General features: G+C 47.8%; 50 protein-coding genes (2 of these 50 cut by a window edge). 18 read left to right on the top strand and 32 right to left on the bottom strand.

Annotation, left to right across the window (positions count from 1 at the left end):
• Both ACYVFD_RS08355 and ACYVFD_RS08350 read left to right on the top strand, forming a co-directional pair.
• Positions 1 to 382, top strand: partial view of a hypothetical protein gene (locus ACYVFD_RS08355; RefSeq protein WP_461089429.1) — the 3' portion only. The gene continues 317 nt to the left of window position 1, outside the view; 382 of the gene's 699 nt are visible here — the last part of the coding sequence; its start codon lies off the left edge, out of view; its stop codon occupies positions 380 to 382.
• Positions 379 to 1,269, top strand: a complete 891-nt coding sequence (locus ACYVFD_RS08350; protein ID WP_461089428.1) for a flavin reductase family protein — start codon at positions 379 to 381, stop codon at positions 1,267 to 1,269. The genes ACYVFD_RS08355 and ACYVFD_RS08350 overlap by 4 nt, the downstream gene beginning before the upstream one ends.
• A 94-nt stretch (positions 1,270 to 1,363) precedes the next feature.
• Here the strand turns inward: ACYVFD_RS08350 and ACYVFD_RS08345 are convergent, their stop codons facing one another.
• The 10 genes from ACYVFD_RS08345 to ACYVFD_RS08300 form a co-directional block, all read right to left on the bottom strand.
• Positions 1,364 to 2,923: an ABC transporter permease/substrate-binding protein gene (locus ACYVFD_RS08345; RefSeq protein ID WP_461089427.1), complete on the bottom strand. Its 1,560-nt coding sequence runs from the start codon at positions 2,921 to 2,923 to the stop codon at positions 1,364 to 1,366.
• Entirely contained in the window at positions 2,916 to 3,650 is a 735-nt protein-coding gene (locus tag ACYVFD_RS08340; RefSeq protein WP_461089426.1) for an ABC transporter ATP-binding protein, read from the bottom strand. The genes ACYVFD_RS08345 and ACYVFD_RS08340 overlap by 8 nt, the downstream gene beginning before the upstream one ends.
• A 42-nt stretch (positions 3,651 to 3,692) precedes the next feature.
• Positions 3,693 to 4,643, bottom strand: coding sequence for an Rpn family recombination-promoting nuclease/putative transposase (locus ACYVFD_RS08335; RefSeq protein WP_461089424.1), 951 nt, complete (start codon positions 4,641 to 4,643; stop codon positions 3,693 to 3,695).
• A 78-nt stretch (positions 4,644 to 4,721) separates the two neighbouring features.
• Positions 4,722 to 6,641 carry a CocE/NonD family hydrolase gene (locus ACYVFD_RS08330; RefSeq protein WP_461089423.1) on the bottom strand — a complete coding sequence of 640 codons (1,920 nt, stop codon included), beginning with the start codon at positions 6,639 to 6,641 and terminating at the stop codon, positions 4,722 to 4,724.
• Between the two features lie 123 nt (positions 6,642 to 6,764).
• Positions 6,765 to 6,923 (bottom strand): hypothetical protein, encoded by a 159-nt coding sequence (locus ACYVFD_RS08325; protein ID WP_461089422.1) that lies wholly within the window; start codon positions 6,921 to 6,923, stop codon positions 6,765 to 6,767.
• Complete coding sequence (locus ACYVFD_RS08320) at positions 6,907 to 7,488, bottom strand: zeta toxin family protein (protein WP_461089421.1); 582 nt, start codon at positions 7,486 to 7,488, stop codon at positions 6,907 to 6,909. The genes ACYVFD_RS08325 and ACYVFD_RS08320 overlap by 17 nt, the downstream gene beginning before the upstream one ends.
• Before the next feature lie 4 nt (positions 7,489 to 7,492).
• A complete protein-coding gene (locus ACYVFD_RS08315; RefSeq protein ID WP_461089420.1) occupies positions 7,493 to 7,693 on the bottom strand; it encodes a helix-turn-helix transcriptional regulator in 201 nt (66 codons plus the stop codon).
• The gene (locus tag ACYVFD_RS08310; protein WP_461089419.1) at positions 7,671 to 8,156 is read right to left on the bottom strand and encodes a hypothetical protein; all 486 of its coding nucleotides are present in this window, start codon (positions 8,154 to 8,156) and stop codon (positions 7,671 to 7,673) included. The genes ACYVFD_RS08315 and ACYVFD_RS08310 overlap by 23 nt, the downstream gene beginning before the upstream one ends.
• A 265-nt stretch (positions 8,157 to 8,421) precedes the next feature.
• Positions 8,422 to 8,748 carry an L-rhamnose mutarotase gene (locus ACYVFD_RS08305; RefSeq protein WP_461089418.1) on the bottom strand — a complete coding sequence of 109 codons (327 nt, stop codon included), beginning with the start codon at positions 8,746 to 8,748 and terminating at the stop codon, positions 8,422 to 8,424.
• Between the two features lie 107 nt (positions 8,749 to 8,855).
• Complete coding sequence (locus ACYVFD_RS08300; protein WP_461089417.1) at positions 8,856 to 9,836, bottom strand: type I phosphomannose isomerase catalytic subunit; 981 nt, start codon at positions 9,834 to 9,836, stop codon at positions 8,856 to 8,858.
• Positions 9,837 to 10,072: 236 nt separating this feature from the next.
• On the opposite strand from ACYVFD_RS08300, the gene ACYVFD_RS08295 reads away from it, so the two are divergent.
• The 3 genes from ACYVFD_RS08295 (at position 10,073) to ACYVFD_RS08285 (ending at position 15,209) form a co-directional block, all read left to right on the top strand.
• Positions 10,073 to 12,829: a DUF1553 domain-containing protein gene (locus ACYVFD_RS08295; RefSeq protein ID WP_461089416.1), complete on the top strand. Its 2,757-nt coding sequence runs from the start codon at positions 10,073 to 10,075 to the stop codon at positions 12,827 to 12,829.
• On the top strand, positions 12,826 to 14,304 hold the full coding sequence (locus ACYVFD_RS08290; protein WP_461089415.1) for a DUF1501 domain-containing protein: 1,479 nt from the start codon (positions 12,826 to 12,828) through the stop codon (positions 14,302 to 14,304). The genes ACYVFD_RS08295 and ACYVFD_RS08290 overlap by 4 nt, the downstream gene beginning before the upstream one ends.
• A gap of 149 nt (positions 14,305 to 14,453) precedes the next feature.
• Positions 14,454 to 15,209 (top strand): SDR family NAD(P)-dependent oxidoreductase, encoded by a 756-nt coding sequence (locus ACYVFD_RS08285; RefSeq protein WP_461089414.1) that lies wholly within the window; start codon positions 14,454 to 14,456, stop codon positions 15,207 to 15,209.
• A 60-nt stretch (positions 15,210 to 15,269) separates the two neighbouring features.
• Here ACYVFD_RS08285 and ACYVFD_RS08280 read toward each other — a convergent pair whose 3' ends face one another.
• The 4 genes from ACYVFD_RS08280 to ACYVFD_RS08265 all read right to left on the bottom strand — a co-directional run bounded on the left by ACYVFD_RS08280 (position 15,270) and on the right by ACYVFD_RS08265 (position 20,466).
• Entirely contained in the window at positions 15,270 to 16,088 is an 819-nt protein-coding gene (locus tag ACYVFD_RS08280; RefSeq protein ID WP_461089413.1) for a helix-turn-helix domain-containing protein, read from the bottom strand.
• 53 nt (positions 16,089 to 16,141) lie between these two features.
• Complete coding sequence (locus ACYVFD_RS08275) at positions 16,142 to 17,161, bottom strand: SDR family NAD(P)-dependent oxidoreductase (RefSeq protein WP_461089412.1); 1,020 nt, start codon at positions 17,159 to 17,161, stop codon at positions 16,142 to 16,144.
• 125 nt (positions 17,162 to 17,286) lie between these two features.
• Complete coding sequence (locus ACYVFD_RS08270) at positions 17,287 to 19,056, bottom strand: glycoside hydrolase family 9 protein (protein ID WP_461089411.1); 1,770 nt, start codon at positions 19,054 to 19,056, stop codon at positions 17,287 to 17,289.
• A gap of 63 nt (positions 19,057 to 19,119) precedes the next feature.
• On the bottom strand, positions 19,120 to 20,466 hold the full coding sequence (locus ACYVFD_RS08265) for an alpha-L-fucosidase (protein WP_461089410.1): 1,347 nt from the start codon (positions 20,464 to 20,466) through the stop codon (positions 19,120 to 19,122).
• A 269-nt stretch (positions 20,467 to 20,735) separates the two neighbouring features.
• Between ACYVFD_RS08265 and ACYVFD_RS08260 the strand changes: the two genes are divergently transcribed.
• Together ACYVFD_RS08260 and ACYVFD_RS08255 are read left to right on the top strand one after the other, a co-directional pair.
• Complete coding sequence (locus tag ACYVFD_RS08260; protein ID WP_461089408.1) at positions 20,736 to 24,758, top strand: hybrid sensor histidine kinase/response regulator transcription factor; 4,023 nt, start codon at positions 20,736 to 20,738, stop codon at positions 24,756 to 24,758.
• A 318-nt stretch (positions 24,759 to 25,076) separates the two neighbouring features.
• On the top strand, positions 25,077 to 25,622 hold the full coding sequence (locus tag ACYVFD_RS08255) for an RNA polymerase sigma factor (protein WP_461089406.1): 546 nt from the start codon (positions 25,077 to 25,079) through the stop codon (positions 25,620 to 25,622).
• An 80-nt stretch (positions 25,623 to 25,702) separates the two neighbouring features.
• On the opposite strand, the gene ACYVFD_RS08250 is transcribed toward ACYVFD_RS08255, so the two are convergent.
• The 4 genes from ACYVFD_RS08250 to lysM form a co-directional block, all read right to left on the bottom strand.
• Positions 25,703 to 26,788: a M20 family metallo-hydrolase gene (locus ACYVFD_RS08250; protein WP_461089405.1), complete on the bottom strand. Its 1,086-nt coding sequence runs from the start codon at positions 26,786 to 26,788 to the stop codon at positions 25,703 to 25,705.
• Between the two features lie 138 nt (positions 26,789 to 26,926).
• Positions 26,927 to 27,811 carry a trypsin-like peptidase domain-containing protein gene (locus tag ACYVFD_RS08245; RefSeq protein WP_461089402.1) on the bottom strand — a complete coding sequence of 295 codons (885 nt, stop codon included), beginning with the start codon at positions 27,809 to 27,811 and terminating at the stop codon, positions 26,927 to 26,929.
• Between the two features lie 242 nt (positions 27,812 to 28,053).
• Positions 28,054 to 28,965, bottom strand: coding sequence for a DUF937 domain-containing protein (locus ACYVFD_RS08240; protein ID WP_461089400.1), 912 nt, complete (start codon positions 28,963 to 28,965; stop codon positions 28,054 to 28,056).
• A gap of 156 nt (positions 28,966 to 29,121) precedes the next feature.
• On the bottom strand, positions 29,122 to 29,589 hold the full coding sequence (gene lysM, locus ACYVFD_RS08235) for a peptidoglycan-binding protein LysM (RefSeq protein WP_461089398.1): 468 nt from the start codon (positions 29,587 to 29,589) through the stop codon (positions 29,122 to 29,124).
• Positions 29,590 to 29,804: 215 nt separating this feature from the next.
• Here lysM and ACYVFD_RS08230 point away from each other — a divergent pair, with 215 nt between their 5' ends.
• Complete coding sequence (locus ACYVFD_RS08230) at positions 29,805 to 31,136, top strand: DUF459 domain-containing protein (protein WP_461089396.1); 1,332 nt, start codon at positions 29,805 to 29,807, stop codon at positions 31,134 to 31,136.
• A 4-nt stretch (positions 31,137 to 31,140) separates the two neighbouring features.
• Positions 31,141 to 31,938 (top strand): outer membrane beta-barrel protein, encoded by a 798-nt coding sequence (locus ACYVFD_RS08225; protein ID WP_461089394.1) that lies wholly within the window; start codon positions 31,141 to 31,143, stop codon positions 31,936 to 31,938.
• Positions 31,939 to 31,996: 58 nt separating this feature from the next.
• Here ACYVFD_RS08225 and ACYVFD_RS08220 read toward each other — a convergent pair whose 3' ends face one another.
• The gene (locus ACYVFD_RS08220; RefSeq protein ID WP_461089392.1) at positions 31,997 to 32,611 is read right to left on the bottom strand and encodes a hypothetical protein; all 615 of its coding nucleotides are present in this window, start codon (positions 32,609 to 32,611) and stop codon (positions 31,997 to 31,999) included.
• Positions 32,612 to 32,676: 65 nt separating this feature from the next.
• On the bottom strand, positions 32,677 to 33,015 hold the full coding sequence (locus tag ACYVFD_RS08215) for a winged helix-turn-helix transcriptional regulator (protein ID WP_461089390.1): 339 nt from the start codon (positions 33,013 to 33,015) through the stop codon (positions 32,677 to 32,679).
• Between the two features lie 423 nt (positions 33,016 to 33,438).
• On the opposite strand from ACYVFD_RS08215, the gene miaA reads away from it, so the two are divergent.
• Entirely contained in the window at positions 33,439 to 34,335 is an 897-nt protein-coding gene (miaA, locus tag ACYVFD_RS08210; protein WP_461089388.1) for a tRNA (adenosine(37)-N6)-dimethylallyltransferase MiaA, read from the top strand.
• 35 nt (positions 34,336 to 34,370) lie between these two features.
• On the opposite strand, the gene ACYVFD_RS08205 is transcribed toward miaA, so the two are convergent.
• The 8 genes from ACYVFD_RS08205 to ACYVFD_RS08170 all read right to left on the bottom strand — a co-directional run bounded on the left by ACYVFD_RS08205 (position 34,371) and on the right by ACYVFD_RS08170 (position 41,648).
• Entirely contained in the window at positions 34,371 to 34,664 is a 294-nt protein-coding gene (locus tag ACYVFD_RS08205; RefSeq protein WP_461089386.1) for a rhodanese-like domain-containing protein, read from the bottom strand.
• A gap of 80 nt (positions 34,665 to 34,744) precedes the next feature.
• The gene (locus ACYVFD_RS08200; protein WP_461089384.1) at positions 34,745 to 36,715 is read right to left on the bottom strand and encodes a T9SS type A sorting domain-containing protein; all 1,971 of its coding nucleotides are present in this window, start codon (positions 36,713 to 36,715) and stop codon (positions 34,745 to 34,747) included.
• Positions 36,716 to 36,738: 23 nt separating this feature from the next.
• A complete protein-coding gene (locus ACYVFD_RS08195; protein ID WP_461089383.1) occupies positions 36,739 to 37,515 on the bottom strand; it encodes a PASTA domain-containing protein in 777 nt (258 codons plus the stop codon).
• A 132-nt stretch (positions 37,516 to 37,647) separates the two neighbouring features.
• Positions 37,648 to 38,265 carry a riboflavin synthase gene (locus ACYVFD_RS08190; protein WP_461089382.1) on the bottom strand — a complete coding sequence of 206 codons (618 nt, stop codon included), beginning with the start codon at positions 38,263 to 38,265 and terminating at the stop codon, positions 37,648 to 37,650.
• Positions 38,266 to 38,331: 66 nt separating this feature from the next.
• The gene (locus ACYVFD_RS08185; RefSeq protein ID WP_461089381.1) at positions 38,332 to 39,096 is read right to left on the bottom strand and encodes a class I SAM-dependent methyltransferase; all 765 of its coding nucleotides are present in this window, start codon (positions 39,094 to 39,096) and stop codon (positions 38,332 to 38,334) included.
• Between the two features lie 81 nt (positions 39,097 to 39,177).
• Positions 39,178 to 40,083, bottom strand: a complete 906-nt coding sequence (locus tag ACYVFD_RS08180) for a glycosyltransferase family 2 protein (RefSeq protein ID WP_461089380.1) — start codon at positions 40,081 to 40,083, stop codon at positions 39,178 to 39,180.
• A 69-nt stretch (positions 40,084 to 40,152) separates the two neighbouring features.
• Positions 40,153 to 41,256: a DegT/DnrJ/EryC1/StrS family aminotransferase gene (locus tag ACYVFD_RS08175; RefSeq protein ID WP_461089379.1), complete on the bottom strand. Its 1,104-nt coding sequence runs from the start codon at positions 41,254 to 41,256 to the stop codon at positions 40,153 to 40,155.
• The gene (locus tag ACYVFD_RS08170; RefSeq protein WP_461089378.1) at positions 41,253 to 41,648 is read right to left on the bottom strand and encodes a sugar 3,4-ketoisomerase; all 396 of its coding nucleotides are present in this window, start codon (positions 41,646 to 41,648) and stop codon (positions 41,253 to 41,255) included. Before ACYVFD_RS08170 ends, ACYVFD_RS08175 begins: the two co-directional genes overlap by 4 nt.
• Positions 41,649 to 41,979: 331 nt before the next feature.
• On the opposite strand from ACYVFD_RS08170, the gene ACYVFD_RS08165 reads away from it, so the two are divergent.
• The 8 genes from ACYVFD_RS08165 (at position 41,980) to ACYVFD_RS08130 (ending at position 51,868) form a co-directional block, all read left to right on the top strand.
• Entirely contained in the window at positions 41,980 to 42,615 is a 636-nt protein-coding gene (locus ACYVFD_RS08165; protein ID WP_461089377.1) for a DUF1684 domain-containing protein, read from the top strand.
• A gap of 133 nt (positions 42,616 to 42,748) precedes the next feature.
• Positions 42,749 to 45,178: a phenylalanine--tRNA ligase subunit beta gene (pheT, locus tag ACYVFD_RS08160; RefSeq protein WP_461089376.1), complete on the top strand. Its 2,430-nt coding sequence runs from the start codon at positions 42,749 to 42,751 to the stop codon at positions 45,176 to 45,178.
• 90 nt (positions 45,179 to 45,268) lie between these two features.
• Entirely contained in the window at positions 45,269 to 45,607 is a 339-nt protein-coding gene (locus tag ACYVFD_RS08155) for a hypothetical protein (RefSeq protein ID WP_461089375.1), read from the top strand.
• Positions 45,608 to 45,653: 46 nt separating this feature from the next.
• Complete coding sequence (locus tag ACYVFD_RS08150; protein ID WP_461089374.1) at positions 45,654 to 45,941, top strand: cell division protein ZapA; 288 nt, start codon at positions 45,654 to 45,656, stop codon at positions 45,939 to 45,941.
• A 105-nt stretch (positions 45,942 to 46,046) separates the two neighbouring features.
• Positions 46,047 to 47,654, top strand: coding sequence for a ribonuclease Y (gene rny / locus ACYVFD_RS08145; RefSeq protein ID WP_461089372.1), 1,608 nt, complete (start codon positions 46,047 to 46,049; stop codon positions 47,652 to 47,654).
• A gap of 596 nt (positions 47,655 to 48,250) precedes the next feature.
• On the top strand, positions 48,251 to 48,904 hold the full coding sequence (locus ACYVFD_RS08140; RefSeq protein WP_461089370.1) for a hypothetical protein: 654 nt from the start codon (positions 48,251 to 48,253) through the stop codon (positions 48,902 to 48,904).
• A 242-nt stretch (positions 48,905 to 49,146) separates the two neighbouring features.
• Complete coding sequence (locus ACYVFD_RS08135) at positions 49,147 to 49,800, top strand: DUF4230 domain-containing protein (protein ID WP_461089369.1); 654 nt, start codon at positions 49,147 to 49,149, stop codon at positions 49,798 to 49,800.
• Positions 49,801 to 49,879: 79 nt separating this feature from the next.
• The gene (locus tag ACYVFD_RS08130) at positions 49,880 to 51,868 is read left to right on the top strand and encodes a M1 family aminopeptidase (protein ID WP_461089368.1); all 1,989 of its coding nucleotides are present in this window, start codon (positions 49,880 to 49,882) and stop codon (positions 51,866 to 51,868) included.
• A 110-nt stretch (positions 51,869 to 51,978) separates the two neighbouring features.
• Here the strand turns inward: ACYVFD_RS08130 and ACYVFD_RS08125 are convergent, their stop codons facing one another.
• The 4 genes from ACYVFD_RS08125 to ACYVFD_RS08110 all read right to left on the bottom strand — a co-directional run.
• Positions 51,979 to 54,003, bottom strand: coding sequence for an alpha-1,4-glucan--maltose-1-phosphate maltosyltransferase (locus tag ACYVFD_RS08125; protein ID WP_461089367.1), 2,025 nt, complete (start codon positions 54,001 to 54,003; stop codon positions 51,979 to 51,981).
• Positions 54,004 to 54,163: 160 nt separating this feature from the next.
• Positions 54,164 to 55,672, bottom strand: coding sequence for a phosphatase PAP2 family protein (locus tag ACYVFD_RS08120; RefSeq protein ID WP_461089366.1), 1,509 nt, complete (start codon positions 55,670 to 55,672; stop codon positions 54,164 to 54,166).
• A gap of 73 nt (positions 55,673 to 55,745) precedes the next feature.
• Positions 55,746 to 56,660 (bottom strand): hypothetical protein, encoded by a 915-nt coding sequence (locus ACYVFD_RS08115; protein ID WP_461089365.1) that lies wholly within the window; start codon positions 56,658 to 56,660, stop codon positions 55,746 to 55,748.
• Between the two features lie 245 nt (positions 56,661 to 56,905).
• A protein-coding gene (locus ACYVFD_RS08110) for a DUF3179 domain-containing (seleno)protein (RefSeq protein WP_461089364.1) crosses the window boundary here: on the bottom strand, positions 56,906 to 57,671 show its 3' portion. Its footprint extends 446 nt past the window's final position; 766 of the gene's 1,212 nt are visible here — the last part of the coding sequence; its start codon lies off the right edge, out of view; it ends in the stop codon at positions 56,906 to 56,908.

The following is a 57,671-nucleotide window of genomic DNA, read 5'->3' as shown; positions in this document are numbered from 1 at the left end:
TTACCTGAAGCTGGGCCACGAACGACGAATGCATAGAATAGGCATCGGAGCTGCCGCCTTGCTGAGCGTTTGGAACGAAGAAGGAGTGTATCGCTTCGCAGGTTCTTATTTCGGCGATTATGTCGGACCCATTCCCCAACAAACTCGTATTGCTATTGGTAGTGAAGTTTTTATGGGTAGTTTTCTGCCATTAACCAATCAGTTAGCCTTACGAATCCAATTCCGGATAAACCTACTGGCTCCTTATACCAGCCATGATGAACGACCTGCTCCTATTTATTTACCCGGAGTTGGCCCGGTAGCAGGAACCAGTTGGGCATTTGGAGAGGGTATCTCCTTACAACTTTTTTACCGAGCCAGCTCAACAAAACACTCACTATGAAAACCGTCAACCTCGCCGATTTAGCGCCTAATGAGTTTTACCGGTACATGATCGGCACTGTGGGTCCACGCCCCATTGCGTTTGCCAGTACAATTGATGCAATGGGCAACGTCAACCTGAGTCCGTTCAGTTTTTTCAATATTGCCGGATACAACCCGCCGACGCTGATTTTTACGCCAACTATTAATCGACACGGGCATAAAAAACACACCTTGCTCAATCTCGAGGAAGTAGGCGAAGTGGTGATCAACATTGTTAATTATGCCATGGTTGAACAGATGTCGCTCACGAGTGCTGAGTTTGAAAGGGGTATCAATGAATTTGAAAAAGGCGGATTTACAGCTATCCCTTCGGATCGAGTTCGTCCACCACGGGTAGCAGAAGCGCCTGCGTCCTACGAATGCCTGGTCCGGCAGATTATTCCGATGAACCAGCAGGCCGACTTACCTGGCGCGGGCTATCTGGTGATCTGTGAGATTGTGATGGCTCATTTTCAGGAATCTATTTTCGACGAAACCGGTCTGGTCGATCCTCATCGTATTGATCTGATTGGTCGTATGGGCGCCGACTGGTACGCACGAGCGCAGGGCGATGCGCTTTTTGAAGTGACCCGTCCCAAAGTAGGTATTGGCATCGATCAACTACCGGCACCCATTCGCAACAGTGCGATTTTATCGGGCAATGATCTGGGGAAATTGGGCAGTTTTTCGTCCCTACCCACTCCAGATGAAATTAGTACCTATCGGGAATCGGGAATTCTAAACGACTTATTTGAGGAAGCGCGTTACGGTTGCCAGTACTTACCTGATTTGCTTCACCTTCGAGCGAAAAAATTATTGGCTGATAATAAGGTACAAGAAGCCTGGCTGACGCTGCTACAAGGATAGAACACAGATTATTATGATGCCGGGCCGACGTCTCGGTTAAGATCTGTGTAAATCATAACCGAGACGTCGGCCCGGCATCATAATAATCTGTGTTCTATCTTTTTGCCAGGAAGTGCGTCAAATCCTCAATCGTCTTAATACCCAACTCATCAACCTGTTCACGGCGCATCATCAGGCAATAGCTATTGTTAAACCCCAGTGGTTTCAACCAGTTTAGTTGATACTGTTGCTGAAACTGTTGCCGGTCGAACTGATAAATTGAATCAGACTGCATGGGTAGATGCGCTAGTGTATTGGCCGAAGGTTGTAGAATCACCAATAGCCCCGTACCTGTATATTCTGGATAAAAATCGATGGCACCTGTCCGTAGCGCATCAAAACAGATTTGGGTGCCTCCCAGTCCCGTTTTGGTAACGACCCGTAATCGCGTATGCCCTTCGATCAACTGTCGGTAAATCTCGGCCAGAATGTATTGCTCCGTAAATACTTTCGACCCCATCACAATGGTTTCATTGCGTTCAACTGACCCTGGCAGTTTGTACAAGCCAGCCTGTTTCAGAAAATTACGGGCCACTACTTCCAGTGACTGTTTCTGATAATCGACCTGATAATTCAGCGCCGTCATAACCGAATCTGGCAATTTCCCAGCCAGCAGATTCAATGTTTGACCTAGGTTGGGGAAACGCTCCAGCGCAGCCTGTCGAACAACTGGAGCAGCATCGTACGGCGGAAACGCGTGTCGATTATCAGTCAAAACCACCAAGTCGAATGCTTTAATTCGCCCATCGGTCGAGTAGCCACTAATAATGTCGACCTGCCCTCGGTGAATAGCTTCGTACATCAGGTTCTGATCGATCAGTCGTGGACGCAGGTTCAATCCATACGTTTTCTGCAAACCGGGGTAGCCATCGGCCCGTCCGTAAAATTCATGGGCAAATCCAGCTACGAGTTTGTCCCGCTGAATCGGTAGCCAGTAAGAAGCAGATAAGAATGGTACCAGTATGACAAAAGCCATGGCGCCAACGTGAAGTTTCCGCGTGGACAATTGCTGCAAATGGGCTAATGCAAAATCAAAACCTATGGCTAACAATGCAGCCGGTATTGCTCCCGCCAACATCATATTCACATTACTGAGCGCAATACCACTAAAAATAAATTCGCCCAGTCCACCAGCGGCTACATAGGCTGCCAGCGTCGCTACACCGACATTAATGACTGTGGCCGTCCGAACACCCGCGAAAATCATGGGCAACGCTAGCGGCAACACAACGTTCGTTAACACCTGACGATCGGTCATACCGATTCCACGGGCAGCTTCTTTCAACGAAGAATCTACCTCCACTATACCCACATATGTGTTTCGGATAATTGGCAGAAGCGCATAGAGGAACAGTGCCATCAATGCTGGCCCAACGCCAATGCCTAGTACTGGAATCAGGAAGCCAAGAAGTGCTACACTAGGTACAGTTTGCAAGACACCAGCAACGCCCAACACACTACTGGCCAGTCGGCGTCGACGCGAAATCAGAATTCCCAATGGCACGCCTAGTAGCAGAGCCAGGAGCAACGAAACGGCCGTAAGCCCAATATGCGTCAGGGTTTGCTCCAGCAATTTATCGATATGCTCCCGAACGAACGAAAAGAATTCAGCCATGCAATCGGTGAGGTTTATCGTCCAGAAAATCCCGAACGAAATCTGAAGCCGGTGATTTCAGCAACTCATCGGGTGTACCCACCTGCACAATCTGACCGGCATCCATGAGCGCAATACGATCGGCCAGTTCAAGGGCTTCACTCACATCATGGGTAACAAGCACCACCGTTGTTTGGCGTAGTTCATTCAGCCCAAACAACTCCCGACGTACCTGCCGACGTGTAAATGGATCAAGTGCGCCAAAAGGCTCATCCATCAAGACAACAGGTGGCCGAACCGCCAGCGCTCTCGCCAGCCCAACCCGTTGGCGCTGCCCGCCACTCAACTCGGCCGGATACCGCGACAAGGTAGTTGTGGAAAGCTGGAGTTTGTCCATAAGCTCTTTGATACGTTCCTGAATGGCTCCAGTTTCCCAACTCAATAACTTAGGTACAGTAGCAATCGCTTCCGCAACGGTATAATGCGGAAACAATCCTCCATCCTGAATAACATACCCAATCCGTCGTCGGAGTTCAAAAGCGGGCTGTTTCATTACATCAACTCCGCCCACGCTGATCGAACCGCTGGTAGGCTCAATCAGTCGATTGATCATTTTAAGCGTAGTTGTTTTGCCGCATCCGCTTGTTCCTAACAAAACCAGTGTTTCGCCCTGCGCAACGGTGAGCGAGAGATCAAGAACGGCCGTGTGTGAAGCAAATTGTTTAGTGAGATTCCGAATGTCGATCATTTAATTAAACCAGTCATTATGCCGGTTCATAATGTCCTCCATTTAGGAGGCTGCTAACTGCTGAAGTTCAAGTTCCGACAAACCGGTCAGTTTAGCAATATCGGCCACCGACATTCCGGCCGCCAACGCATTCCGGGCAATATTTATGGTCTGTTCATACATTCCCTCCTCCCTGCCTTTTTGGAGCCCTTCCTTAATACCTTCCTTGATACCCTCCTGTAAACCTACTTGTCGACCTGCTTCTATACCTTGTTCATATCCAGTCTGTCGACCTTCCTGTTCGGCATAATCTAATACGTTGTTCAGGTCTCGATAATGTTTTAAACTTTGCTCATAGCGAGCCCGTTCGGTTTTGCCGAATTTGGCTACTTCAGCGGCATCGAATAACTGCTGAAATATTTGCTCCTTAATTTCAGGAGGCCGTTTTCGCAGTCGCTCCAGGTTTTTGAAGATATATTGCCATTTGTCGGCTTGCGTCTCCAGTTGACTAATAGATTTAGTGAATTTTGGCATTTCCAGATAAATAAAGGTTAGCTTGTCATAAAACACACGCCCATGCTGGTCTTTCAACTGAACCACCGATACAACGTCAGACATATCCCGATTTTCAGCCAGTGTAAAATTTAGGATAGCCACCGTATAAACAGCCGCCAGTTGGAAATTCCAATCGTTTGTTTGTCCTTGCTCCTGAATAGGAAACGATGCATAAAAAACACTTCGATCTTTAAAATAGGCTTGCCGCGCTCGCTGCAATTCGGCAATAAACCGATCGCCGTTTCTACTGATACAATATACGTCAAAAACAGCTTTACGATCTTTTTCGTTTAAGCCAAAATGTTCGTTTTGAGCGTAGTGTAGATCGGCAATCTGGTGCTTTTCGGGTAATAATTGATTCAGAAAATCGATTAGCAACGCTTTATTCGCTTCTGTGCCAAATAATCGCTTGAATCCATAATCTGTAAAAGGATTAATAAATCTTGATTCACTTTCCATAAGCCGGTGGTTACATAGCGTAAAACTACACCTTCCCATGAACAAATAAAATCCTGATTGAGCTAAGCTGCCGATTGCTTACTTCAACACCTGTACCTCAATCACCGAGTCGTCATACACGTGATGGGTCGCTTTCTGAAAGTCGGACGCATCGGCTTTGTAGATATTATCCACATATTTCTGTGGGTTTCGGTCAATGAGTGGGAACCATGTACTCTGCACCTGAATCATGACGCGATGTCCTTTTTTGAACGTATGCAACACGTCCTGCAACCGAAAATTAACATCGGTTTTTTCACCTGCCTTAAACGGTTCGGGTTTTTCAAAGGAATTACGGAATCGGCCACGCATGGCTTCCGAACGGACCATCTGCTGGTAATTACCCAGCGTAATATTCTTATTCGGCATATAGTCATGATTCGGTTCGTCGGGCGGATACACGTCGATGAGTTTGACAACCCAATCGGCATCGGTCCCTGTTGTGCTCACCTTGAGTTTGGCCATAATCTCCCCTCCTAATGTCAGGTCTTCCGTCAGCACATCGGTCTGGAACGTCAGTACATCGGGCCGACGGCTAGCAAACCGCTGATCTTCGGACATATAGTTGAAGGGTGTAAATCCCTGCAATGTAGTAAGGTCTTCGGTATATGGAACGGGCTTCATCGGATCACTGACAAATTCAGAATAACCAGTACCAGCCTGTTGCGCCAACTGTCCATTGCTCGACAAATACAAGGGCGTTGTCTGCGCATTGACCGCTGGCCACTTATCGAACGTTTTCCATTCTTTCTTTCCTGTGTCGAACAGATACGCTTCGGGCAAGCCGGTTTTGCCATCGCCCGCGCCTTTCAGAAAATGCGTAAAGAATTTCGCTTCGATATTGCGCTGATAAAATGTAGCAATGCTATCACCAAAATAGATATTGCTGTGCAGGGTATGCCCCGTTTCGGCCGACCAGCGCCCATGCCCGAATGGCCCCATTACCAGCGTGTTATACGTACCGGCATTATTCTTTTCAACCGTTTTATAGATATTCAGCGGCCCGTACAAATCCTCCGCGTCGAACCAACCGCCGACGGTCATCAAGGCGTGATTGATATTTTTGAGGTGCGGAATAATGCTCCGCTTTTGCCAGAATTCATCGTAATTTGGGTGATTGACGGTTTCCTGCCAGAAGAAATTGTCTTTGTAGTACTTGTCAGCATTTTTCAGCGGACCCAAATCATACTGCCACTGAAACCCGTCTTTAGTGCCCGTGTTAATCATCTGGCTAGCAAACCAGGGTTGCGTCGTAGGCGCAGGATGCTGGATACCAAACACGGGGTAGGTAAAGATATAGGCTTGAATGAAAGCGCCATTATGGTGAAAATCATCAAAAAAGAAATCCGAAACGGGTGCTTGTGGTGACGACGCTTTTAATGCCGGATGAGCCCCAACAGCACCCGCAACTGTATAAAAACCTGGATAACTGATTCCCCACTGCCCTACCCGACCGTTGTTGTTCGGTACGTTTTTGAGCAGCCACTCAATGGTATCGTAGGTGTCCGAGCTTTCATCAACCAATGTGCTACTAATGGGTTTTGCCGTTTTCCTATTGCCCTTATTTTTTGCAGTAGGAACCGGTTGCTGGTCAGTTACAGTCGGTGTCATGTTCGTCCAAACACCCTCCGACTCCCAGCGACCCCGAACGTCCTGATACACAAAAATATACTTCTCCCGCATGAGCGTTTTAGAGGGTCCGACCTGTACCGGATAGGCATCGGTTCCGTAAGGAGCTACGCTGTAGCAGGTCCGCTGCATCAGAAACGGGTACCTGACTGTCGGTGATGCATCTTTGGGTACGTACACGGCCGTATGCAGTTTCGTACCGTCGCGCATGGGAATTTTGTATTCGAACTTCTGATAGGTTTCCTTAACGAAATTACCCGATGCAGTCGATTGTGCCTGGACCGAAACGGGGCCTATCAGCAGGAGCAGTAGGTAAAGCCAGTATTTCATGTTGTTGATAAGTTAAGAGGACTTGACTATCGTAAAGATAATGCGCTATCGGTTCGCAGACTGCACAAAAAACGCCCACTTTACAGCAGGCGACTTTTGTATAGTATTGGAAGTTAGGATCGACTACAAATCACGGGCTTTAACCCGAACGGGTTTTCCGTCGCGCTCAATCACCAGCGTATCATCGTCCCGTTTTGCCTTTTCTATTAGGCGTTTATGAGCCAATAGAACGCCCTGCATGATCTTCTCAGCAAAATCCTCCTTTTTAATTCCTGTTTCCATACTTGTTCTTCAAAGAATTCCACAAAGTCAAATCTGTAATTGTCTCATCGACTAATAAGCCACCTTTTGCCAATTCTATAGGGTATTCGCCACTATTATTAACAATCAGAAAAAGATCACAAATAGGGAGATATAGTGAAAATAAGTTTGCTAATGCCCGTTCGTATCTACGATAAACAACATCAGTTGGAATATTGTGCCCGCCCATTGATACACGTTTGGCGACTCGGCTGACAGCCATTTCCGGCGACGATAAATATATAAAAATAAGCGTAACCTGATACCCAGCCTTCCTTGCACGTTGAATCGTTTGCACATACGAACGAGTTGAAAGAGTCGTTTCAAAGGCAAAATCAACACCCTTTTCAAGCAGAGAATCGATTCGTTGCAGCATAATTCGTCCAGCTTCGAACGCTACTGAGTCGGGGCGAAAGGGCGACAATCCTCTTGCTATTTCATCAGCATTGACAAATTCCCAGACATTTAAGATTTCTGGTAACAGCGAATAGGCAGTTGTCGTTTTTCCGGCTCCGTTAGGCCCGGCCAGAATATACAAATTCGGCATGGTGCTAATCAGTTTCTTCGAGCGTAAAGATATGCTCAACCGGCTTGCCGAAAACCTGCGCCAGTTTTAGCGCTAATATGGTCGATGGTACGTAACGCCCTGCTTCAATCGAGTTGATCGTTTGTCGACTTACCCCAATGCGGTCGGCCAGGTCAGCCTGCGACAGGTTTTGTTCGGCTCGTTCAACTTTCAGTCGGTTTTTCATAACGTAAGGAGGTAGTGCCGAACATGAGCCAGCGAAAACGAATAATGAATACCAGCAACACAGTGAACATGTTGTAAATCATGACATTGAAGAAAGCGTTGTCATAAACCGTCAGAATAGCAATTGCCAGAATCAGGTAGTTTACGTATACGCTCCACTGCAACGCTTCGAGCCGAAGCTGACTAATCATTTCATCTTCTGTTTTTTCACGCGAGAACGCAATGAACATGAGTCCTACAATTACGCCTACACCGGCCAGTTCATCCGTCAAGTTTTGAATATCGACAAAATGCCCGGTCGAATTTTCTAAATTAATCATCACCGGCTTGTTTAAAGCTGTAGCCACTAACCAGCTAATGTTGAAGTCAGCATACATAGTAGCTAGCCCAAGAACTGCCGATGGAACAAAAATGAACCAGCCTATCAGGCGGTACGAATGCGGGAAAAGCCATTTGGTTTTCATTTGTATGTAAAGTTTGTTTTACACTACAAACGTAAAATATATTTGCCATATTGTAAAATAAACTTTACACACCAGTAAAAAAATCATGAAATACGCAGGATTTCTACATCAAGATGAAAATGGAAGATTTTGTCAATCCGACTGGGACGCACAGTCCGGAGGGAGGAATCTCAAGCTTGACCAATCAATAACATTGAGATTCCTCCCTTCGGTCGGAATGACAAACAAGTCAAGCAAACTGAACTAACAGAACATAACGAATAAATCACATCTTGAAAATCTGGTCCATCAGCATCCATTTTTCGCCGGGTTTAGCCATAGGCAGCGCTTGCTGGTAGGTCCACATGAGCGCTTCCCACTCCTGTACTTTCGGATTAGCTGCATCGGCAGCGGCTTTAGCCTCGAAGGAGAAGGTTTCGTCGGTCTCCATAATCATGAACAACCGATTACTAATCCGGTAAATCTCCATCTCGGTAATACCCGACTCGCGAATACTGGCTTCGATTTCGGGCCGGAGACGTTCATGGTAGCGTTCGTATTCAGCAATCAGGGTAGGGTCGTCTAGTAGATCAAGGGCAAGGCAGTAGCGCATCTGAACCGGGATTTTTATGATTTTTGTGACTGACTTTGATTATGCTTTCGTAGAAAGCTTGGATCTTAGAATCAAAGTCAGTCACAAAAATCATAAAAATCCCGGTTCTACGGCACATAGGTTTCTAGAACGGTCATGTCGCCGTCGGGTACGAGGGTTACGTTGTTGATGGATGCTGGAATCAAGGCGCACTGACCCATTTTAAGCGATACACTGTAACCACCCGTTGTTTCGATGGTTAAGCCACCGGCCACGCAAATAAGAATCACGAACGAGTCGATGTGGGTGTAATCATGGGCTACTTCCTGATTGAAATTCAAGACGTTTGTTACGAAATAATCGCTCTTTACCGCATTAACACTTTCGTTTAGCTTCTTATCATACTGGGTTTTGTATTGGCCGTAATAGTGATAATCAATGGCATCGACGGCCTGATCGGTATGCAGTTCGCGTTTCTTTCCGGTCGTTGCATCCACCCGGTCGAAGTCGTAAATGCGGTAGGTGGTGTCGGAGGTTTGCTGAATTTCGGCCAGCAGTAAGCCTTTACCGATGTAGTGCACCCGGCCCGCAGGCAGGAAGAATACATCACCGGGTTGGGCCGTTTCGATATTAAGCAGATCCTGAATCGTATTATCCGCAACGGCTTTTACGTATTCGTCTTTCGTGACCTCCCGATTGAAGCCCGAGTTGAGCTTTGCCCCTTCGTCGGCCTGCATGATATACCACATCTCAGTTTTTCCGAAGCCCGTTCCACGTTCTTTCGCCAACGCATCGTTCGGGTGCACCTGTATGGATAGATCATCATTAGCATCGATGAACTTGATCAACAGCGGAAAGCGGTTGCCGTATTGGGCATAGACATGCTCGCCAACGAGTTTTTCTTTGAATTCTTCGACCAGTTCGTGCAGCGATTTCCCTTGTAAACTGCCTTCTTTGACAATCGATTCGTTACCCTCTACATCCGATACCTCCCAGGTTTCACCACAATTTGGCAGTGGCGAAAAGTCTTTTTCAAGGATGGTTTTGATTTTTTGGCCACCCCATATTTTGTCTTTAAAAATCGTTTCGAAGGTCAGCGGATACAACATGAGTAGCGATTAATGAATAAAAATGATAAACCGACTTTTTAACCGGCAAGGTACAGCATTTGTTGTTCGAGGGCAATTGGGCTATCGGCGAGGCAAAAATTTATCTATTAACAGGTAGATAAACCCCGCCAATTCGTTTAAGAGGAACGGACACTAAGTATCTGAATCATCGGATTTTAACCCATTAACTGTCATTCGCTTCGGAATATGTCCCGAAGCATGCATTACAAAACGCCATGAAACGCTATTGGCTGGTTGGTATTCTGGGGGCTCTTGCAGTAACGGCCTTTACATTGCGCGGGCTTTTTACGTCCGAAACGATCAGCTATAACCAGCATATCCGCCCAATTTTCAATGCTAAATGCATAACGTGTCATGGAGGGATCAAGCAAAGTGGTGGCTTCAGTCTGTTGTTTCGGGAAGATGCGTTAGGAAAGGCCAAATCAGGCAAATACGCTATTGTGCCCGGTCATGCTGATGAATCGGAGCTGATTAGGCGATTGGTGATCAACGACCCGGAGCTGAGAATGCCGCTTGAGCATGAGCCTCTGACCAAGCAGGAAATCGACCTGATTCGAACCTGGATTGATCAGGGAGCCGAGTGGGAAGATCACTGGGCCTACATTCCACCCAGCCGCGCCATTACCCCGCCGAATGTTGGTGATTCCTTTGCGAAAAACGGGATTGACCGCTTCGTCTACGACCGATTGCAACAGGAAGGACTTAGCCCCTCGCCCGAAGCCGACAAAGCGACACTCCTCCGCCGGGTGAGCCTGGATTTGACCGGACTGCCGCCCACGGCACAGGAAGTGGCTGAATTTCTGGCGGATAAATCGCCGAATGCTTACGAAAAACTGGTCGATAAGCTAATTCAATCACCCCATTTTGGCGAGCGCTGGGCGTCGATGTGGCTCGACCTGGCCCGCTATGCCGACTCGAAAGGGTATGAAAAAGACCTTGAACGCAGCATCTGGCTCTACCGCGATTGGGTTATCAAAGCCTTCAACCAGGATATGCCGTTCGACCGGTTTACTGTTGAGCAACTGGCGGGTGATCTGTTGCCTGCCCCAGACGCCTTAACCGCCGATAACCACCTGATTGCTACAGCCTTTCACCGGAATACGATGTCGAACGACGAGGGCGGCACCAACGATGAAGAATTTCGAAATATGGCGCTGATCGACCGGGTAAGCACAACTTGGGAGGTTTGGCAGGGCACGACGATGGCCTGTGTTCAATGCCATAGCCATCCCTACGACCCCATCCGACATGAGGAATTTTACAAGTTTTTTGCTTATTTCAACAACAGTCAGGATGCCGATCTGTATAACGAGAAACCCAAGCTGTACACCTTTACGCCCGAAAACGAACAAAAGGTAAAACAGCTTATGGCCTGGATTAGTACGCGATCCAATACACAGACGGCAAACCCGCCACTCAACCGTCAGTCACAGAACCTGAACCTCCAGCGCCAGGAGCTACTAAGCCAACTTGGTTACCGCAAAATTGAGGCTGAGGACTTCGATAGTACCAGCCGCCACATCGAACTGTATGACAATCAGAAGACCATTATGCAGACAACCGAAGGGGCGTTCTGCATGTACAACGATGTGGATTTAACGAATGTGTCGAATGTAACTTACCACTATACGACCTCATTTCCGTCATTCATCGAGCTACATCTGGATCGTCCCGATGGCCCACTCATCAGTCGCGCGCATGTGCCAGCAACGCAGGAAGGCGATCCGGGAGCCTGGTATAAATGGAAAACCTTTGGCAGCTTTAGTGCACCGGTTCAAAAAACGACTGGTCGGCACGCCCTGTTTGTGGTGTTTCACAAGGATAAAGAGTTCCGAAGCGATTTACTCCACGTCGACTGGCTACAACTGGGCGTTGCCAATGCGCCAATCGACCACAACCCGGAACTAAATCATTTGGTAGATTCATTAGCGGCTATTCCAGCTATCTCGACGCCAGTCATTCTCGAAAGGCCTGTCAGCCGAAGTCGTAAAACAAATGTATTTATCCGTGGAAATTGGCTGACCAAGGGTAAGCGGGTCAACCCTGATGTTCCCCACTCGATTCGCAGGGAAGCTCGCCAATCCATGGCGAATCGGCTGGAAATGGCTCGCTGGCTGGTCAGCCGAGACAATCCATTGACCGCACGGGTAATGGTCAATCGGTTTTGGGAACAGCTTTTCGGGTATGGATTGGTGGAAACGCTGGAAGATTTCGGTACAATGGGCGCAAAACCGACGCACCCGGAATTGCTGAACTGGCTGGCCGTTCGGTTTCAGGACGATTACAAATGGAGTGTCAAAAAACTGCTCCGCGACATGGTGCTTTCGGCTACTTATCGGCAGTCAGCCGTGGTTTCGCCCGAACTTCAGAAAAAAGATCCCCGCAACCTGCTGCTGGCCCGTGGCCCTCGCGTTCGCCTGACGGCCGAGCAAATTCGTGATCAGTCATTGGCCGTAAGTGGTCTGCTTAATGGTACATTGTACGGCCCCAGCGTCCGACCCTTTAACCCCACGAACGGGTCCTGGAAAGACGAACAACCCGATAATCGCCATCGCCGGGCTTTGTACACCTTCTGGCAGCGCACCAATCCGTATCCATCTATGGTTACGTTCGATACACCCCAGCGAAACCTGTGCGTATCCCGACGGGTTCGGACGAACACCCCTTTGCAGGCACTAATTACCCTGAACGACACGGTATATACAGAAGCGGCTCATGGCCTGGCGACGTTTATGAGTAGACAAAAGGGCGATTTAACCCAGAAACTTGCGGCTGGTTATCAGCAGGTCATGTTTCGAAAACCCTCCGAAGAAAAGCTGGCGGTATTAGAGAAATTTTATTCGGATGCAGTCCATCTGAATACGCAAAAAAAGCAGCCCAAAACGGCCCCATCAACACAACAACCCGAGTTCGGCGCGCTATCGATGGTGGCCAATGTATTGTTGAACCTAGACGAAACGCTAACCAAATGAAGCGACTCACCCACTTCGATGAGGCCATGTTGAATCAGGCTACGTTCAACACCAGGCGGCATTTCCTGAAACAGTGTACGTCGGGTCTAGGCTCACTGGCGATGCTGTCGTTACTGGATAGCTGTGGTTTAGGAAGTTCACAAACAACTAATGAAAATCCGCTGAAGCCGCTTAGTCCACTCCAGTCTCCCAAAGCGAAACGGGTGCTGTTTATGCATATGGAAGGCGCTCCCTCGCAACTGGAACTGTTTGACTACAAACCCGAACTAGCTAAACTCGACGGACAGCTCTGCCCTCCATCACTACTGGAAGGAAAGCGGTTTGCGTTCATCAAAGGCGTTCCGAAAATGCTGGGGCCACAGTCCTGTTTTGAACAACATGGCCAGTCGGGTGCCTGGCTCTCCGATTACTTTCAGCACTGGCCGAAAATCGTTGATGAGCTTACGTTTCTGAAAGCCATGCATACCGACGAGTTCAATCATGCCCCCGCTCAGTTGTTTATGCACACGGGTAGTCCACGGCTGGGCCGGCCTAGTATGGGTGCCTGGGTTACGTATGGATTAGGCTCTGACAATCAGAACTTGCCGGGTTATGTAGTGCTGGTATCGGGGCAGGAACCCAGCGCGGGCAAGTCGGTTTGGGGTAGCGGCTTTCTGCCAACGGTGTATCAGGGCGTTCAGTGTCGATCCATGGGCGAACCGGTGCTGTACATCAAAAATCCGGCGGAGGTTAGTGATAGTCTTCGAAAAAAATCCATTGATGTAATCAACCAGATCAACGAACTGGAGCATCAGGAAATCGGTGACCCTGAAATCCTGAGCCGAATTTCGCAGTACGAACTGGCCTATCGGATGCAATCGGAAGTACCCGAAACGATGGACATTACTGATGAACCTCAGTGGGTACGGGATTGGTATGGTGCTAAGCCGGGCGAAGCTTCTTTTGCCAACAATTGTCTGCTGGCCCGGAAACTGCTGGAAAAGGGTGTTCGGTTTGTTCAGCTCTTCGACCGGCGCTGGGACTCGCACGGCACCGATGCAGGAAGTGGCGTTGGTGATGGGCTGCGCCGAAACATTCAGGTTATCGACAAACCCATAACCGCCTTGATTCAGGACCTGAAACAACGCGGTTTACTCGACGATACGCTGGTAGTCTGGGGTGGTGAATTTGGCCGGACGCCCATGATGGAAAATCGGGCCGGGGATAACGATTCACCCTTTAAAGGACGCGACCACCATATCGACGCCTTCACGATGTGGATGGCGGGTGGCGGTATCAAAGCCGGATATTCACACGGCGAAACTGATGAGATTGGCTATTACGGTGTCCGTAACAAAACACACATCCACGATCTACAGGCCACAATCCTGCACGTACTGGGCTTCGACCACGAAAAATTCACCTTCCCATTTCAGGGCCGCAACTTCCGGCTGACCGACGTACATGGTAAAATCATCCGGGATATTCTTGCCTAAACTGACCCAAAACATGTACTGATAATTATCAGGCTTCTACCTGTATCCGCTCATAATACCAGCCTGGGCAATGGCCTTCCTTTGCATTGTCAACGGATTTTAAGGTATTCATGGAAGGAGCATTACTCCTTCCCCCAACAAACAAGGTTATGGATCAGGACTTAGCAGGAAAAACAGCTTTAGTAACCGGAGCCGCTTCGGGTATTGGTAAAGCCACCGCCATCTTATACGCTCAACATGGTGCGAATTTGATGCTATCGGATGTCGATGAGGTACAGGGCCAACAGGTTGCCGAAGAAATACTGGCCAGCGGTGCCAAAGCCCGCTTTTTAAAAGCCGATGTAGGCGACCCAGCGCAGTGCCAGCAATTGGTACAGGAAACGGTCAAGACCTTCGGTGGGCTCGATATTGCTTTCAATAATGCAGGCATTGGCGGTGAAATGAATATGACCGGCGATTACTCAATTGAAGGCTGGCACCACATCATCAACGTTAACCTCAACAGTGTTTTCTATTGCCTGAAATACGAACTGGAAGCCATGCTCAGCCAGAATACAGGTGGTTCGATCATCAATATGGCGTCGATTTTGGGGCAGGTCGGTACGGCTTCGGCTCCCGGCTATGTGGCGGCTAAACATGGTATTCTGGGCCTTACCCAAACGGCCGCTATCGAGTACGCTCAGAAAGGCATTCGGATCAATTCGGTTGGCCCCGGCTACATTGATACCCCTTTGCTACGTATCCTACCCGACGAAGCCCGTCAGGCGGTTGCTGCCCTTCACCCCATTGGCCGATTGGGGCGGTCAGAAGAAGTGGCCGAACTGGTTGTCTGGCTTTCGTCCGATAAGGCTTCATTTGTCACGGGTTCTTACTACCCGGTTGATGGCGGCTATCTGGCACAGTAATCCTGTAATGTGGGGGTAACTCGAGATTTAGTTAAAAATTGCGGGTTACCACCCGCGTTACTAGCCTGTCCTATGCATCCCTAATAATTCGGTGGGTGCATAACCGAACTGTTTTTTGAACGCGAATGAGAAGTGTGAAAGGTTTTCGAACCCAACCTCATAACACACATCGAGCGGTTTCATCTTCTTTTCTACAAACTGGTAATGTGCCAGTTCCAGCCGTTTTTGGGTTAGCCATTTCTGGGGCGTCGCATTGAATGCTTTTTTAAAATCACGTTTGAAGGTCGTCAGGCTTCTACCCGTCAGATACCCAAATTTCTCGATTGGCATATTGAACATGAAGTTGCGCTGCATATACTCTGCCAGATCAATCTTACCCGGTTCTTCAAAATTGGCGAGCATCGTATCGATATCCTTATCAATCGACCGCAGAATCGTAACGGCTTCTGTAATTTTCAGGTCGCCGATGTTCGCTGGCAGTTCCTTCATGCCGAAATAAGGAATTAGGGAACTCATGCAGCTCTCCAGCAGTGGGTGGTTGTTGTAATGCCTTATTTTCGGGGCTTTTACCGTTTGGGGCCTGACGTCAAGTTTCCCATAATAGTTCTGCAACCAGTCTTTCGTCAGGTGCATGACCACGGTTTTGTGCGGAAGGCCATCCTTAGGATAGTTGATGATTGTAGCCAGTTGGTGCCTTGGTATCAGGAAAATATCGCCCTTGCTGAACAGATAAGTTCCCTCGGCCTGCACGATCTTCGTTTCGCCAGAGATAAACCAGATGAGCATGTGGTGATCGAAGGTGATGTCGGACTTAAAGAACTTGTCCTCGTAGCACGACAGTTTAATGTCCGGTGTCAAATAGGTCGACTGATGTTCCATGTTCGTTCAGTAGCTTGTCCGTTATTCCTCCCCTCCCGATAGCCATCCTGCTTTTAGCTTACACTAAATGTAATCCCTGTCATCGCTTCAGTCAATTCCCACAGGCGTTTGGCACTGACCTCGTCAAGAGAATACTGTTGTACGCCACACTGGTGCAGCTTGGCCTTGGTGGGTATGGAAGGGTCGGCAGGTAGCAGTTCAGCAATATCACCATCTTCACAATATACTCCACCCAGATTGTTAAGCAGCGGGTTGGTTGCGGCCCATACCGATGTGGCGGCACCCTGCGGAATAGTCTTCAAACCCGCTAGTATTTCGGGACGCATGTTCCCGTCTTCATCCAGAAACCCCATTTGTTTCCACAGTTCCATTGATGCGCTGCGTCCCAGCTCCGTACCGGCTATTGATCCGGGGTGTACCGAATAGGCCCGTACGTTGAATTCTTTGGCACGGTTGTCCAGTTCCAGTGCAAACAGGTTGCTGGCTGTTTTCGACTGACCGTATGCCTGTAGCGTTTCATAATCACGGTGCTCGAAGTTGGGATCCGCAAAGTCGAACGATGCCATATGGTGTCCCAGCGACGAAACGTTTACGACACGTGCCCCATTGGCCTGTTTCAGGGCGGGCCACAAGTTGGCGGTAAGGTGAAACTGTCCGATGTAGTTGGTAGCCAGTTGGGATTCAATACCGCGTTGGTCACGTTGTAAAGGCACCCACATAATACCAGCATTGTTGATGAGGATGTGCAGCGGCCTGCCTGACGCCAGAATTTTCTCAGCAAATGCATCTATGGAAGCAGGCTCCATCATATCCATAGCTTCGATCTCTACACGCTCGATCCCTGCCAGGTTTTTAGCCGCCTTTTCCACATCCCTTGCCGGAACGATCACTGTTGCGCCAGCCGCTACAAGCGTACGGGTTGTTTCGACCCCGATACCAGCATTGCCACCGGTTACAATAGCGACCTTGCCCGTAAGGTTGATTCCACGGATTACATCATTGGTTGTTGACTGAGCGTTGAAGCCTGTGCCGAGCGGGCGTTGCAGAGCGCCCTGATTGTTGTTCTGTATCATGTTCTTTCATTGATTTTGTTGATACAAAACTAGGGTGCGCTTTTCCCGGCGACTTTGTTCAGAAGGCCGAATTTGCTTTGTTTATAGGACCATAGCTCAGGGCTTGATTTCCCACACAACTCTTATTACTTAGTGGTCATCTCACGCTGGAGCGCTTCAATAGCGGCCGTTAGGTACACCATTGGAGCGTTCCAGTTGATGGCAATTTCGTTCGACGCATACGAGCAGGAATGATCCAGATAGACCTCGTCGGCGATAGTTGTCGTGTAGCCCGAGCACTTGTCCTGCCGGGCCGCATTGGCGTTCGTCCCACCCGACAGCAGGCCCGGAACCGGCGCTTCAATACCATCGGCTACCGAAGGGCGATGGTGCGGATTCAGCGTCGACTTATGCCCGAAGCCTGTTAAAAACGAATATCCCACGGCGTTCCGGCCTAATAGATAGTCGAGGTTGGTCAGGGCATAGGCCAGGTATTTTTTATCCAACGTGAGCCGATACGCCTGAATGAGTGCAATACCCTGATTAGCCGCCACCGAACTACTCCCCCAGATAAAATCCTTAGCCGATTTACCCATAACGGTTCCAAATGCCTGCTCGTCGGCTCCTGTAATTAATTCGTCTGCCAGTTTCAGGATATGTTTTCGGGCCGAAACGAGTTCGGTTCGGTTCTGAAATGATTTGTCTTTGGCAAAGCGAGCCAGGGTATAATACGCCAGTGTCCGCACCTGGGGCCAGGAAGGTAGTGGCGTGTTTTCGTCGGGAAACAGGTTTACGGCTGTGGCATAGGTGTCTTTTTTTGTCGTGACATACAGTTCGGTAGCGGCCCAAATCCATTCGTCACTGGCGCTTCGGTCTTCATAGCTTCCGGTGGTGACGTCAGGGTCGAACTGCTTGTTCATGTCATTCTGTCGATAATAAAGCTCCGGGTTCTTTTGCGCCCACTGCCAGGCTGTTTCGGCGGCTGTCAGGCAGGAGTCAGCTAGTCCGGGGAGTTCACGGCTAAAGGGTCTGTATGCACGGGCCGCCTGAGCCATTACAGCGGCAAAGTCGAGGGTGGCGGTTATACTCTTCTGTACAACATAGCGATCTTTAGTTGCTTTGTCGGGCATGACCATACCATCAAATCCGGCATTGGTTAGTTTATGATACACTCCGCCATCGGCCGGGTCCTGCATAGTCAGCATCCAGCGCAAATTCCACAGAGCTTCATCCAGCAAATCGGGGATCGCATTTGAGCTTTCGGGAATATTCGTTTTCAGGGATTTACAATAGGCCGGAAAATCTTCGTACAACGACAGAAGCGTGCCCATCGTAATGCCGGAATTGACGATGTACTTATTGTAGTCACCCGCATCGTACCAGCCACGGGGCGATGAAATAACTGTACCAACCGGCCGACTAGCCGAAGCCGCCGACGGATGAATCAACACCCGCGTATCGGGATGTCCCGCCGGTCGGCTCCATTTTCCGGCATACGTGGCGGGTAAATCTGTCGATACGCGCTGGTAATAAAACCCTTTTAACGACCCAATGGCCGCAGCTCGGTGTACATCCGATTCAATTCGAAAGGGTGTCGAATGGCCTAGTCCCGGAATATTGACCACAAACGTACCGGCTGTTTTCAAGGCGGAGAAATTAGCCGTATGCGTTTTTTTACCAGAGATAGCGTTCGTCCGGGGTAGGCTAAGCACACCTTTAAAGACGACCTTTTTGCCATCGGGGGTTGTTATCTCAAACGACCCTGACGCTTGTCCGACGACAACAGCTACTTTTGGTGCGTTTGGATAAAAGCCAAGCTGGTTCAGACGAATTGAGTCGGATATAGACTGCGCAGATACGCTTAACAGATTCCCCACAAGAAGAATCGTCAGCACAACGATAAATTGAGCTTTCACCAGTACAAAGGAAGGGGTTTATAATTTCCCCGAAAGGTTTGCCTTTGGGGGAAATTGGCATAGTTATTCTCTTGACGATGCTTTATAAACACCCACCTCGGCTAACTCTACTGATCCATTCGCGTTATTAATGAACAGACGAAGTTTCGTTGATTTCACAGCTGGAAAGCGCATTAGCCGTTTGTAACCGACCGTCGTAAACGTTTGCAGGGGTTGCCAGCCAGAACCATTCCAGTATTCGACCCGTCCGCTCGCTATCCGTTGTCCATTGGCAATATTTTCCTGAATCGAGATTCGGTCAAACTCCGATTCTTTTCCCAACTCAATAACCAGTGGCTGATTGGCTGACAGGGTCGTAAACGTAGCTAGTTTTTTATCGGTTAGCTTAGGCTGTTTGGCCACCATGTTTGTCTTAAAAGTCTCATCCAGAATACTCCGAAATTCTTTCAAACTAGCTAGATCAGGCTCTGAAAAAAGACCCTCCCGATTGGGCGGCACATTGAGCAGTAACAAACTATTTCGGCCAACCGACTGGTAATATAAGTTCACCAAATTCTTACCTGATCGTACTTTGCTATCCTCAGTCGCATGATAAAACCAGCCGGGTCGGATGGATACGTCGGTTTCGGCGGGTACCCATTGTTTACCGGCAGCATCGCCCCGATTGAGGTATTTTGAATCGGCTTTACCAGGAGCCAGGCCGTCGGTATTTATGGTCGACCAGCAGGTTTCGCCCGCATTACCGGCTTCGTTACCTACCCAGCGAACATCGGGTCCCGCATCGGAAAACATTACGGCATTGGGTTGCAATTCACGAACCAAGGCCCAATACCCGGCAAAATCGTAGGTCATATCTTTGGCGTTTTCGCCCTTGGCTCCATCGAACCAAACCTCCGAAATGGGGCCGTAACTGGTCAATAACTCCCGAAGCTGGCTTTTGTAATAATCGTTATAAGAAGCAGTACCATAGCGAGGTTCGTGACGATCCCAAGGCGACAGGTAGACCCCAAATTTCAACCCAAATTCCCGACAGGCATCGGCTACCTCTTTCACTACGTCGCCTTTGCCGTTTTTCCAGGGGCTGTTTTTAACCGAATGATCAGTCATTTTGGAGGGCCACAAACAAAACCCATCATGATGTTTGGCCGTTATGATTGCCATTTTGAAACCCGCATCTTTTAGAGCCTTAATCCACTGCCGGGCATCGAGTTTGGTAGGATTAAAAATAGCCGGGCTCTCCGTGCCATCGCCCCACTCCTTATCAGTGTAGGTATTGACCGTAAAGTGCAAAAAAGCCGTCGTTTCAAGCGGTTGCCAGGCAAGTTGGCGGGGCGTAGGCTTAGGTTGGGCATATGTAAAATTTACGGTTAACCATAAGGCTACCCCATATACAGTCAATCGAGCGTTCATGAGCAACTAAAAGGAATGTAAATTGAGTTTCATTTGCCTTAAAAGTAGTCAAAATCACTCTTTCCGTAACTAATGCCACAGCAATTTATAGCTAGATCACAACCTAACGCCTTCACCTACAGGCCATTTACACCTGTACCTTTTGTATCTAAACCACACGAAAGATATATTTATCCATTAAGATATGAGCTAAAACAAAGTTATCTTAGTGACAAATTAGTAACTCAAAAAAGTTAGCTATATATTAGTGGCCTCACTTAATCGGATACATGTTACCGGTTTTGCTATATTACCACCGTACACTGAAACTCATAATCAACCATTTACCCCTACTGCTAGTACTAGTTAGTAGCGGTTGTATTGTAGCGCAGTCTGTAAGTATACCTCAGCCCGAGAACATCACGAGCAGGCAGGGGTTACCCCAGGCTTTTGTGCCTTCCATTGTCCAGGATAAGCAGGGGTTTATCTGGATGGCTACCCGCGATGGACTCTGCCGATACGATGGCAATCATTTTAAAGTCTTCCAGCCTTCAACAGATGGGCGTCCAGGCATTGCATCATCCAGTCTTTTTGGGCTGAAGGTCGATCAAAAAGGCCGTATCTGGGTATTCAGCGACCGCAATGACGTCGATATAGTTGACCCTGTGAAAGAAACCTTCCGCAGTGTTTCGCAACAGCCATTTTTCAAAAAAGCGTTTGCCAACGAGGTTATTGATGCCCACTTTATTGACAATAAAGGGCGCCTTTGGCTAAGTTTCCTTTCGGATAAGATCGTCTGCTTTGATTCGACAGCTCAGCATTTCCAACAATACAAACGGCCCCCTATCCCAGGCTATTTTCCAACCTTTAGCTTGTTTGCCCAGGATCAACAGGGTACTATTTGGATGGTGAATAAAACAGGGCTTTACCGATTTGATCAACAGGCTGGTGGATTTTCTGCATACTCGCTCCCCGATAATGAAACCCGAGGCATATATACACTGACAAATGGTGATTTATTTATTCCCACCCGAAAGTCGGTTTTGCTACTAAATCCAGCCACTGGCCAGATTCAAACCTTTCCTCTTCCTGCCCAAACAGACAATGAAACAGACTGGCATCATACCCGTATTACGGTCGATAGTCAAGGAAACATTTATTTTGGCCAATACAACATTCTCTTTCGGTTCTCTCCCGCGAAAACGATCGATGTCTTTGCAAGATTAGGTCACCAGACCTCTTTTCGGGGGCTATTTGTCGACCAGTCCGATGTACTTTGGGTCGGAACGGATCGAATAGGTGTTCTGAAATACAACCTCAAAGCCAATCTGTTCAGGGCGTTACCGTATCAGTATAACTTTTATTACGACTTGTTCATCCGGCACCTGGGTGTTGCTCCCCAACAGCTACCCGATATACCTAAAGGTGTTTCTGTCTATAACGTCCGGTACAACTTTGATCAGGCAGGTAAACTCTGGTTCAACTTTGGCACAAGCCTGCTATACCAGTTCGATCTGTCGACCAAGCAGATTACGTCAATTCCCTTTCCATTAAAACTGCCTGTTCACTACACTTGGGCAGACCCAGTTATGCCCATGTCGACCGATCCGGCCGGAAGAGTATGGGCCGTTACGGATTCGCTGGCCATGTCGTATCAAAACAATCAATGGAAGCAGTTCCCTTATCCGATACGAACGCGTAAAACATCCGGCGGTGTAGAAGGGCAGATTCTCCAGGTAGTAGCAGACGCACAGGCATTATGGATGATCACCAGCTCGCAGGGGCTTTACCGTGTCGACCTTGGGAATGGCCAGATCAGATCGTTTAAACATCAACCCGACAACCCAGCCTCTATTACTAGCAATCAATTGTTTTGTCTTTTCGCGGATCCGCAGGAATCCAATATCCTCTGGATTGGTACGTTCGGCAGTGGACTCTGCCGATTTGACAAACGAACGGGCTTATGCCGCCGGTTTTCTGTACGGGATGGCTTACCAAATAACGTTATCTATTTTGCCATTCCCGATCAGCATGGCTTCCTGTGGATTGGAACGAATCAGGGGCTTTGTCGAATGGACCTTCGCACCTACCAGACCCGTACCTATACGCACGAAGATGGTTTGCTGGAAGACGAGTTCAACCGCTTTCATTTTATACATTTGCCCGACGGCCGAATTGTACTGGGTGGCTTAAATGGAACTACCTCATTTTTCCCATCTCAACTTGGCGATGATACGTATCATCCAGCCATACAAATCACAGATATTCAAATCAACAATCACTCCCTCTCTCCAGGGCCGCTTACAGATTCCTTACCCGCTCAGGCAATCAATCGACTAACATTATCTTACGACCAGAATTTTATTACCGTTGCTTTTGCCGCTTTGCAATACAACCGTCAGGCAAAGATTCGCTATCGGTACCAGTTGGAGGGCCTGGACGAAGATTGGGTTGAAACAAACCAGCCCCTGGTTCACTATACCGATCTTGGTTGGGGGACTTATAGACTAAAACTAAATGCGTCGAATACAGCGGGGATATGGAGCGACAACATCCGACTGCTAACCCTGACGATTCGGCCACCCTGGTGGGCTACCTGGTGGGCCATCTTGCTGTATATTGCTGGACTGCTGGCTATAATTTATGTGTTAATCCGCTCTTATCTACATCAACAGGAAGCTAAGCAGCTTAAAGAAATCGATGTGATAAAAGCACGTTTTTTCACAAACATTACCCACGAATTCAAAACCCCATTAATGCTCATTCTCGCTCCAATTGAAACATTGAGGCAACGATTACAAACAAACGAAGACCAACAACAGCTTGATCTGATCAATCAAAACGCTACCCAGCTAATTAGTTTGGTCAACCAATTGATGGAACTATCGAAAGCGGAAGCCCATATATTAAAACTCAATGAAAGCCAGGGCGATCTGGTGGCATTTGTCAACCAGTTAGTTCAATCGTTTGAGCCGAAGGCGGCTACTCAGGGAATCGAGTTAGTCTTCGAAAATGAGAATATGGATTCCGATTATTGGTTCGATCATGATAAGTTAGAACGGATTCTATCTAACCTGGTCTCCAATGCGCTGAAATTTACACCCGTGGGTGGAAAAATAAGCGTCCATTTAGCTTCTTTCTATAAATCTTACACCACCAGCGAGCCAACAGTTATAGCGAATAGACCAGCCTGGGTTCGGCTAACAGTGCGGGATAATGGTCTGGGGATTACCCCCGACAAACTTCCATTCATTTTCAACCGATTTTATCAGATCGATGCTCCGGACACCCCTGTAGCCACTGACTCTGATAATCAATATCTTAGCCAGAAAGGTATGGGTATAGGCCTGGCTTTGGTGAAAGAACTGATTGAATTTCAATCCGGTACTATTCAGGTCGAAAGTACAACAAAGGCAGGCACAGTCTTCACTGTCGAATTGCCTTATCGCTCTTCGCCTTCATCAACGTCTCCTTTCTTACCGTTATCAGAGCAACCAGCGACTAACGAAAGTGAACCTGATTCAAAAATCGAGGTTCAAACCGAAGAAATCACATCTGACAAAGCTCCTGTCATTGTCGTCGTCGAAGATCATACGGTCTTACGGGAATTCATCATTAGTTGTTTACCTTCTTCTTACCAGATTCATCAGGCAGCCAATGGGCAGGAAGGTTTAGAACTAGCTCTTTCACTAATGCCGGATATGGTTATCAGCGATGTTCTGATGCCTGTAATGGATGGTTATACTCTTTGCGATCAACTCAAAAAAGACCCACAAACCAGCCATATCCCTGTTATCTTACTGACAGCGAAATCCTCCGTCGATAGTCGGCTGGAAGGGCTGGCTCTGGGCGCCGATGATTACATAGCAAAACCATTTCACGTTCAGGAATTTCGACTACGCGTCCGAAATCTACTGGAACAACGGCGACAGTTAAAACGCTGGTTTTTGGCGAGCCTTACCAGCCCGGAACCACTTTCTAACGCACCGGCTCCCACCGATCCGCTGATCGAACGATTGTGTCAGATCATTGAGCAGCATCTGGACGATACAGCTTTCGGAGCCGAGGAGCTTACGGTTGCCAGTAATATGAGCCGGATGAATTTACATCGTAAACTCAAGGCGCTGACCGATACCTCAACCGGCGAATTTCTACGCAACTACCGACTCAAGCGAGCCGCTCAATTTCTCCGCCAGGGCTATACTGTTTCTGAAACGGCCTACCTGGTCGGCTTTGAAGACCCCTCTTATTTCGCCCGCTCCTTCCGAAAAGTGTACAATATGACGCCATCTACCTTTTCTAAAAGAGATTAAATTTTTTCATTGAAAGAGACTATTTTTATTATACTGAAAAAGTATTTACATGTACTTATAGTGAAAAAAGTGTATTAATGATGTGGTAGCTGGGATATAAGTACCCGTTTTTGAGATAAAATCACCAGCTTTTGTAGGTAGCAGAAGAGAACTTTGGCTATTAGTTATTTTCAAGTTAATGGGAATAAATGAGCGATATAGTGACAACATCCTGAATGATCACTTTTCAATCATTTTCACCAAACAGCTTGCAGAATAATGAGAACGTTAATTACAAGTTAGCATTCAAAGTATCTCTTACCTCCATTCATTAACACTATGGAAAATTTAATGTTATCCGTATCCAAAGCAAGTACTGCCATCAAGACAAATGACCTGGGCAACTTTGAGTCAATCTATAACCGTTATGTAGGCAAAGTGTACCAGAAGTGTCTGGCAATGACTAAAGACCCCGAAGCTTCAAAAGATTTTACGCAGGATATTTTTATAAAAGTATTCTTTAAGCTAAGTACGTTTCAAAATCGCTCGACTCTCTCAACCTGGCTATATTCTGTCGCCCATAATTATTGCCTGGATCAACTGCGCCTAAATCGACGTACTCATACCGAACTGCTGTCGGACTCTACAGCCGACCGGGTAACCGAGTCAGATACATCTACTGCAAGTCAATGGCAAGCGCTCGAATCAATGATGAATGAACTTCCACCACAGGAGGTAATGCTTTTAAAACTTAAGTATGAACAGGGTCTCTCTGTCAAAGCGATCAGTGAGCGATACAAGCTGTCAGAAAGTGCGGTTAAAATGCGTCTGCTCAGAACCCGCGACAAACTACAAACTATGTACGCAACACTTTACAACCACTGAGCCACCTCGGTTCAGAGATCAACTAGAGTCCGCAGAAGTCAGGGGGTAATTTCCAACCCCGGTTTTTGCGGGCTTTTCGTTTAAACTACCTGCTCCAGCATCTGAATGTACCCCTGCACGCCTTCTTCGATTTCGCGCAGGTAAATAAACTCGTCGGCTGAGTGCGAACGGCTCGAATGCCCAGGACCACATTTGAGCGACGGGCAACTTAAAAGTGCCTGATCAGACGTAGTCGGGGAGCCATACGTATAACGCCCCAGTGCCAAACCTGCTTTGACGATCGGGTGATCAGCAGGAATACTGGACGGTTTCAGTCGTATTGAACGCGGTTTTATTTCTGCCTGGATGTTCGCCTGAATGGTTTCAATTACTTCTTCGAGTGTGTACTGTTCAGTTACCCGAACGTCGATGGTAAAGGTGCAGGTATCGGGAACAACGTTGTGCTGAGTTCCGGCATTAATGATGGTTACCGATAGCTTGATAGGCCCCAACGTAGGCGATACCTTCTGAAACTGATAGTTCATCAACCAGTTGATATCCTGGATTGCTTTATAAATAGCATTATCCCCTTCGTCGCGAGCAGCATGCCCGCTTACACCATGCGCTGTGCAATCGAGCACCAGCAATCCTTTTTCGGCAATGGCCAATTGCATTTCGGTGGGTTCACCAACTATAGCAAAATCAATTGGCGGTAACGTCGGCAATAGCAGTTCCAGTCCATCACGTCCTGAAACTTCCTCTTCAGCCGTGGCGGCCATCACAATATTATACGCCAGATCGGACCGATTGTAGAAATAGACGAAGGTAGCCAGCAACGATACCAGGCAACCCCCGGCATCATTACTTCCCAGACCAAACAATTTCCCATCCTGCTCCAGCGGCACAAACGGGTCAAGTGTCCAGGATTTATTCGGCTTGACCGTATCGTGGTGCGAATTCAGCAGCAACGTTGGTTTACCAGGCTCAGCATACTGATTTTGAGCCCATACATTATTTTTCAGTCGTTGATAGGGAATTTGCTTTTCCTGAAAAAACGCTTCGATAAGCGCGGCCGTCTGGGCTTCTTCCCGACTGAAGGAGGGAGTCGAAATCAGTCGTTTGAGCAAGGCGAGCGCTTCTGCCGAAAGAGTAGCCTGCGTTGAGTTGTTCGCGATTAGCTGAGACATAAAATAGAGCGTTGGCCGCTCAAAGATACGACCAACGGCGGATAAGATGTCAAGGACTGCCAGAAGTAGTCAGGTGATTCTGATCAGTAACAAGATTCACCCTATAGGCTTCTACCACCCCAGAGCAGTGCTATCTGACTAACCCTCATAATATTTAACGCCCTTCTCCCGCAAAAAAGCCTTAATTACATCGACATGGACACAGCGTCCTACATTCAGAAATGGATAATTGGACACGCGCCTTTTCCGACCATTGACCATCACTTCGTGGTCCTCAATATCGAAACCCAGATGCAGGTGAGTGGTGGCCGACTGCATACCATATATGAGCCCATTCGTATCGAAAAGGGGACCACCGCTTTGGCCACGCAGGCCGGGCGTACTCATTTCAATACCCAACACATTCCGATTATCGCCCGTCAACCGTGTAACAATCCCATCAATGGGAAACGATGGCGACGATGCTCGACCAACAATATCCCATTCGATATCGTCAATGGATGGATTATACCGAAAGTTGGTAAACTCAGGAAATGGATAACCCAACCGACACAGGCTGCGGCCAGGTTTTATGCGTGATGTATCACGTAAAAACGTAGCATAGGAGCTATACAACAGCCGTTTGTACCCTTCAAATCGGAGAATCGCCAAATCCTGAGTTGGGTGGTGGTCAATACTCAATCGCTGAAACTGGTCGACACAGCCGATAAAGTTGTTGCGTATGCGAATGATGGTATCCAGGCTGAGCTTGTATTTTGTTTCGAGCTGGCTGATCAGGTAGTTCGCATTTTTTTCACGAAGTACATCGCGTCGCGCGCCCTGGAATTCGCGATAATTCTGAAAAATAGCGTCCGCCTGCGCCACTAGATCGGCCACGTGCTTGCAGGTTACAGCACAGGCTTCTTCATTGACAAAAAATAATGTAGCCGTTCCGGGTATGATCCCATCATGGCCATAAAGTCGGACAATCGAATGCAGCGGACGAGTAAATAAATCAACGCGTTCTATGGCGTCAACAAACATAATTGGTCAGTAAGTGGGTCTAGCGCACAAAAGCGTACAATAAGGCTGCAAGTTAACCAATACCAACGCACTCAGACACCCGCTGACTGACCAATTCTATTACTTTTTAGACTTTACTTTAACCTCGGCTGGTTCAACGCTCCTCCGGCATCGGCACTATTGGGTGGTGCCTGCTGTGGTGCGTTCAACGTATTGGTAATTATATACTCCTAGCCTTAGCTGAGCCACTTATTGCCTTTTCATTAGCGCTTTACCTCCGACGAATCGCGGATACCCAGTGGACCCGGTGCAGTTGAGTCGGTCGTTTGCCCATGAGCATCCTGAATACTTTCTTTTGTTGCTGCGGATGTGTCTTCAACGGCATTCGGCTCTACAGTTCGGGTTGAGTCGGTACTTATCCCATCAATACCATTCTGATTTTCATGGCATTTTTGGATGAGCAATGCCAATACCAGCACTGCAATCGCAATCATCGCCCAGCGCAACCAGCGCACATTTTCGTTACGACGATCCCCTTCAGGGCTTTTCGGTATGTTTGGATTAATAACATTATTACTTAAGTTATCCGTCCCCTGAACGTCGGTCTGTGGGCCAGTGGGCGTTACGAGTTCGTCAAATCCCAGTAAACTACCAACGCCATCCAACCCTTTAGGCAGCATCTGACGAAACTCAGTAGCCTGACCCAGTAAGAGTGTCTTCAGGCTTTCTATTGTCAGGCCTTTCTCCTGCTCCTGGCGTCCCAGAACGCCCATCAGGATCGTACCTAACTGAGCCATTACTGCCAGAACGGATTGGGGCTTGGCATCACTATACAGGCTGATGAGTTCAGTAGTTTTGGCGAGCTTATCCCCAAAAATCTGTTCCAGAAAATCTCGCCCGATTGCCGTTACTTCAGCATTACCCGGATGATCACCTATCGATTGACTTACGTCTAGTGGCGTATCTCTGTAATCTTTATTGTCTAAAAAATTTATGATGGATGTAGCCCCGCCTGTAGCCTGGACTCGACGAGTCAGCCCTCCTAGTAGAGTTGGTAAAGCTCCATTAATAATTTTCAGGATGGTAGCCGACGATTCACCTAGATCACTACTAAGCTGATCAATTACAGCAGGTGTATACTGTTCTTTCAGGTACGAAATTAAATGAACGGCCATGAGTTTTCGTTGAGTTAAGACAAATACAACTGCTCATAGGCCGAAATGTTATTCTTTTCAAGGTGGTTATAAACTCGTAGGGTTGCATAATTATCAAGTTGACACGTTGCGCGCAACTTAATAACTATACAACCCTACGACTTTGTACCTACCTGACTATAGTTGTGGAATCCGTAGGACCTGATCAGGATAGATTTTATCAGGATCGCTTAGCATTGGCTTGTTTGCTTCGAAGATAACGCCGTATTTCATTGGGTCTCCATACACTTCCTTCGCAATTTTCGACAGTGAGTCGCCCGATTTCACGGTATAGTATTTTCCTTCAGGAGCCGGTGTGTCTACCGTCAGTTGGTTATCAACCGCCGATACACCTTCAACGTTACCTACCGCCAGCGCGATTTTCTCGGCATCCTCCTGCGTTTTAACCGATCCCGTTATAGTAACCGTATCCCCTTTGGTTTTCACGGTTAAACTATTATACGCAAGTCCCAGTTGCTTCACATGGTCGAGTAACGCCTGTGCCCGAACGGGTTCTACTTTTTCTGCCTGAGCTGGCTCGGGGACAACTTCATCTTTGTGAAAAATTTTTTCACCTACTCCTTTGAAAAATGATAAAAGACCCATTGGTTTAGTATGGTTTAAAATGAAACATGCAGTGATGGTTGGCAATTACGCTAACGCACCTATGATAAACAACAGATGTAGTTTAGGGTTTGTTTACTACTTTCTGGTTCGTCATGGGGATTTGACGCACAACTAATCGCTTGGTAACAGAAAGCCGTTACTTTTACGTTCTTTTTTTACAATTTCTTATTATTCAAATAAATCTATACATCCGAATGCATGCCGCTATCAGATTTCGGTGGGCGCTTATACTAACCGTTCTGGTTGGTGTAAATGCCTGTACGAACAACGACATTGATCCGAATGGGTCGAGCACAGGTGTTGCCCCGACTAAAGGTTCGGCTGATTTTACCAAGTACGTAGCTGTTGGAAACTCCCTGACGTCGGGCTATGCCGACAACGGTCTTTACCGCGACGGCCAACTTAACTCCTATCCGAATATTCTGGCAGGTCAGTTTAAAACAGTGGGTGGTGGCGATTTCATTCAGCCTCTATTCACCGAAGCACAGGCAGCGGGTTCGGGCTATTTAAAGCTCATTAAAGTACCTAATCCTTCCGACCCGACTTCGCTGGCCAGTTCACTAGGCCAGGTAGCTCCAGCGGCCGTTCGGGGAACAAGCTCTGGAAGTGGCGGACCGCTGTATACCAAATTCACCGGAGCGAATCAGAACCTTGGTGTGCCCGGAATCCGGACGGCCGATATTTTGTCGCCAGGTTATGGGTCTACTTTGGGGAATCCTTACTTTGAACGTTTATTGCCCGACGCATCCAGTGCTACCACCTATTTCCAATATGCCAGCGACAATCTAAACGGGGCCACGTTTTTTACCTGCTGGCTCGGCAACAACGATGCTTTGAGTTACGCATTATCGGGTGGCTTAAGCGCAGATAATCTAACATCGACGACGCTTTTCACGACTAATTTCACCGCCATCATGAACAAACTGACCGAAGGCGGGCGAAAAGGCGCAGTGATCGGCATCCCTAACATCACCATGACACCTTATTTCACTACAGCTACTGATCAGATCGGGGCTCTATTGAAAGCGCAGGGGTTGTCAGGCCTGGCGATTAGCTCCAAATCGGCACCGGGTGGTGTACGGATGTCAGGTACGGGCGATTATTTTCTGCTTTCAATCGCTTCTGTTCTCAATAGTTTCATTGCCAAAGGTGTTGGCCTTAGCGCATCCAATCCCGTACCCGATCAGTATGTACTGGATGCCAGTGAGGTAACTCTTCTGAATACGCGCATCAACGAATTCAATACCATTATGAAAACGCAGGCGGATGCCAAAGGGGCTGTTTATGTCGATGTAAATCCTGTATTTCAGCAGTTAACACAAACTGGAGGCTATACACTGAATGGCATTACGTACTCAGCAACCTTTATTCAGGGGGGCGTTTTTAGTCTTGATGGTATTCACCTCACTCCTGCCGGATACGCCATGGTAGCGAACGAAATCATCAAAGGTATAAACACCAAATACAGTTCAACTATTCCCCAGGTTAATCCAGCTAACTACCGTCGGGTATTGCTGCAACAATAAATTTATGAGATTTCATCAGCTTTCTTTCGCGCTGTTACTCAGCCTGTCTACGTCGGCAGTAATGGCGCAAACTCCCAGCCGCAGCATCGAACTCGGCATTAAAGGTGGCGGAACGTTCACACATGGTTTTACTACTATTCCGGGGCAAACCGTAGGTAGCGTGAAAGTGCCTGACCTGGAAAATAAAAACAATGGAATTGGTTACGGGTATTCGGGTGGCTTATGGGCCCGGAAGAATTTCGAGAAGTTTTTTATTCAGGCCGAAGTCACTTATAATCGATTCGTTCTGAAACAGAAAGCAGCCATCACGGTCGATGTCAATGCCAATGCGGCTCTGGCCAATGCTTTACCGGTTAGCGTGCAACCCGGTTTACTGAATGCGTCACTGAACGTAGTGTCGGAATCAGTATTGGAAGCGGTCGACGTGCCTATTTTGATTGGGAAACGATGGATGGACGGAAAGCTTCGGGGCTATGCTGGCCCTACTTTCATTTTTGTGCAAAAAGCCGAAGCTACCCGAACCACGAGCGGAATTCTTAACGCCAATTCGAGTATTAATTTCCCACAAACGGATATTCCGGCCACCACCGGCACCACAAACCTGTTGAATAAATACGAAGCGCAGAACCTTGAAGTTAAAGATTTTACATATGCGCTGGAACTGGGCGTAGGGTATACCCCGCTACCTTTTCTGGATGTCGATGTCCGTTATGCGGCACCAGTGGGTGGTGTTTATAAAGACAGCAACATTAAGGGTTTTCTGGGCATTGCCACCGTTTCACTTGGCTTTAAGGTATTCTGATTGCTGAGTAGTCGATAGTCAGTAGCAGTCGCCAGAAGCTGACACCCCTGACTATCGACTACTCAGCAATCAGCGAGTAATTTAAACCGGCGGCCTGTAGGTAATAACGCATCATGCGAAACCCACCAGAAGGTTCGGCATTGGCATCACCATCCTGATAAATTGGGTATTTGCGGCAAAGAATCGTTCGGTCGGTCCATAGGCTATCGTGTCCCATATAGCCAGACCCTGTTGACAGTTGCCAGTTCGGCATTGCAATATCGGCTTTCCGTTCGGGCAGAAATTGCCAGGCATACACCCGACCAAATGAACCGCTTCCATCGCTGGTACTGTAAATGTAGAGTTCGGGGAATCGGTTACTATCCAGATCGGCCACTTCAACGCCTACTACAGATCCGTCTACACGGACCCGGAAGTTTGTAAGGAGCAATTCGCCCCGATAGGCTTTGATAATTGCCTCCCGGACACGCCCGGTATCAGCCGAAACAACAGAAAAGCTATATATATTGAAGCGTACCGTTTTGCTGAATTGCGGGGCTAATGCCGATTTGGCAACAGAAGTGCTTTCTTTCCCGATCAAAAACGGTTCGATTCCAGCATGATGTAGCCTGCCTTGGCCCAATTGGATAAGTCCCAATAGACTCAGAAATAGACAACCTACCTGTATACTCATTGAATCCGCTTACGTTGTATGTCAACAAATAACGACGCGAATTCAAAAATAGTTGATGTAGCGAACTAGGGATTCAGGAACATTTCGCCGATTGAGGACAGTTCGAACAGCTGTGGAAGTATTCTTTTCGCTGTATCAGTCAAACTGTATTCAACACGGGGAGGCACTTCATTGTAGGATTGTTTTTCAATTACGCCCAGCTCAACCAGTGCCTTTAATTCCTGTATCAACACTTTTTCACTCACTTCGGGGATCATGCGTCTAAGTTCGCCATATCGTCGGACTTCAGTACCAATTTGATAAATAATATATAATCGCCACTTTCCACAAATAATATCTAATGTTTTCTTCAGGGCTATAGGACTAAAATGATTGGGCTTTGGATCGTTAATTGGTTCGTTCATGAGGAATATTAGTACTAACCTTTTGGTAAGTTAACTTACTGATTAAAAGGCACTTGCAATGTTATGAGCAAATATAGATATTTTAATTTAATCTACGCTACAAACAATTTTTTGCCGAAATAATTGATTTGAGTAGTGAATAATAACTGATTGCTAATCAGTATCGATATAGGCGGCTTTAATGATATTCCACATTATCCCATCTAATCTATATATAATGTTATATACTTAAAGAAGTAACAAATTGGCTTTTTCTTTCGTTCTAACGCTTCTAAAATTTTGGTGAAGCCCCAACATCTTCATTGGTATTTATGACCGGGCAAAGCCAAAACGACTCCGCCTGCAGGTAAGCGCACGACTTTTGCACTATCTTTAGCGTTCTGGATCTCGTCAGAAAGGACTATCAATACCCGGAATTGCGTTGTGAAAACATTGCTTGTTATAGCAGGACCAACGGCTGTAGGAAAAACAGCTCTATGTGTTCGATTAGCTAAAATCTTAGGAACGGATGTTGTTTCAGCCGATTCGCGTCAGTTATACCGCGAACTAACTATTGGCACAGCAAAACCTACACCCGACGAAATGGAAGGTGTGCAACACTACTTTATCAACTCTCATTCCATCACCGATGCCGTAAATGCTGGGCGATATGAGCGGGAATGCTTGACTGTATTAGCCGACTTATTTCAAAAAAGAGATGTGGTAATTTTATCGGGTGGCACGGGCTTATATATCAACGCTGTTTGTTTCGGTCTTGACGATATGCCTGCTGTAGAGCCCTCTTTACGTGCGCATTTATTGAATCGCCTGCAACAGGAAGGGTTAGCCGCACTTCAGCAGGAATTACGACAGCTAGACCCGGTATATGCCCAAACAGCCGATTTGCAGAACCCAATCCGAGTAACCAGAGCCCTTGAAGTGTGTCTGTCGACGGGCCAGCGTTACTCTTCGTTTCGCCGTCAGCAGCCAGTCGAACGGCCTTTTCGATCCGTGATGATTGCACTTGAGCGCCCACGGGAAGAGCTTTATGCGCGCATCGACGCCCGTATGGACGCTATGCTCGCTGCCGGGCTGGTTGACGAAGCCCGGTCGCTAGTTACCTATCGGGACCTTCCAGCCTTACAAACCGTAGGCTATCAGGAAGTTTTTCCGTACCTCGATGGCACCTACGATTACGAGGAAATGGTGCGCCTGCTCAAACGCAACTCCCGACGCTACGCCAAACGACAATTGACCTGGTTTCGTAATCAGGGAAACTACTCCTGGATAAAGCCCGATGAGGAGGAAAAAGTGATTCGATGTATGATGCATGATGTATGATGTATGCAAATCGACATACATCATACATTTTTTATTTACTGTGCCCGATAGGCCAGCATTCCTCCGATTACGTTACGGACATTGTTGAATCCGTTTTGCTCCAGAATTTGCTGAGCCATACCGCTACGTTTACCCGACCGGCAAAGAACAATTACTTCTTCGTCCTGTAAATCTTCCAGCTCGTCAAGATTATAAGAAAGATCACCCAGCGGAATGAGTCGGGCACCAATATTATCGGCTTCATACTCATGCGGTTCGCGCACGTCGATCACATTCAATGTTTCGCCTTTGTCAAGCCGTTCCTTCAATTCTTGCACGGTAATATCCATAGTAGTCGATAGTCATTAGTCGCCAGTTACTATCAGTTGTCAGTGATCCATAACTGATAGTAGCGACTGACGCTTTTGAGTTAATGTTGAATGATTAATTTTTGTACCACGGCCCGTTGGTCAATAAAAAGTCGGAGTAGGTAAAGACCATCGGGCAGGTGACTCAGGTCTAACGTTTGTTGGCCCCGACTTGGTTCGAGCGTTACTAAGGTTTGACCACTGATAGTCAATACGTCGAGCCGGGTCAATTTTGTGTTATCCCAGCGAATCAGGCCGGTAGTCGGATTGGGGTACGTTTGAATCAGGGCTAACGGCTCAGGCTCAGTAGTCGGTGTTAGTATGCCCTTTTTGTCCATTACAGGCCGGAGCATAAAAGCTCCATTTATTTGAAACGCACCAATCGGTTTGCCTGTATTATCTTTCCGCAGATTTTGCTCCCAGTTGGCTCCGCCATTATAGAACAGGTTTTCGCCAAACGGGCTGTTTTTGTCGAACCCGATCCGTAACAAGCTGGTGTCGGCACTGGCAATCTGCTGATAACCTACATAAAATGTATCCTGTACGATAACATTTCTCGTAAACTTATAATCGACAAACCCATTCCGGGTCGACGGATACTGCATTGTGAATGATTGCTGATACAACGCGATGCCAGGCTTACCCTTATTATTTCCGTAAATGGTAATAACAAACGATTGCCCCGTCTGATCTGTCGTAAAAGGCACCAGACAAGCTCTTACGGCCCCAACTGTATCCGGTTTATTGAGAGGAAAACGAACGGCTATCTGCTCGCGCTGCCGAATTTGATAGGCATACTCCCACGAACCATCATCGTACGCATAATAATTATCGAGCACTGCTACCGAAGAAATGGTATCATTACTAAGTAAAGTCTTTGGGTTAGCACTGAAAATTGGGTTTTGTGCATCGGCCGTTTCCAAGTCAATTTCGTAGCGTAACGACGCTTTGGCCTGCGTCTGATCGACGTTGATCGCTGGTTTTACGGTTCGGCGCTGAAATCCATTGACAAACGTTGGGGATGATATACTGTTTTGCAATTGGTTGCCCGTTACTTCATCCCGCACAATAAAACGGTGTGGTGTTGGTGTCGGGTTGTTGATCAGGTTATTGATTACCGTACTCACTGTATCTGCAATTTCGGCGATGCCTTTCACCTTAAACTGTGCCATCGGCATGGCCGTAAACCGTTTCAACAGCGGAGTTAGTGATTGCTGCGTCGCAATGTCGATCATTTCTTTGTCATTGGCGTTGCGGCCCTTGTTCAAATAGACGTAATCGATATTCCAGGTATCGAACGGACCTGATCGTCGGCCATACGTCCGAAAACGAAACGCAAAAGCTCCATGAAGGTAGGTAGCCGGAACTTGTACAAATGCCTGACTAAATACGGTGTCGGCCTGACCACCGGCTTTGGCCCAGATCGTTTTCCAGACTCCGGATGTGTTCTTAAACTGGAGCGTCAGGGAATCGGCAGTCTGAATAACCAGCGAGTCGATATGAATCCACAACGACTTGCCACTCGCATTGACAAACGGTTTATCGTAAGGAGATTTCTTGGTTTCCGATGTATCTGGCCGTTGGATTTGGTATGCCCCCGGATCAGGCAATTCACCTAAACCCTTCGCTTGCCAGTAAAAGCTAAGAAAAACACCGCTACTTGTGGCAAGACCCGCCAGATTTATAGGTTTCGATTCCAGCGTATCGGTATACCCTTGCTCAAGTGCTGCGTTTCGAACATAGGGGCGGCCATTGGCCTGCAAGCCATCAAACGTAGCCACATTGATCGTCGGATGACCAATGGCCATGGTATTGTTTATGTATACCCCACTACCCGACACCCACCGGCTTGGGTCGGGCTGGGTTGATCCTGAGCGGGCTGCCGCAGAAGCAAAGTCATCGAAAAAAGGGAGTTGTAAGGAAGTCTGAGCCTGCGCGTTCAGCCCCCAAACGGTACAGACAACCCACAACAGGCTGCATAAAAATGGTCGGATCGACGATTTATTCGGCTGAGTAAGTAACGAAATTCTCATGTAGCATGCATGCCGGAAAACGTTTATTGATCCGGCTCAATTGGCCCAACGACCCACAAATCCATAGCTTCACCAACACGAATGCGCTCACCAGAACGCGCTTCGGGTCGCTGTCGGACCACGGTTCCGACTTCCTTCTCGGGGTCTTCAACAGAAATAATCGTGCCGACTTTCAGATTCGACCCCTGAATTGTCAATTTGGCTTCGTCGAGTGGTAACCCTACAACGTTTGGCACCTCAAACATCGTACTTCCCAACCCATCGCCAACTTCAAGATCTATTCGGGCACCTTTTGGTACAGGTGTGCCGGGAGCAATTTCTTTGCCGTTATAGAGTTGCCGAAGTACCGAATTCTTGGCCACATCAGGGACGTAGATGATCTCCCCTTTTTCAAGCCCAAGCGATTTCAGATTTAACTCCGCACTCTTAAGCGTCAAATCGTCTAATTTGGGCATAGAGACCATCGGGGCCATCCGCTTCACCAGCGTTATGTATATTTTTCGACCCTCTTTCACTTTTGCATTGGCCCGAGGATATTGCTGAAAAACCGTTAAAGGCTGCCATCCAGCCACAAAGGTGCAATCACTGACTTCGTAACGAAGATCTCGATCATCGAGCAGATTCTGCATCTCATCGAAACTGAGTTTAGTTACGTCAGGTACGGTGATTGTTTGGCCGTGATTCGTGGTAAAGGGTAGATAGAGGAAGAAAAATCCCAGGAATAGAACAACCAGAAGGGATGCGATAATGCCAATTTGAATCAGCAAGTCTGAAGCAGTTCGGGTGCTGATCTTAATCATTCAGGAGTAGTGGGGCGATTTAGTGACGTACGAGTACTGGTAAACATAGTGAAGTAATTGATGCGGGTGAAATCGGGGAGTAGTCGATTGGCTGATTTTACTACCAATAGTACCTTAGTCCTCTACCTCGAATCACTTTACTAATTCACCAGGTACAAAATAAGTATTTCCCAACATTTTTTTAATATACTTTCCTACAATATCGAATTCCAGATTGACGATATCCCCGGCTTTAAGGTCACGGAAGGTTGTATGTTCGTACGTGTATGGAATGATGGTCACCCGAAAACCATCGGGCTGCGAATTAAAAACGGTTAAACTGACCCCATTGATACAAATGGACCCTTTTTCGACGGTAATATTACCGGATTCATCGGGCTGGTACTGAAAATCGAATAACCAACTCCCATTCATATCCTGCACATGGGTACATACGCCCGTTTGGTCTACGTGCCCCTGCACAATGTGCCCATCGAAGCGACCGTTGGCAGGCATACAGCGTTCCAGATTTACCCGATCGCCTGTTTTTAGTTGGCCAAGGTTCGTTTTTTTCAGCGTCTCATCGACAGCCGTAACGGTATAACTCCCATCGCTCACACTGGTGACGGTCAGGCAAACGCCGTTATGACTGACACTCTGATCAATTTTTAATTCAGAAGCCAGACTTGATTCGATCCGAAAAACCAAGTTTGTTCCTTCTGATTCAATGGCCGAAACGAGGCCGGCTGTTTCAACAATACCTGTAAACATAAAAATCAATAGTCGATAATTGGCGGTCTCCAGCAACTAGTCATCGATATAAACAACGATTATTGACTATCGACTCACAACCAATATGAACAGCGAACTACCAAAGGGGGTTCGGCGAAATAGCTTTTGTTCAACTTTAGCAACTCGGTAAAGTGTCTCATTTATCCAGGGTGTAGGTAAATACACGTCCGATTGTGCTTCGTCGGCCGTCCGCCAGCCTAGCGTTAGTTGCAACCGCTGCCATTGTCGTATCAGCAAAATTGGGATAGAAAGGACTAAACTCCAATATGTCGACTGGATAATCCGAAGGTCTGCGCTGGGCATCCGTCCCTCAAAATCACGTAGCACAAACCGTCGAATTACACCTACAGCAATATCATGCTGCCCTTCGAAGGCCGTAAAAGCATTGTTGTTGCTTAGTAATATACCTCCAGGTTTCAGCCGTTGCTGCAAGGCTTTTAATAAAGGCATCAGGTCGGCATCGGTAAAATAACAGAACACATCATTACAGATAATAGCATCGTACTGTATGCCCGGCTCAAAATGGGCCAGCTCGTTCAGGTTAATTAACGTAACCGGAAGACCGCGTTGCTGACAAAAAGTGATAGCATCGGTCGACCCGTCAACCCCTTTCAAAGCCGTATAGCCCTTCCTGCGCAGAAAGTCCAGCATACCACCCGTACCGCAGCCCGCATCCAGAATCGTAATATCCCGACGATCCCCAAAGCGCTGTTGCAAGGCAGCGTCTACCCGTTCGTGCAAACTACGGTACCACCATAACTGGCCTTCCAACCGGGCCATTTTTTCATATTCTTCCGAATGACCGATCATACACGAAAGAGTGAAAGAGTGAAAGAGCGAAAGAGTGAATGAGTGAATGAGTGGTGTCAAAGGCCTCGCTCATTCACTCTTTCACTCTTTTTCTACGTAAGGAGGTAGTCCACTATACGCCATGAATAACTTACCAAGGTACTCGCCCAACACACCCAAAAAGAGCATTTGCAAACCCAATCCTGCTCCGATGGCCCATACAACGATGGCCCATCCGGGAACGGTAATTGATTTACTGATCCACCCAACAAGCATCAAGAAACCCGTTAGAAGGCTGACCAGCAACAGAGCAGCCCCCAATACGGTGAAAACTCGAATGGGCCAGAGCGAATATCCAATGAATACATTCAGAAAGAGTGCAACAAGTTTGCGAACTGTGTAACTGGAACGTCCTTCGGAACGAGCGTGGTGCGGGACTTCGACACTGGTTATGTTACGGGTTACCCGAAAAATAAGTCCATCGATGTAAGGATAAGGCCCCCGGTACCGAATAATCTCATCAATTACCTCCCGTCGAATCAATTTAAAGCTCGACAGATAAAGATCGCGGGGTTTTCCAATTGAGTAGGTCGTTAGGGTGTTGACCAGCCAGCTACCGAGGTTTCGAAACCAGTGGTGCTGTTTTTGTGCATATCGACTGTAGACTACATCATAATTTTCCTGTTCAGCAGCAGTGACAAGCGTCAAAATTGCTTCGGGTGGGTTCTGAAAATCATCATCAATGATCACTGCGTACTTCCCGCCAACATGGTTAAGCCCACACAGGACAGCATTAAACTCTCCAAAGTTTTTACGCAACGACACAAATGTCACATTAGGAAATCTCGTTTCGAGCTGCTGACATACTGCTTCTGACCCATCCTTACTACCGTCGTTCACCAGCACAACCTCAAACGCCCACCCGGCCAGGCAATTCTGCAGCCGTTCAACCAGCGGGCCAATGGTTCGTTCGCTGTTGTAGACCGGAATTATGACAGACAGATTCATACGGGCGAAAGAGCGAAAGAGTGAGAGAGCGAGAAAGCGATTTGTCGGCACAGCCAGTATTTCGCTCTTTCATTCTTTCGCTCTTTCGCCAAATTGGTTAATGGTATCAATAATATAGGCAACCTCCTCATCGGTTAAGGATGGGTTGAGGGGTAAACTGAGCACTTCCTGATGTAATTGCTCTGAAATCGGAAACGACAGATTTCCGTATGATTCATACGCCCGCTGCTTATGCGGTGGAATTGGATAGTGTACATCTGTACTGATACCCCGTTCACGTAAATAGGTTTGCAATTCGCCACGATGCGGATGCCGAATAACGAACAGATGCCAGACATCCTGCCCAATCTGGTCGGCTGGTGGCAGCAGTATATCGGGGTTTCGAATCCCCGTCAGATATTGACGAGCCAATGCCCGTCTGCGGTCATTATCTCCATCGAGCTGGGGAAGCTTTGCGGATAATATAGCCGCCTGCAACTCATCTAAGCGACTATTATGCCCTTGATAGTCATTGACATATTTTTGGGCGGAGCCATAATTGCGGAGTGCTCGCAGCCGCTCGGCCAATACCTGGTCGTTGGTGGTAATAGCCCCGGCATCACCAAGTGCACCCAAATTTTTGCTAGGGTAAAAACTCCATCCGGCTGCATCGCCCAGATTACCTGCCCGTTTCATTCCATAGGTGGCTCCATGTGCCTGAGCGGCATCTTCCAGAATTTTCAACCCATACCGTTCGGCTAGTTTTTGAATCGGCAGCATGTCGCAGCAACGACCATAGAGGTGTACGGGTAATATGGCTCGTGTCTTCGCGGTAATCGCTGCTTCTACACGATCGGGGTCCAGCAAATACGTATGTGGATTGGGTTCGACCAATACGGGTGTCAGGCCAGCCAGTGTAATGCTTAACACAGATGCGATATATGCATTGGAGGCCACAATCACTTCGCTCTCTTTGGGGAAATCCCAGGCTTTCAATACCAGCGTCAGCGCATCCAGACCATTTGCAACCCCAATACAATAGGTTGTTTGGCAATAAGCTGCAAACGTAGCTTCAAAAGCTGCAACTTCGCGGCCTAAAATATACCAGCCTGATTTCAGAACTCGGTCAGTAGCTGCCTGAATGGCTAACTCATAGGGTTTATTAACACGCTTGAGATCCAGAAAAGAAATCATTCGGAATCGGCCATCATCAGCCGACTATTTGGGTAAGGTTCGTAGATATAGTCGTCTTTGTCGTAAGGCTGATTCGACACAACCAATAAAATAGCGTCGCTCGAAAACTCATCCATGATGTGCCAATCTTCGGGCATTAACACTAGGCATTGGCGCGGAGAGCTCAGCTCAAACGTTGTTTCTTCGTGGCCATTATTGCAATACACCCGGCAGCTTCCATTCAGACAAATAAGCGCATTCCAGGCATTAATATGTCGATGCCCTGCCCTTGCTCCATGACCAGCTTCATAAATATAAAAAACACGCTGAATTACCCCCGGAATAATAGCTTCAAAAACGGTTAAATTTCCGTTCCCGGACGTAAATGTTTTTAGCTCGTAAAGTTTAGCCATATGCGAAGTAGAATTTGCACCTTACCGTAAGAATACCCTTTCGGTTTCTAAATATATTAAAAACCAATTAAAGCTAAGTAAATTTCTTAACACCTGCGAGCTAAAATACTCATAAAAATAGACATCTGGCTGATTTAATGGAATAGTGCAATCAGAAGTGCATTATCAACCCTATTTTTAGTTTAAAATTTTATCGATTGGTTACTAATTAATTTTCTCCACTATCAATCTAAAAATAAATTTTAGTGCGCTACTAACTACTATCGTTCAGGTCCTTCTCTAATTTTACAACCATATACAGGCTTTCACTCAAAAGCCATTATTTATACATATGATTAAAAATAAATTCTTCCTGACAGGACTTTTACTGGTTGCATTAGTAGTCATCTATTATACTTTTTTCGATAGCAGTAACACTACTTCTGCTGATGGTTTGAATGAGTCTATTAATCCGGAAACCTATCGTCAGCAAGTCGATAGTGACCGAAGAAAGAAAGACGAATTTTTCCGTACAGGCAGTGAGTCGCCTATAAAAGAGAAAACTACGTTCCGGGGACTTAGCTATTTCTCTCCCGACCCTTCTTACCGAGTCTCCGCGCGACTTGAGCTCTTTGCTGATAAGACACAAAAGTTGGTGGTTCGAATGAGTGATGGTTCTGAGGAAGTTTACGACAAGTTTGCCCACGCCGTTTTTAAGCTAAATGACGAAACTTGCCGATTGTTGGTTGTTAAACTTCAGGATACATACTCGATTCTATTCCGCGACGCTACATCAGGCAAGGAAACCTATGGCGGAGGGCGTTACCTGGAACTGGACCCTGCTAAATTAATCGACAACCGGGCTATATTGGACTTCAATACGGCTTATAACCCCTATTGTGCATATAATCCAACTTATTCCTGTCCTATCCCCCCCGCCGAAAATACCCTCACTGTGGCCGTAAAAGCTGGCGAAAAGTATCATTGAAAAGTAGAAAGGAAAAGGGAGAAGGCAGGAAGGAGGAAAGAAATTATCATTGCTCTTTCTCCCTTTCTCCCTTTTCCTTTCTCCCTTTTCCTTTCCTCCTTACCTTTGTAACAATTACCTGTTTTGCCTGTGTATGGAAATTTCCTATAAATGGTTACAAGATTTTATTGAATTACCCGAATTGCCTGAAGAAGTTGGTAAAATGCTGACTGCAACAGGACTCGAAGTAGAAGGAATTGAGAAAATTGAAGCGGTACCCGGCGGGTTGGAAGGCGTTGTCATTGGCGAAGTACTGACTTGCACCAAACATCCTGATGCTGATAAGCTAAGTTTGACCACTGTTGATGTAGGTACTGACCAGCCGCTTCCAATTGTTTGTGGAGCGCCTAATGTGGCAGCTGGTCAAAAAGTAGTGGTTGCCCTCGTCGGTGCTACCTTACATCCAGCCTCGGGCGATGTGTTTCAAATCAAAAAAGCCAAAATTCGCGGGGCAGCTTCCGAAGGTATGATTTGTGCCGAAGACGAGATAGGCCTGGGTACCTCGCACGCCGGAATTATGGTACTGGATACTGATCTGCCCAATGGTACACCTGCAGCCCGGTACTTCAACCTCGAAGCCGATTACCAGATCGCCATTGGCCTGACGCCAAACCGGATCGATGCCGCTTCACACTATGGTACAGCACGTGATTTAAAAGCCGCACTGAATCGTCCACTTCGCTTGCCTTCAGTAGACACGTTCACGGTCGACAACACAAACCTGACGCTGGATGTACGAGTTGAGGATACAGTCGCCTGCCCCCGCTATACAGGTCTGACCATCAGTGGACTGACTGTAACCGAATCTCCGGACTGGCTTAAGCAACGGTTAATTGCCATTGGCCAGAAACCGATCAACAACGTCGTTGACATTACAAACTTCGTATTGCACGACCTTGGACAGCCGCTTCACGCGTTCGACGCCGATAAGATTTCCGGGAAACAGGTCATTGTTAAAACGCTGCCTGAAGGGACTCCCTTCATCACGCTCGATGGGGTTGAGCGGAAGCTTAGCGCTACCGATCTGATGATCTGCGATGCTGAAAAACCCATGTGTATTGCCGGGGTATTTGGTGGGCAACATTCAGGCGTGTCGATGCAGACAACCAGCATCTTTCTGGAATCAGCGTACTTCTCGGCTACGTCTGTCCGAAAAACGGCGCAGTATCACGGGCTCAAAACCGATGCATCGTTCCGGTTTGAGCGGGGCACCGATCCCAACATGCCTGTTTTTGCCTTGAAGCGGGCGGCCCTGCTGATTCAGGAAATAGCTGGCGGAACGATCAGCTCAGAAATCACCGACATTTATCCAAATTCGGTAGAGCCATTCCGCGTATCTGTGCGCTATCGAAACATCGATCGGCTGATTGGGATTAAAATTGACCATACCGAAATTCACCGGATTCTGGAAGCACTGGACATTCAGGCTGAAGATCGAACGGAGGAAGGTTTTATCGCCATTGTACCACCTTACCGGGTCGATGTAACGCGGGAAGCTGATGTGATTGAGGAGATTCTACGGATCTATGGATTGGATAATATTCCGCTATCGGCAAATCTGGCGGCCGATTCACTCTCGGAATTTCCGAAAACAGACCCCGATGGCTGGCAGAATCGAGTTGGTCAACTGATGGCCGCTAATGGTTTCTTCGAAATCCTGACCTTATCGCTTACCCGTCCGGCTTATCACGACGCTATCCGGTCTTCATTACCTAATGAAGATGTAACATTGCTGAATCCGTTGAGCGATGAGCTGTCGGTTATGCGGCAAACGCTACTGTTTTCATCCCTCGAAACATTAGTCTATAATTTGAACCGACGGCAGAAGGATCTAAAGACCTTTGAATTTGGCAAGATCTATCATAAAGTAAAACTTGAAGATGGCGCCACTAAGTACGTAGAACGTATGCGATTAAGCCTGGCTATAACAGGCAATCAATCGTCGGAAAGTTGGCTTCAGAAGGGACAATCAGTGGCTTATCATGATTTGGCTACGGCTGTTCAGCGCGTTCTGAATCTATTCCGTATCAAATCGTTTGACACCCAGCCTGCCGACTCCGCCATTTTCCAGTATGGTCTGACGTACGTAGTCAATAAAAAACCGGTTGTGAGTTTAGGCTTGGTTCAACCCAAGCTCACAAAATTAGTGGACCTGAAACAGCCCGTATTTTACGCCGACTTCGACTGGGCCGCCCTGCTGAAACTGGCAACTGGCAAAGTTCGCTACGAAGAAGTGTCCCGTTTCCCAGAAGTCCGTCGTGATTTATCGCTGGTTATTGATCAGGGCGTTTCTTTTGAACAAATCAGTCGGCTGGCCCGTCAGACCGAGCGGAAGCTGTTACGGTCTATCAACGTTTTCGATGTGTATGAAGGTGATAACCTCGGTAGTGGGAAGAAAGCTTATTCTGTCAATTTTATGTTGCAGGATTCAACCCAAACCCTTACCGACGCGGCTATCGATAAAACCATGCAGCGACTCATGAATGCCTTCGAGCAGGAGCTGGGTGCTGTTATTCGTAAATAATGAATGATAGAATTTTGAATGATAGAATAGCCCTTAGGTTTCATTCTATCATTCAAAATTCTATCATTCAAAATTCTATCATTCAACACTGTGGTTAGCGAGCATCAAATTATTGCATTGGTGGAGCGATTTGAGCATAAACTCAAGTTGCTCACAAATTTGTATGCCGATGCGAAAAACCAGATTGAGCAGTTAGAACGGGAGAGAGATGCCTTGCAGGAAAGCCTCAAAGCTGAGCAGGACCAGGTAAAAGAATTACGAAAAAAATCAACTAAGGCAGAAAATAATACAGCTATTTCAAAAGATAGTGGTATAATTGTAAAAGACAACCTGTTACATACAGGTACGAATGCTGAATTAAAACAACAACTCGACGAGTATATCCAGGAATTGGAACGGTGTATAGCTCACTTGAGTAGTTTGTCATAAACCCAAATTGGCTCCGAGGGAAAGCCCAACTGAGCCGACTGCAGCGATGGAAGAACTATCAATTCGCGTTAAAATTGCGGATCGGACCTACAAATTGTACGTAGAGCCCGAAGCGGAAGCCGTAGTGCGCGAAGCCGCCAAGCTGATTCAGGACGAACTGAAACAATACCGGGAAAAGGGCTTTGCGGAAACCCAGGAAGCTCTGGCCATGATAGCCTTCGACTGCTTAGTAACTAAGCTCAGAGGAGAACGAAAAATGCAGCGATTACAACAAATGGTGTTTGACAAAATCACTCAATTAGACCAGGTCGTTACGCCGGTCGTTTCGACATAAACAACTGGGGCTTACCCGCCCAATATAATTTTTCGAGTTCGCGTTCAGAGCACTCGTATCGAAGCAGGTTGATGGTTTTTTGTTCAACCCTAACGATATAGTCCAATGGACACTTGGTTAACAATTCTGGCAGCCCTCCTGGTTGGGGGCGGCATTGGTATAGTAATTGGCCGTCAAATGATGGCGAGCGTTCGTGCAAAACACGAAAAAGAAGCGGAAGAGCAGGCAGCAACGATTTTAAAAAACGCAGAGTTACAGGCCGAAACGATTAAGAAAGATCGGATGCTGGAGGCTAAGGAGAAATACCTCAAACTGAAATCAGAGTTCGAAGAAAACACCAATCAAAAACGGAATATCCTTCTTCAAAACGAGAACAAACTCAAGCAGCGCGAACAGCAATTAGCACAACAGGCCGATCAGCAGCGTTCGCGCGAATCCGAATTAAATCAGCAGCGGAACGAGATCAATCAACAAAAGAATAGTCTCTCTCAGCAAATAGAAGCGCTCAACAAACGGCGGGAAGACGTGGATCGGCGCCAGCAGGAAGCCGACCGGATGCTGGCCGATCAGGTTGCGCAACTCGAAAAAATCGCAGGCCTTTCGGCCGATCAGGCTCGCGACCAACTGATCGAAACCCTGAAAGCTGAAGCTGAATCCCGAGCCTCGTCCTACATCAAAAGCATCATCGAAGAAGCCAAACTGACGGCTACCAAAGAGGCTAAAAAGGTAGTTATCGAAACTATTCAACGGACCGCTACCGAACACGCCATTGAAAACTGTGTATCCGTTTTCAACATCGAATCCGACGATGTGAAAGGCAAAGTGATTGGGCGTGAAGGGCGCAACATACGCGCCCTGGAAGCCGCTACCGGCGTTGAAATCATTGTCGACGACACTCCCGAAGCCATCATCATTTCCGGGTTTGATCCTGTCCGTCGCGAAATTGCCCGGCTGTCCCTGCACCGGCTCGTTCAGGATGGTCGAATTCACCCGGCACGTATTGAAGAAATCGTGGCTAAAACCCGCAAGAACATTGAAGACGAGATCGTCGAAATTGGCGAGCGAACGGTCATTGACCTTGGCATTCATGGGTTGCATCCCGAACTGATCAAAATGGTAGGTCGGATGCGTTTCCGGTCGAGTTATGGACAGAATCTGCTTCAACACTCGCGGGAAGTTGCCAAGCTTTGTGCGACTATGGCTGCCGAATTAGGGCTGAATGCCAAACTGGCTAAACGGGCTGGTCTGCTTCACGACATTGGCAAGGTGTGGCCCGAAGAAGCCGAACTCCCCCACGCGATTCTGGGCATGGAGCTGGCGAAAAAATACAAGGAAAACCCCGAAGTCATCAACGCTATTGGTGCGCACCACGATGAGATTGAGATGACCAGTATGATTTCACCGATCGTTCAGGTCTGCGATGCGGTATCAGGCTCACGGCCCGGTGCCCGACGTGAAATGATGGAGTCGTACATCAAACGGCTTAAAGAGCTGGAAGAATTGGCTGGAAACTTCCCCGGCGTTACGAAATGTTACGCGATCCAAGCCGGTCGTGAACTTCGAATCATGGTCGATGCTGATCATGTTTCCGACGAGCGAGCTGGCGTATTGTCGTACGAAATCTCACAGAAGATCGAGAAAGAAATGCAATACCCCGGTCAGATCAAGGTGACGGTCATCCGGGAAATGCGCGCAGTTGCTTACGCGAAGTAATTCTAAAGTCTTTTTTCAAACGAATGCCGGATAAGAGAAACAAACTCTAATCCGGCATTCGTTTTTTATACTTATTCCCTCTCCTCTCTTACGGAGACTGTTCGCCGAACTGTGGCACGGCTGATTCCATAGTTGATAAGCAGACGTTAGTATCAGCCGTGCCACAGTTTAAAACGCACTCTCCTCTCTTTCGTTATGCAATCGCGGATGAACACCTGAATGCTCCAAAATCTGGTGCAGCGCGTCAGCCATTCACTAAATTTTTGGGTAGTAACCGTTAGCAAAGAGAATTCGGCAAAAACGTGATTCTATAAAACGGTTCACTTTTCACTTGAACGATTTGCCATTTTTTAATAGGAATATCCGTAACCAAACAGCATAATCTATAACTTTTCTACATAGATATATTCAATTTTTTAACTTAATAATTCAATTATTTTCAAACTTAGCCCTCTTTTTCCGGTTAAATTCTGTCGTTAAATCCTTTTAACAGACAAGGCTTATCCGATGCATCCAGACCAGGGAAAAGGTCCATTCATCAGGCCAGAATTTTACTCAATAGATAAATTGCAATAATGAAAAAGGGGCTACTAGTCATGTTATTCATAGGTTTAATCAGCCATGCCTGGGCTGCGTATGCCATAAACTGGAATCCGGGTAAACTCACCTTACGTAGTGGTGTTGAGCTTCAGGGAGAGCTTAATTTCAACTGGAAAGCCGATATTGTCCAGTACCGCCAGGAGGATAAGGTTAAAGCGTTTTCTATCGACCAGGTCAGCAACTTCACTTACTTCGATAACCAGCTCAATAACCTCCGCAAGTTTGTGGCAATCAACGATTGTTATCTACTCCAGCACGGGCGACCTCAGTTTCTGGAAGAAATAGCATCGGGCACGCTTATGGTGTATCGAAGCTTACGGATTACCCATAGCCCCGGCAACGCGGCCAACTTTGACATGGATGGTAAGCTGATGAAAAGTACCAATGCCTTTGTGTATGTTATCCACACGGGTAACGAATGGCTTGGCCTAAACGAGTTCTACAACCAACGTTGGACACAACTGATGTCTCCTTACAAGGACGAATTGAAGAATTATATAAAAAGCCCCAGAAACGAAATAGCTAGGCTGATCAATCGAATGGTCTTAATCTGTAAGTACAATGCGCTGATCGCGAAAAAGATCACGCAGGAGCCTTCATCGTCAAGTTATTTCATTACCGATCAGACAGATGGTGGCAATCTGCGTTAAGACAACAAAAAGATAGCCAGCGCTGATCCCTAATCTCAACTGCCTTGTTCAGTAGACGTGTCTCTGAACAAGGCAGTTCTTTTTAGAAACGACGTCCAGCCGTTCAGGCGATGAGAAATCCGTTACTTTTGCCACTTTGTAGGTCTATACGTTAGGCTATCGAAAACTCGCAACTATAGTCAATGATCAATTCTTACAGATTGGCTGACATCTTATCATAAAGTCTGTACATTTAACCTACTATGGATTTCTTTACTGCCGTTTTATTTGTATTGCTGGGTGCGGGCGGAGGTGTGGCATTAGCGAACACCCTTCGAAAACGTACTGGCCTGACCAATGTTCAGCGCGATTCGGTTCTGCTGCTCGAACGCATTGAGAAAGTCTTCAAGGTTGTCATGGCTGAAGGGTACTTTTCGGAGATTTACAATTATCAGGATCAGAAAAAGATTCTATATCTGCTTAATGACCCCAAAAAGGCGATGGTCATCGCCAAATCGAAGGTATTGGTCGGGTTCGACTTTGCCAAAGTCCGGTTTCGGGCTCCGGCCGACGGCGAGAAAAAGCTGGTGATTGAATCGTTTCCGGAACCCGAAGTACTCTCGATCGATACTGATTATAAGTTTTATGACATACAGGCAGGCATACTGAACCACTTCAGCGGGGCCGATTACACCCAGATTCTGGAAGAAGCCAAAAAGGCCATGAACGAACGGGCCATGCAAAGCGACCTGCCTAAAATTGCCAACAACCAGATTCAGTACATGATGTATCAGTTGGCCAGTTCGATGGGCTGGCATCTACAACTGCCGGAGGCCGAACAACGGGAACTTGATGCCCTGAAAGCAAAGACTGAAATTAACACACAAGCCCCCAAACTCCTGAATGGCCATCAGTAAGGCAGAAAAAAACGGCCGGAACTAAGCAGATCTCAACATATTATCCGTTTTGATATTAATTCATGACGACCTTTGTTCTATGAAAAATCTGTACTTTCTGCTTCTCTTCCCACTCCTTACCTACGCCCAGATTGATGATGGTGGGCAGTTCTGCCGGATCAATAAAGTCCGTTACTTCGGGCAGTTAGCCAGTAATCCAAAAGCGCGAATGGCCTATCCGGGCGATGCCTCTATCGACATCACCTATTATGGCCTTGACCTTCGGTTTACTACCTCGCCTGCCAGCATGACGGCTGCTACGATAGTAACGCTTAAAAGTACGGTCCCTGGCCTACCCAGCTTTTTTCTGGATCTGAATTCAACCACTACGTCCACTACGGGACTAAAAGTCGATTCAGTTAAAGCTGGTTCGCAAAAGTTAACCTTTCTGCACGCTCAGAACAAGCTGACCATTACACCTACTCAACCATTAGCGAATGGCCAGGCTCTAACGCTAGCTATTTATTATCATGGCGTACCGGACAGCGGGGTCAACGGCAGCTTTGCCTTCGGTAAACATGAATCGACTAACGACCCGGTTATCTGGAGTCTGAGCGAACCTTATGGCGCATCGGACTGGTTTCCCTGCCGCGATACTCCGGCAGATAAGGCTGATTCATCGTCAGTACGGATTACCGCTCCTGCACAAATGGTATCGGTTTCGAATGGCAAGCTGATCAGTACAACGACGAATAATGACGGCACAAAAACCTATCTGTGGAAAAATAGCTATCCAATTGCTCAATATCTGATCTCGATTGCGGTATCGAATTATGCACAGTACGACACGCCGTATTCGAATCGTAATCAGACCATGACCGTTACGCATTATATCTACCCTGAGAATCTGGCTCAGGTTCAATCAAATCTCGCACTCACTCCCGGAATGATTCAACTCTTTACCAACCGTTTTGGTGAATATCCATTCCTTCGGGAAAAATACGGCCATGCTCAATTTGCCTACGGCAACGGCGGCATGGAACACCAGACGATTACATCGATGGAGCTACGGGCGCTTACCCCAACTACGATTGCGCATGAGCTGGCTCACCAATGGTTTGGCGATAAAATTACCTGTCGCGACTGGCAGAATATCTGGCTCAACGAAGGTTTTGCTTCGTATGGAGAAGCAGTTTATACAGAATCGGCGAGTGGGCAATCGGGCTATCAGTCTTATATAAACAATTTCATGACCAGCGCCCGTCTTGCGCAAGGCAGTATTTATGTGCAGGACATTAGCAATTTCAACAATATATTTAACAGCAACCGAACCTATGCGAAAGGGGCTACGGTGCTGCATATGCTTCGGGGTGTAGTTGGCGACAGCACTTTTTATCGCATTTTACGCACCTATGTAGCCAGTCCGCTGGTAGCTTATAAAAATGCAGTAACCGAGGATTTTCAGGCGATTGCGCAACAGGTTTCAGAGAAAAACCTAAACTATTTTTTCAGTCAGTGGATATACGGTGCAGGCTACCCGGCTTATAAAGCGACAATCACTACGGGTGGAACAACGGCAACTGTTCAGCTTACTCAAACGAATGCGTTAGCAACCAGTCCTGGTTCATTTACGATGCCCATTCAGATGAAAGTACAGTCGGCAGCAGGAGATACGACCGTAACCGTTTATAATGACCAGGCCGATCAGACCTTTACGCTTCCTGCGCGTGGGAAAGTCACTAATGTAGTGATCGACCCCAACAACTGGATTCTGAAAACGCTCACCTCTACCATAGTCACAGCGACGGTTGTCACGGGCATCACAGAACCCAACGGCATCGGTTTGCGAATTTACCCGAACCCAACTGCTGAAAACCTTACCGTCGATTTCACCCAGCCAGCTTCTGGCCCGGCTACCCTTTCCCTCACTAACCTGCTAGGGCAACGGGTACGAGCCATGCAGGAGGCAAACCTCTCTCCAGGTAATTACAGTCGAAACTTCAGCCTACGTGGTCTGGCCAGTGGACGTTATACCGTTACCGTTGAAACCCCAAGCGGGCTTCAGAGCCGGGTAGTGCTGGTGCGATAAAGTAACCTCACCCCCTGCCCCCTCTCCTACAACAGGAGAGGGGATGCAAAGACCACTTTCTTTCCCCTCTCCTGTTGTAGGAGAGGGGGCAGGGGGTGAGGTGAGGTTATTCACACCTCAATACGGAACAGATGCATTGGAAGGCTATAGGGGTCCAGTTCAACATAGTTATACTCGCCATGCCAGGTATAGTAAGCTCCTGTAAGTAAATCATGGACCTGATAATCCTGATCAGAATCGATTCCTAACTGCCAGATTGGGACCTGTACAATACCCGCCCGACGATTGTAAGCATCGGTATTGACCACGATCAACAGTCGGTTGTCTCCTTTGACTTTCAGGTAAGCCATAATTGCATCGTCGTTGACCGAACAGAACTGAATGTTATTGGTCATCTGCAAGGCTACATTCTCACGACGAATGCGGTTAACGATCGTAATCAGATACGTCAGCTTATTGGTCTTCTCCCAGTCCCACAGTCGGATTTCGTATTTTTCGGAGTTAAGGTATTCTTCCTTTTTGGGGAAGGGAATATGCTCCATCAGTTCGAACGATGGGCCGTAGACTCCGTAATTACTAACCAGTGTGGCCGCCAGAAAATACCGGATCAGGAATTGTGGCTCATGCCCTTCATGCAAGATAGCGGGATTAATATCGTGCGTCGTTGGCCAGAAATTCGGACGGTAGTAATATTTCATGTCGGTCTGGGTCAGTTCTGTCATATACTGCTCCAGTTCGTACTTCGTATTGCGCCAGGTATAGTAGGTGTATGACTGCGCAAAGCCCCGTTTGCCCAATTCCTGCATCACCTTTGGGCGCGTAAACGCTTCGGCCAGGAACAGCATATCCGGGAATTCCTTCTTGACCTCAGCAATGATCCACTCCCAGAAACCAAACGGTTTGGTATGTGGATTATCGACCCGAATGATACGCACTCCCCACGATGCCCATACCAGCAGGACTCGCTTCAGTTCTTCCCATAAATTCTGCCAGTCGTCGGTTTCGAAGTAGATCGGATAAATATCCTGATACTTTTTGGGTGGATTTTCGGCGTACTGTATGGTACCATCAGGCCGTTTTTTAAACCATTCGGGATGATCTTTGGCCCAGGGGTGATCGGGCGAACACTGAATGGCCAGGTCCATAGCCACCTCCATCCCATAATTGGCAGCAATACTGATCAGGTGTTTAAAATCCTCTACAGTACCAAGTTCGGAGTGAATGGCATCGTGCCCTCCCTCCAACGAGCCAATCCCATAGGGTACTCCTGGGTCGCCGGGTTGGCAGGTGACCGAATTGTTTTTCCCTTTCCGATGGGCAGTACCGATTGGGTGAATTGGTGGCAGATAGAGTACATCGAAGCCCATACCCGAAATACGTGGTAACAAGGCCTCTACATCTTTGAAAGTACCATGCTTACCCTCTTCCCGCGCAGCCGAACGAGGAAACAAACAGTACCAGGTACTGAACTCGGCACGAGGTCGATCTACTTCAATACTCAGTTCATGTATATATCGGGCCACATGCTGTCGTTCAGGGTAGCGGTTCGCATAGAACGTGAACTGGTCGCTTTCGGCAATGGATACAGCTTCATCGTAGCGGCTTTCATCCCGAAACAGGGCGGCCAGTTCACGAATTGCCTTCGCATCGACGCTTTCGTCTACCGATTCCGTTTTAGCTTTTGCTCCTTTACCCTTTCCGCCCTTTTTCCTTTCCTCCTTTCCGCCCGCTCGAACGAACATGCCATCCAAATACTGTGCTCCAGCCAACAATTCACTGGTGATAAGCTGCCCATCAGCCACCTTCAGATGTACTTCATGTTGCCATGACCCAGGATGGTCGACCCAGGCTTCAATCGTGTAAACATACCGTCCCTGCTTTTCGACTACGAACGATGCCCCCCAACGATCATTGACAATCAAGGTCATCGCCATTTCAGTCCAGTTAGTATCCTCAACGTGTTTGTAGAGAAGAACAGCCGTCAGGTAATCATGTCCGTCGGCGAAGATGTCGGCTTCAATGGCAATCACATCGCCGGTTACAGCTTTGGCTGGATACAGCCCGCCATCCAGTTCGGGAGATACATGCTCAATAACGACGCGCGACTGACCAGTGAGGTTTTCCGAAAAATTCATGCAATCATACGTTTGATGGGGAACTCGCAATTCATACGGCAATGGTACAAAGAAGCCGGATTATCAAACCCGGCTCTCCATTGCAAACGAAAGTTATCAATTTTTTCTAGTACTCAAGTACCGCAGCCTTCCATGAAGGGGGCTTTTTCAGGAATAAGCCTTATTTAGCCCCGTCAGCTTTAGCCGCAGCAACGGCCAACTGCCCAATAGTAGTCCCCAGTTTAGCTCCCTCGTCGGTATCGAATCGATAGTGTGTACCGGCATACAAACCCGACAGTGAAGCTTCGGTAGCCAGTGCCGTTAGTTTGGTGGCATCGCTCGGAAACAAAAAGCTTAACAGTGTAGCGGATGCACTAGCCACTGCTGCCCGATCCGATACATAGCTCGGCGTATTCGGAATGACCGTAGCGGTTTTAATGGTCGGGTCGATCTGCGAGGGCCGGGGTACAAAATAGGTGTATTGTGTCCGCCAACTGGCCGTTATAGCATCGTGCATGGCCCGATTCAGCAACGAATACGTCCGGGCTGCCCGCAGTTCGTTCTGGCCATTTTCCCGGATAAAATCTTCCGTCAATAGATTCCATAAGCCCGACAGTGAATAGGTGTTCGGCCCATTATCCCAGTAACTGGCAATGCGGGACTGCTCACGCGTGCGGGTTGATGCCATGTCTCGTACTTCACTCAACGCTTTCTGAAACTCGGTTGACGTAGTAGCGGGTGGGGTTGCTACTACCGCTTTGGCAATTGCGGTCGAATCATACCAGGTCTTCACTTTACCGGCCAGTGGCAAAATTGGCGACCGAGCCGGAATTTCAAGGCTCGTCCATTTCTGATCATACGGCGCTTTGGCTAAGGCAGTTTGCCAGGTATTACCCGGATCGGTGGCAGCCGTAAAACGATCTGCTTTGGCCCGATCGATGACTTTAGCCGCTAAAGCCGCAGCCAGATCTTCACCCGCTTTCACATCACTCGGTACGCTGGCTCCCGCCCAGATACGACTTTGCTTATGTTCTGTAGCTTTTGCCTTCAGCCACGCTATTTCGGAAGGAAATAGATAGGCCAATAGCTGACAGGACACCTCGGCCACGGCAGCATCTTCGGATGGATACGAAGGCACATCGAGCACCGGTGCCCGAGACACCACGCCCTGCTGCTCCAGCGATGGCCGATTATACTGAAACTTAGCCCGCCAGGCTACGACCAGGGCATCATATTGCGCCACACTCAGCAAGGCATACACGCGAGCGGCATACGGAAGCCCTGCATACGCATTAGCCGATTCAGCTGGTGTTGTCTGCCCGGTAGCGTAATCATAGCCGGGGGCAACGTTGTATTTAGCGACCAACTGCCGGGCAATCTGATTCCAGCGGAGAACGGCCCCATAGGCCCAATAATTAACGGCTGTATTCTGTTCAGGTGTTGCCGCGAGTACGCCATTTTTCACGTCGGTCAATTCCTGCTGATAAGCAGCCGATGTAGTTGCCAGCGGTTGTGGTACGCTAATATCCGTTACCGATTTCAGAACAACGGTTCGCCAGCTACCGCCGTCCGCATCCGTCGACGTTGGCACGATAAACGGCTGGACACCTTCGTCGATAACAGGCTCCGAACAACCCGCTACCCACACCAGCAATACGCTCAGAGTAATCGATACAAAAAATGGTTTCATAGTAGTTGTTGTAACGCGGACTTCTAGTCCGCATAGTTATAAATAAAACCATGAGGACTATATCTCAGCGTTACTAGTTATTGGCGGTCCAGTGACCGATTACGATTCCTCCGTTGACTTGGGTACTCTTGCCGACGTTGCGTCCATCAATGATAGTATTATAGCCAGCCGTCAGCCCAAACTGCTTCGCTAAACGCAAATAGACCGTAGTTCCTAAGCGTGTAAAGCCTACGGCATTGGTTGGAAATGGAATACCTGGTCCGATGTCTGTCCCCTTTGTGTAAGGTGTTTGCTGCTGCCCCCAGACATCCAGATTGATCCATTTATTCACATACCCGCCCCGCACAATAATTTCGGTAACGTCGGGCACATTCACTTTCGAGCCACTATTGGGATTGAGCTGGCTGGGGTCATAATAGTTTACGACATGATCGAGCGTAACCTGCCCGCGACGGATATAGCCGAACTGCCCCGTCAGGAAAAACGACTTCCCTTTCAGGTGCAGCATCGTACGGCCATCCCAGTTTTTAGAACCGCGCCCGATGGCGACCATCGCATCGTTCACGTAATTCTGAATAGGCATGGAATAGCCTACCGCAAACAGCCATGACAGCTTAAGCGCTTTACCCAGTTTGTAATCATAGGCTTCCCATCGAAGTGTGGCCGATACATCCTGAAACCCTTCCTGCTTTGGAAAATAACCCGCACTGGATTCTGTACGGATATACGGTGCCGCAACGATCAGATCGAGATCATACCCAAGCCCATAGGTACCGACGGCGGTCAATGCCTGCGTCGTAACCGTACCCAGATTCGGGTTTTTCGTTTCGGTTTTATTGATAAAATAGGTATCGTAACTCTCCTGAGAGCCGATAATCGCCAGGCTGGCTTTTCGCTGTCCCCGCATAAACCCGTCGATAATCCATTGGGCCTGCGCCTGAGAGGTAATGAAAAGTGTTGTTAGAATGGCAAGAGATAAAAATCGCATAGGCTACGTTGTACGGCAAAGGTAGTCTTTGACCTAACTCCTCAGTTATCTGTTGGCCAATTCTGTGCCAACGGTCTTTAAAACTACCTATTGCCTACACCCGGAAAACGTCGGCTTACGAAACCTATTGCCAGCAGGAGCTAGATTCTATTGAGCGAGTCTAAAGCTAAGGGCTACGGAAAGAGCACAAAAGACGTTCCTCTGCGATCCTTGCGTAGCCCTCAGCGACCTTTGCGATTAAAAATCTAGTTATACTGCTGTGTTTCGGGATGGAACGACCGCCAGCTATGCCAGAACTCCTGATAAGCTTTTGGCATGGCAGCCAACCGACGGCCTTTCAGGGGTCCAGCCGTACAGTGTCCTCGCCAGGTCCAGACCGATTTTGTTTCCTGATCTGTCAATTGGCGATTTGCGTAGTGAAAGGTAAGCGTCTGAACACCCATCCGACGGCTCCATGCGCCAAACGATGCACTGTCAGGCGACATCGCTAACAGTATGGGCTCTCCACCGACTACATCATTGACCATCCGGCTGTTCTGTAGCTGGTTCCAATCGTAGGCCTTCGAAAGACCAGCGTGTTCGACCCCAATCACCCATGATTTCGGATGCCAGGAAGCCGAATCCCGTCGGGTGAGTTTTCCTTTCGATAGCCCTTTATCGTAGGTGCGCATGCTTTTAAATTCATCGGCAAAAGCCGGGTCGGCTTGCAGAACGTGCGTATTGGGGTACTCATGCGCCCATTCACGCAGGGTCATCTGTCGGGAAGACAGCGGCATCAACGCTTTACCTCGCAAGGGGCCCACTACGGCTTCGCCCGTGGCCTGTCGCCACCACGTTCCCGTACGGCTATCCTCAAACATCGCGTTGAAATGATCCATGCCCACCAATCGAAACTCAGCGGCCTCTCCACGCACCAACGGACTAAACACACGCCCGGTCCGGCAGACGGTACAATAGGTCACCATGATGGGTTGTCCCCCGACCGTATCACGCACCTGATGATGATACCCA

Source organism: Spirosoma gilvum, from assembly GCF_054776815.1.
The sequence above is the reverse complement of the archived record's forward strand: the minus strand, read 5'-3'. Positions and strand labels throughout refer to the sequence as shown.

Excerpts from the sequence above, each read along its gene's own strand:
- ACYVFD_RS08350 (WP_461089428.1), top strand. The coding sequence starts at position 379 with ATGAAAACCGTCAACCTCGCCGATTTAGCGCCTAATGAGTTTTACCGG.
- ACYVFD_RS08345 (WP_461089427.1), bottom strand. The coding sequence starts at position 2,923 with ATGGCTGAATTCTTTTCGTTCGTTCGGGAGCATATCGATAAATTGCTG.
- ACYVFD_RS08340 (WP_461089426.1), bottom strand. The coding sequence starts at position 3,650 with ATGATCGACATTCGGAATCTCACTAAACAATTTGCTTCACACACGGCC.
- ACYVFD_RS08335 (WP_461089424.1), bottom strand. The coding sequence starts at position 4,643 with ATGGAAAGTGAATCAAGATTTATTAATCCTTTTACAGATTATGGATTC.
- ACYVFD_RS08330 (WP_461089423.1), bottom strand. The coding sequence starts at position 6,641 with ATGAAATACTGGCTTTACCTACTGCTCCTGCTGATAGGCCCCGTTTCG.
- ACYVFD_RS08325 (WP_461089422.1), bottom strand. The coding sequence starts at position 6,923 with ATGGAAACAGGAATTAAAAAGGAGGATTTTGCTGAGAAGATCATGCAG.
- ACYVFD_RS08320 (WP_461089421.1), bottom strand. The coding sequence starts at position 7,488 with ATGCCGAATTTGTATATTCTGGCCGGGCCTAACGGAGCCGGAAAAACG.
- ACYVFD_RS08315 (WP_461089420.1), bottom strand. The coding sequence starts at position 7,693 with ATGAAAAACCGACTGAAAGTTGAACGAGCCGAACAAAACCTGTCGCAG.
- ACYVFD_RS08310 (WP_461089419.1), bottom strand. The coding sequence starts at position 8,156 with ATGAAAACCAAATGGCTTTTCCCGCATTCGTACCGCCTGATAGGCTGG.
- ACYVFD_RS08305 (WP_461089418.1), bottom strand. The coding sequence starts at position 8,748 with ATGCGCTACTGCCTTGCCCTTGATCTACTAGACGACCCTACCCTGATT.
- ACYVFD_RS08300 (WP_461089417.1), bottom strand. The coding sequence starts at position 9,836 with ATGTTGTATCCGCTGACCTTCGAAACGATTTTTAAAGACAAAATATGG.
- ACYVFD_RS08295 (WP_461089416.1), top strand. The coding sequence starts at position 10,073 with ATGAAACGCTATTGGCTGGTTGGTATTCTGGGGGCTCTTGCAGTAACG.
- ACYVFD_RS08290 (WP_461089415.1), top strand. The coding sequence starts at position 12,826 with ATGAAGCGACTCACCCACTTCGATGAGGCCATGTTGAATCAGGCTACG.
- ACYVFD_RS08285 (WP_461089414.1), top strand. The coding sequence starts at position 14,454 with ATGGATCAGGACTTAGCAGGAAAAACAGCTTTAGTAACCGGAGCCGCT.
- ACYVFD_RS08280 (WP_461089413.1), bottom strand. The coding sequence starts at position 16,088 with ATGGAACATCAGTCGACCTATTTGACACCGGACATTAAACTGTCGTGC.
- ACYVFD_RS08275 (WP_461089412.1), bottom strand. The coding sequence starts at position 17,161 with ATGATACAGAACAACAATCAGGGCGCTCTGCAACGCCCGCTCGGCACA.
- ACYVFD_RS08265 (WP_461089410.1), bottom strand. The coding sequence starts at position 20,466 with ATGAACGCTCGATTGACTGTATATGGGGTAGCCTTATGGTTAACCGTA.
- ACYVFD_RS08260 (WP_461089408.1), top strand. The coding sequence starts at position 20,736 with ATGTTACCGGTTTTGCTATATTACCACCGTACACTGAAACTCATAATC.
- ACYVFD_RS08255 (WP_461089406.1), top strand. The coding sequence starts at position 25,077 with ATGGAAAATTTAATGTTATCCGTATCCAAAGCAAGTACTGCCATCAAG.
- ACYVFD_RS08250 (WP_461089405.1), bottom strand. The coding sequence starts at position 26,788 with ATGTCTCAGCTAATCGCGAACAACTCAACGCAGGCTACTCTTTCGGCA.
- ACYVFD_RS08245 (WP_461089402.1), bottom strand. The coding sequence starts at position 27,811 with ATGTTTGTTGACGCCATAGAACGCGTTGATTTATTTACTCGTCCGCTG.
- ACYVFD_RS08240 (WP_461089400.1), bottom strand. The coding sequence starts at position 28,965 with ATGGCCGTTCATTTAATTTCGTACCTGAAAGAACAGTATACACCTGCT.
- lysM (WP_461089398.1), bottom strand. The coding sequence starts at position 29,589 with ATGGGTCTTTTATCATTTTTCAAAGGAGTAGGTGAAAAAATTTTTCAC.
- ACYVFD_RS08230 (WP_461089396.1), top strand. The coding sequence starts at position 29,805 with ATGCATGCCGCTATCAGATTTCGGTGGGCGCTTATACTAACCGTTCTG.
- ACYVFD_RS08225 (WP_461089394.1), top strand. The coding sequence starts at position 31,141 with ATGAGATTTCATCAGCTTTCTTTCGCGCTGTTACTCAGCCTGTCTACG.
- ACYVFD_RS08220 (WP_461089392.1), bottom strand. The coding sequence starts at position 32,611 with ATGAGTATACAGGTAGGTTGTCTATTTCTGAGTCTATTGGGACTTATC.
- ACYVFD_RS08215 (WP_461089390.1), bottom strand. The coding sequence starts at position 33,015 with ATGAACGAACCAATTAACGATCCAAAGCCCAATCATTTTAGTCCTATA.
- ACYVFD_RS08205 (WP_461089386.1), bottom strand. The coding sequence starts at position 34,664 with ATGGATATTACCGTGCAAGAATTGAAGGAACGGCTTGACAAAGGCGAA.
- ACYVFD_RS08200 (WP_461089384.1), bottom strand. The coding sequence starts at position 36,715 with ATGAGAATTTCGTTACTTACTCAGCCGAATAAATCGTCGATCCGACCA.
- ACYVFD_RS08195 (WP_461089383.1), bottom strand. The coding sequence starts at position 37,515 with ATGATTAAGATCAGCACCCGAACTGCTTCAGACTTGCTGATTCAAATT.
- ACYVFD_RS08190 (WP_461089382.1), bottom strand. The coding sequence starts at position 38,265 with ATGTTTACAGGTATTGTTGAAACAGCCGGCCTCGTTTCGGCCATTGAA.
- ACYVFD_RS08185 (WP_461089381.1), bottom strand. The coding sequence starts at position 39,096 with ATGATCGGTCATTCGGAAGAATATGAAAAAATGGCCCGGTTGGAAGGC.
- ACYVFD_RS08180 (WP_461089380.1), bottom strand. The coding sequence starts at position 40,083 with ATGAATCTGTCTGTCATAATTCCGGTCTACAACAGCGAACGAACCATT.
- ACYVFD_RS08175 (WP_461089379.1), bottom strand. The coding sequence starts at position 41,256 with ATGATTTCTTTTCTGGATCTCAAGCGTGTTAATAAACCCTATGAGTTA.
- ACYVFD_RS08170 (WP_461089378.1), bottom strand. The coding sequence starts at position 41,648 with ATGGCTAAACTTTACGAGCTAAAAACATTTACGTCCGGGAACGGAAAT.
- ACYVFD_RS08165 (WP_461089377.1), top strand. The coding sequence starts at position 41,980 with ATGATTAAAAATAAATTCTTCCTGACAGGACTTTTACTGGTTGCATTA.
- pheT (WP_461089376.1), top strand. The coding sequence starts at position 42,749 with ATGGAAATTTCCTATAAATGGTTACAAGATTTTATTGAATTACCCGAA.
- ACYVFD_RS08150 (WP_461089374.1), top strand. The coding sequence starts at position 45,654 with ATGGAAGAACTATCAATTCGCGTTAAAATTGCGGATCGGACCTACAAA.
- rny (WP_461089372.1), top strand. The coding sequence starts at position 46,047 with ATGGACACTTGGTTAACAATTCTGGCAGCCCTCCTGGTTGGGGGCGGC.
- ACYVFD_RS08140 (WP_461089370.1), top strand. The coding sequence starts at position 48,251 with ATGTTATTCATAGGTTTAATCAGCCATGCCTGGGCTGCGTATGCCATA.
- ACYVFD_RS08135 (WP_461089369.1), top strand. The coding sequence starts at position 49,147 with ATGGATTTCTTTACTGCCGTTTTATTTGTATTGCTGGGTGCGGGCGGA.
- ACYVFD_RS08130 (WP_461089368.1), top strand. The coding sequence starts at position 49,880 with ATGAAAAATCTGTACTTTCTGCTTCTCTTCCCACTCCTTACCTACGCC.
- ACYVFD_RS08125 (WP_461089367.1), bottom strand. The coding sequence starts at position 54,003 with ATGAATTTTTCGGAAAACCTCACTGGTCAGTCGCGCGTCGTTATTGAG.
- ACYVFD_RS08120 (WP_461089366.1), bottom strand. The coding sequence starts at position 55,672 with ATGAAACCATTTTTTGTATCGATTACTCTGAGCGTATTGCTGGTGTGG.
- ACYVFD_RS08115 (WP_461089365.1), bottom strand. The coding sequence starts at position 56,660 with ATGCGATTTTTATCTCTTGCCATTCTAACAACACTTTTCATTACCTCT.